This window comes from Nonomuraea sp. 10N515B (assembly GCF_052245915.1).
Classification (GTDB): Bacteria; Actinomycetota; Actinomycetes; order Streptosporangiales; family Streptosporangiaceae; genus Nonomuraea.
On record NZ_JBQQBQ010000038.1, the window covers coordinates 1 to 53,974 of the forward strand.

General features: G+C 71.2%; 59 protein-coding genes and 1 pseudogene (1 of these 60 cut by a window edge). 30 read left to right on the forward strand and 30 right to left on the reverse strand.

Annotated elements, in window-relative coordinates; all coding sequences use genetic code 11:
• Both ACTWQA_RS39280 and ACTWQA_RS39285 read right to left on the reverse strand, forming a co-directional pair.
• A partial coding sequence (locus tag ACTWQA_RS39280; RefSeq protein ID WP_443164012.1) for an amidase family protein occupies nucleotides 1–199 on the reverse strand: 199 nt, incomplete at its 3' end.
• Nucleotides 200–239: 40 nt separating this feature from the next.
• Nucleotides 240–941, reverse strand: a complete 702-nt coding sequence (locus ACTWQA_RS39285) for a hypothetical protein (protein WP_443164013.1) — start codon at nucleotides 939–941, stop codon at nucleotides 240–242.
• A 661-nt stretch (nucleotides 942–1,602) separates the two neighbouring features.
• Here ACTWQA_RS39285 and ACTWQA_RS39290 point away from each other — a divergent pair.
• Nucleotides 1,603–2,670, forward strand: coding sequence for an alpha/beta fold hydrolase (locus ACTWQA_RS39290; RefSeq protein WP_443164014.1), 1,068 nt, complete (start codon nucleotides 1,603–1,605; stop codon nucleotides 2,668–2,670).
• A 95-nt stretch (nucleotides 2,671–2,765) separates the two neighbouring features.
• Here ACTWQA_RS39290 and ACTWQA_RS39295 read toward each other — a convergent pair whose 3' ends face one another.
• From ACTWQA_RS39295 to ACTWQA_RS39325, 7 genes are all read right to left on the reverse strand, one after another.
• Nucleotides 2,766–4,115 (reverse strand): amidase, encoded by a 1,350-nt coding sequence (locus ACTWQA_RS39295; RefSeq protein WP_443164015.1) that lies wholly within the window; start codon nucleotides 4,113–4,115, stop codon nucleotides 2,766–2,768.
• A gap of 42 nt (nucleotides 4,116–4,157) precedes the next feature.
• Entirely contained in the window at nucleotides 4,158–4,952 is a 795-nt protein-coding gene (locus ACTWQA_RS39300; RefSeq protein ID WP_305920443.1) for an amino acid ABC transporter permease, read from the reverse strand.
• Nucleotides 4,949–5,617 (reverse strand): amino acid ABC transporter permease, encoded by a 669-nt coding sequence (locus tag ACTWQA_RS39305; protein WP_305920444.1) that lies wholly within the window; start codon nucleotides 5,615–5,617, stop codon nucleotides 4,949–4,951. The genes ACTWQA_RS39300 and ACTWQA_RS39305 overlap by 4 nt, the downstream gene beginning before the upstream one ends.
• A 4-nt stretch (nucleotides 5,618–5,621) precedes the next feature.
• Complete coding sequence (locus ACTWQA_RS39310; RefSeq protein WP_443164016.1) at nucleotides 5,622–6,449, reverse strand: glutamate ABC transporter substrate-binding protein; 828 nt, start codon at nucleotides 6,447–6,449, stop codon at nucleotides 5,622–5,624.
• A gap of 9 nt (nucleotides 6,450–6,458) precedes the next feature.
• Nucleotides 6,459–7,202, reverse strand: a complete 744-nt coding sequence (locus ACTWQA_RS39315; RefSeq protein WP_443164017.1) for an amino acid ABC transporter ATP-binding protein — start codon at nucleotides 7,200–7,202, stop codon at nucleotides 6,459–6,461.
• Between the two features lie 102 nt (nucleotides 7,203–7,304).
• Nucleotides 7,305–8,138 carry a glutamate ABC transporter substrate-binding protein gene (locus tag ACTWQA_RS39320; RefSeq protein WP_443164018.1) on the reverse strand — a complete coding sequence of 278 codons (834 nt, stop codon included), beginning with the start codon at nucleotides 8,136–8,138 and terminating at the stop codon, nucleotides 7,305–7,307.
• The gene (locus tag ACTWQA_RS39325; RefSeq protein ID WP_327582477.1) at nucleotides 8,135–8,821 is read right to left on the reverse strand and encodes a response regulator; all 687 of its coding nucleotides are present in this window, start codon (nucleotides 8,819–8,821) and stop codon (nucleotides 8,135–8,137) included. Before ACTWQA_RS39325 ends, ACTWQA_RS39320 begins: the two co-directional genes overlap by 4 nt.
• A gap of 168 nt (nucleotides 8,822–8,989) precedes the next feature.
• Here ACTWQA_RS39325 and ACTWQA_RS39330 point away from each other — a divergent pair, with 168 nt between their 5' ends.
• On the forward strand, nucleotides 8,990–11,857 hold the full coding sequence (locus ACTWQA_RS39330) for a response regulator (protein WP_443164019.1): 2,868 nt from the start codon (nucleotides 8,990–8,992) through the stop codon (nucleotides 11,855–11,857).
• Nucleotides 11,858–11,896: 39 nt separating this feature from the next.
• On the opposite strand, the gene ACTWQA_RS39335 is transcribed toward ACTWQA_RS39330, so the two are convergent.
• On the reverse strand, nucleotides 11,897–12,337 hold the full coding sequence (locus ACTWQA_RS39335; RefSeq protein ID WP_443164020.1) for a hypothetical protein: 441 nt from the start codon (nucleotides 12,335–12,337) through the stop codon (nucleotides 11,897–11,899).
• Between the two features lie 70 nt (nucleotides 12,338–12,407).
• Between ACTWQA_RS39335 and ACTWQA_RS39340 the strand changes: the two genes are divergently transcribed.
• The 3 genes from ACTWQA_RS39340 to ACTWQA_RS39350 are packed head-to-tail and all read left to right on the forward strand — an operon-like array spanning nucleotide 12,408 to nucleotide 13,959.
• On the forward strand, nucleotides 12,408–12,758 hold the full coding sequence (locus tag ACTWQA_RS39340; RefSeq protein WP_305920451.1) for a hypothetical protein: 351 nt from the start codon (nucleotides 12,408–12,410) through the stop codon (nucleotides 12,756–12,758).
• Nucleotides 12,758–13,636 (forward strand): WXG100-like domain-containing protein, encoded by an 879-nt coding sequence (locus ACTWQA_RS39345; RefSeq protein ID WP_327582474.1) that lies wholly within the window; start codon nucleotides 12,758–12,760, stop codon nucleotides 13,634–13,636. Before ACTWQA_RS39340 ends, ACTWQA_RS39345 begins: the two co-directional genes overlap by 1 nt.
• Nucleotides 13,637–13,650: 14 nt before the next feature.
• A complete protein-coding gene (locus ACTWQA_RS39350) occupies nucleotides 13,651–13,959 on the forward strand; it encodes a YbaB/EbfC family nucleoid-associated protein (RefSeq protein ID WP_305920453.1) in 309 nt (102 codons plus the stop codon).
• Between the two features lie 4 nt (nucleotides 13,960–13,963).
• On the opposite strand, the gene ACTWQA_RS39355 is transcribed toward ACTWQA_RS39350, so the two are convergent.
• The 3 genes from ACTWQA_RS39355 to ACTWQA_RS39365 form a co-directional block, all read right to left on the reverse strand.
• Nucleotides 13,964–14,947, reverse strand: coding sequence for an NBR1-Ig-like domain-containing protein (locus tag ACTWQA_RS39355; protein ID WP_443164021.1), 984 nt, complete (start codon nucleotides 14,945–14,947; stop codon nucleotides 13,964–13,966).
• A gap of 86 nt (nucleotides 14,948–15,033) precedes the next feature.
• On the reverse strand, nucleotides 15,034–15,402 hold the full coding sequence (locus ACTWQA_RS39360; RefSeq protein ID WP_443164022.1) for a hypothetical protein: 369 nt from the start codon (nucleotides 15,400–15,402) through the stop codon (nucleotides 15,034–15,036).
• Between the two features lie 147 nt (nucleotides 15,403–15,549).
• Entirely contained in the window at nucleotides 15,550–15,951 is a 402-nt protein-coding gene (locus ACTWQA_RS39365) for a hypothetical protein (RefSeq protein ID WP_443164023.1), read from the reverse strand.
• A gap of 119 nt (nucleotides 15,952–16,070) precedes the next feature.
• Here ACTWQA_RS39365 and ACTWQA_RS39370 point away from each other — a divergent pair.
• Nucleotides 16,071–16,130 (forward strand): annotated as a pseudogene (locus ACTWQA_RS39370) (hypothetical protein); the annotation flags it as partial.
• 186 nt (nucleotides 16,131–16,316) lie between these two features.
• Here the strand turns inward: ACTWQA_RS39370 and tnpA are convergent.
• The gene (gene tnpA, locus ACTWQA_RS39375; protein WP_443164024.1) at nucleotides 16,317–16,748 is read right to left on the reverse strand and encodes an IS200/IS605 family transposase; all 432 of its coding nucleotides are present in this window, start codon (nucleotides 16,746–16,748) and stop codon (nucleotides 16,317–16,319) included.
• A gap of 24 nt (nucleotides 16,749–16,772) precedes the next feature.
• Here tnpA and ACTWQA_RS39380 point away from each other — a divergent pair, with 24 nt between their 5' ends.
• The 3 genes from ACTWQA_RS39380 to ACTWQA_RS39390 all read left to right on the forward strand — a co-directional run bounded on the left by ACTWQA_RS39380 (nucleotide 16,773) and on the right by ACTWQA_RS39390 (nucleotide 18,877).
• Complete coding sequence (locus tag ACTWQA_RS39380) at nucleotides 16,773–18,089, forward strand: RNA-guided endonuclease InsQ/TnpB family protein (protein WP_443164025.1); 1,317 nt, start codon at nucleotides 16,773–16,775, stop codon at nucleotides 18,087–18,089.
• 46 nt (nucleotides 18,090–18,135) lie between these two features.
• Nucleotides 18,136–18,393 (forward strand): sensor histidine kinase, encoded by a 258-nt coding sequence (locus tag ACTWQA_RS39385; RefSeq protein WP_443164026.1) that lies wholly within the window; start codon nucleotides 18,136–18,138, stop codon nucleotides 18,391–18,393.
• Between the two features lie 73 nt (nucleotides 18,394–18,466).
• Entirely contained in the window at nucleotides 18,467–18,877 is a 411-nt protein-coding gene (locus tag ACTWQA_RS39390; protein WP_443164027.1) for a response regulator transcription factor, read from the forward strand.
• 57 nt (nucleotides 18,878–18,934) lie between these two features.
• Here the strand turns inward: ACTWQA_RS39390 and ACTWQA_RS39395 are convergent, their stop codons facing one another.
• Complete coding sequence (locus tag ACTWQA_RS39395; RefSeq protein ID WP_443164028.1) at nucleotides 18,935–19,591, reverse strand: LuxR C-terminal-related transcriptional regulator; 657 nt, start codon at nucleotides 19,589–19,591, stop codon at nucleotides 18,935–18,937.
• Between the two features lie 32 nt (nucleotides 19,592–19,623).
• Nucleotides 19,624–21,111, reverse strand: a complete 1,488-nt coding sequence (locus tag ACTWQA_RS39400) for a histidine kinase (RefSeq protein ID WP_443164029.1) — start codon at nucleotides 21,109–21,111, stop codon at nucleotides 19,624–19,626.
• A gap of 332 nt (nucleotides 21,112–21,443) precedes the next feature.
• On the opposite strand from ACTWQA_RS39400, the gene ACTWQA_RS39405 reads away from it, so the two are divergent.
• Nucleotides 21,444–22,925, forward strand: a complete 1,482-nt coding sequence (locus tag ACTWQA_RS39405; protein ID WP_443164030.1) for a TRAP transporter substrate-binding protein — start codon at nucleotides 21,444–21,446, stop codon at nucleotides 22,923–22,925.
• Here ACTWQA_RS39405 and ACTWQA_RS39410 read toward each other — a convergent pair.
• From ACTWQA_RS39410 to ACTWQA_RS39420, 3 genes are all read right to left on the reverse strand, one after another.
• Entirely contained in the window at nucleotides 22,866–24,410 is a 1,545-nt protein-coding gene (locus tag ACTWQA_RS39410; RefSeq protein WP_443164031.1) for a sensor histidine kinase, read from the reverse strand. The genes ACTWQA_RS39405 and ACTWQA_RS39410 overlap by 60 nt on opposite strands.
• A 4-nt stretch (nucleotides 24,411–24,414) precedes the next feature.
• Complete coding sequence (locus ACTWQA_RS39415) at nucleotides 24,415–24,768, reverse strand: response regulator (RefSeq protein WP_443164032.1); 354 nt, start codon at nucleotides 24,766–24,768, stop codon at nucleotides 24,415–24,417.
• Between the two features lie 70 nt (nucleotides 24,769–24,838).
• Nucleotides 24,839–25,942 carry a LuxR C-terminal-related transcriptional regulator gene (locus ACTWQA_RS39420; RefSeq protein ID WP_443164033.1) on the reverse strand — a complete coding sequence of 368 codons (1,104 nt, stop codon included), beginning with the start codon at nucleotides 25,940–25,942 and terminating at the stop codon, nucleotides 24,839–24,841.
• A gap of 228 nt (nucleotides 25,943–26,170) precedes the next feature.
• On the opposite strand from ACTWQA_RS39420, the gene ACTWQA_RS39425 reads away from it, so the two are divergent.
• On the forward strand, nucleotides 26,171–26,644 hold the full coding sequence (locus tag ACTWQA_RS39425) for a hypothetical protein (protein ID WP_443164034.1): 474 nt from the start codon (nucleotides 26,171–26,173) through the stop codon (nucleotides 26,642–26,644).
• 85 nt (nucleotides 26,645–26,729) lie between these two features.
• Nucleotides 26,730–26,981 (forward strand): YciI family protein, encoded by a 252-nt coding sequence (locus tag ACTWQA_RS39430; RefSeq protein ID WP_443164035.1) that lies wholly within the window; start codon nucleotides 26,730–26,732, stop codon nucleotides 26,979–26,981.
• Between the two features lie 38 nt (nucleotides 26,982–27,019).
• On the opposite strand, the gene ACTWQA_RS39435 is transcribed toward ACTWQA_RS39430, so the two are convergent.
• On the reverse strand, nucleotides 27,020–27,310 hold the full coding sequence (locus tag ACTWQA_RS39435) for a hypothetical protein (RefSeq protein ID WP_443164036.1): 291 nt from the start codon (nucleotides 27,308–27,310) through the stop codon (nucleotides 27,020–27,022).
• Nucleotides 27,311–27,577: 267 nt separating this feature from the next.
• Here ACTWQA_RS39435 and ACTWQA_RS39440 point away from each other — a divergent pair, with 267 nt between their 5' ends.
• From ACTWQA_RS39440 to ACTWQA_RS39450, 3 genes are read left to right on the forward strand one after another with little or no spacing between them, the layout of a single operon-like run.
• Nucleotides 27,578–29,101: a circularly permuted type 2 ATP-grasp protein gene (locus ACTWQA_RS39440; RefSeq protein WP_443164037.1), complete on the forward strand. Its 1,524-nt coding sequence runs from the start codon at nucleotides 27,578–27,580 to the stop codon at nucleotides 29,099–29,101.
• Nucleotides 29,098–29,988, forward strand: coding sequence for an alpha-E domain-containing protein (locus tag ACTWQA_RS39445; protein ID WP_443164038.1), 891 nt, complete (start codon nucleotides 29,098–29,100; stop codon nucleotides 29,986–29,988). Before ACTWQA_RS39440 ends, ACTWQA_RS39445 begins: the two co-directional genes overlap by 4 nt.
• Nucleotides 29,989–29,999: 11 nt before the next feature.
• A complete protein-coding gene (locus ACTWQA_RS39450) occupies nucleotides 30,000–30,809 on the forward strand; it encodes a transglutaminase family protein (protein WP_443164039.1) in 810 nt (269 codons plus the stop codon).
• A gap of 154 nt (nucleotides 30,810–30,963) precedes the next feature.
• Here the strand turns inward: ACTWQA_RS39450 and ACTWQA_RS39455 are convergent, their stop codons facing one another.
• Nucleotides 30,964–32,379, reverse strand: a complete 1,416-nt coding sequence (locus tag ACTWQA_RS39455) for an MFS transporter (protein WP_443164040.1) — start codon at nucleotides 32,377–32,379, stop codon at nucleotides 30,964–30,966.
• A 63-nt stretch (nucleotides 32,380–32,442) separates the two neighbouring features.
• Here ACTWQA_RS39455 and ACTWQA_RS39460 point away from each other — a divergent pair, with 63 nt between their 5' ends.
• Genes ACTWQA_RS39460 through ACTWQA_RS39475 form a run of 4 tightly spaced genes read left to right on the forward strand, consistent with a single transcriptional unit; the run spans nucleotide 32,443 to nucleotide 37,514 of the window.
• Nucleotides 32,443–33,399 (forward strand): LysR family transcriptional regulator, encoded by a 957-nt coding sequence (locus tag ACTWQA_RS39460; protein ID WP_443164041.1) that lies wholly within the window; start codon nucleotides 32,443–32,445, stop codon nucleotides 33,397–33,399.
• Nucleotides 33,400–33,427: 28 nt separating this feature from the next.
• Nucleotides 33,428–34,348, forward strand: coding sequence for an NUDIX hydrolase (locus ACTWQA_RS39465; protein ID WP_443164042.1), 921 nt, complete (start codon nucleotides 33,428–33,430; stop codon nucleotides 34,346–34,348).
• A 31-nt stretch (nucleotides 34,349–34,379) separates the two neighbouring features.
• Entirely contained in the window at nucleotides 34,380–35,789 is a 1,410-nt protein-coding gene (gene boxB / locus ACTWQA_RS39470; protein WP_443164043.1) for a benzoyl-CoA 2,3-epoxidase subunit BoxB, read from the forward strand.
• 33 nt (nucleotides 35,790–35,822) lie between these two features.
• Nucleotides 35,823–37,514: a benzoate-CoA ligase family protein gene (locus ACTWQA_RS39475; RefSeq protein WP_443164044.1), complete on the forward strand. Its 1,692-nt coding sequence runs from the start codon at nucleotides 35,823–35,825 to the stop codon at nucleotides 37,512–37,514.
• Here the strand turns inward: ACTWQA_RS39475 and ACTWQA_RS39480 are convergent.
• From ACTWQA_RS39480 to ACTWQA_RS39490, 3 genes are all read right to left on the reverse strand, one after another.
• Nucleotides 37,493–38,107: a class I SAM-dependent methyltransferase gene (locus ACTWQA_RS39480; RefSeq protein ID WP_443164045.1), complete on the reverse strand. Its 615-nt coding sequence runs from the start codon at nucleotides 38,105–38,107 to the stop codon at nucleotides 37,493–37,495. The genes ACTWQA_RS39475 and ACTWQA_RS39480 overlap by 22 nt on opposite strands.
• 163 nt (nucleotides 38,108–38,270) lie before the next feature.
• Nucleotides 38,271–39,236 (reverse strand): adenylate/guanylate cyclase domain-containing protein, encoded by a 966-nt coding sequence (locus tag ACTWQA_RS39485; RefSeq protein ID WP_305920479.1) that lies wholly within the window; start codon nucleotides 39,234–39,236, stop codon nucleotides 38,271–38,273.
• A 29-nt stretch (nucleotides 39,237–39,265) separates the two neighbouring features.
• The gene (locus ACTWQA_RS39490; protein WP_443164046.1) at nucleotides 39,266–40,036 is read right to left on the reverse strand and encodes a FadR/GntR family transcriptional regulator; all 771 of its coding nucleotides are present in this window, start codon (nucleotides 40,034–40,036) and stop codon (nucleotides 39,266–39,268) included.
• An 89-nt stretch (nucleotides 40,037–40,125) separates the two neighbouring features.
• Here ACTWQA_RS39490 and ACTWQA_RS39495 point away from each other — a divergent pair, with 89 nt between their 5' ends.
• From ACTWQA_RS39495 to ACTWQA_RS39530, 8 genes are read left to right on the forward strand one after another with little or no spacing between them, the layout of a single operon-like run.
• Nucleotides 40,126–41,613, forward strand: coding sequence for an ABC transporter substrate-binding protein (locus ACTWQA_RS39495; protein ID WP_443164047.1), 1,488 nt, complete (start codon nucleotides 40,126–40,128; stop codon nucleotides 41,611–41,613).
• Complete coding sequence (locus ACTWQA_RS39500; protein WP_443164048.1) at nucleotides 41,610–42,548, forward strand: ABC transporter permease; 939 nt, start codon at nucleotides 41,610–41,612, stop codon at nucleotides 42,546–42,548. Before ACTWQA_RS39495 ends, ACTWQA_RS39500 begins: the two co-directional genes overlap by 4 nt.
• Before the next feature lie 8 nt (nucleotides 42,549–42,556).
• The gene (locus tag ACTWQA_RS39505; protein WP_327582435.1) at nucleotides 42,557–43,378 is read left to right on the forward strand and encodes an ABC transporter permease; all 822 of its coding nucleotides are present in this window, start codon (nucleotides 42,557–42,559) and stop codon (nucleotides 43,376–43,378) included.
• Nucleotides 43,365–44,279: an ABC transporter ATP-binding protein gene (locus ACTWQA_RS39510; RefSeq protein WP_443164049.1), complete on the forward strand. Its 915-nt coding sequence runs from the start codon at nucleotides 43,365–43,367 to the stop codon at nucleotides 44,277–44,279. The genes ACTWQA_RS39505 and ACTWQA_RS39510 overlap by 14 nt, the downstream gene beginning before the upstream one ends.
• Nucleotides 44,248–45,048 (forward strand): ATP-binding cassette domain-containing protein, encoded by an 801-nt coding sequence (locus ACTWQA_RS39515; protein ID WP_305920485.1) that lies wholly within the window; start codon nucleotides 44,248–44,250, stop codon nucleotides 45,046–45,048. The genes ACTWQA_RS39510 and ACTWQA_RS39515 overlap by 32 nt, the downstream gene beginning before the upstream one ends.
• Nucleotides 45,045–46,223 carry a M20 family metallopeptidase gene (locus tag ACTWQA_RS39520; protein ID WP_443164050.1) on the forward strand — a complete coding sequence of 393 codons (1,179 nt, stop codon included), beginning with the start codon at nucleotides 45,045–45,047 and terminating at the stop codon, nucleotides 46,221–46,223. Before ACTWQA_RS39515 ends, ACTWQA_RS39520 begins: the two co-directional genes overlap by 4 nt.
• Nucleotides 46,223–47,473: a P1 family peptidase gene (locus ACTWQA_RS39525; RefSeq protein WP_443164051.1), complete on the forward strand. Its 1,251-nt coding sequence runs from the start codon at nucleotides 46,223–46,225 to the stop codon at nucleotides 47,471–47,473. Before ACTWQA_RS39520 ends, ACTWQA_RS39525 begins: the two co-directional genes overlap by 1 nt.
• Nucleotides 47,470–48,897 (forward strand): aldehyde dehydrogenase family protein, encoded by a 1,428-nt coding sequence (locus tag ACTWQA_RS39530; RefSeq protein WP_443164052.1) that lies wholly within the window; start codon nucleotides 47,470–47,472, stop codon nucleotides 48,895–48,897. Before ACTWQA_RS39525 ends, ACTWQA_RS39530 begins: the two co-directional genes overlap by 4 nt.
• Before the next feature lie 79 nt (nucleotides 48,898–48,976).
• On the opposite strand, the gene ACTWQA_RS39535 is transcribed toward ACTWQA_RS39530, so the two are convergent.
• The 3 genes from ACTWQA_RS39535 to ACTWQA_RS39545 form a co-directional block, all read right to left on the reverse strand.
• The gene (locus tag ACTWQA_RS39535; protein ID WP_443164053.1) at nucleotides 48,977–49,150 is read right to left on the reverse strand and encodes a CsbD family protein; all 174 of its coding nucleotides are present in this window, start codon (nucleotides 49,148–49,150) and stop codon (nucleotides 48,977–48,979) included.
• A 164-nt stretch (nucleotides 49,151–49,314) separates the two neighbouring features.
• Nucleotides 49,315–49,872 carry a DUF4142 domain-containing protein gene (locus ACTWQA_RS39540; protein ID WP_443164054.1) on the reverse strand — a complete coding sequence of 186 codons (558 nt, stop codon included), beginning with the start codon at nucleotides 49,870–49,872 and terminating at the stop codon, nucleotides 49,315–49,317.
• Nucleotides 49,873–49,942: 70 nt separating this feature from the next.
• Entirely contained in the window at nucleotides 49,943–50,704 is a 762-nt protein-coding gene (locus tag ACTWQA_RS39545) for an SDR family NAD(P)-dependent oxidoreductase (protein WP_443164055.1), read from the reverse strand.
• An 85-nt stretch (nucleotides 50,705–50,789) separates the two neighbouring features.
• On the opposite strand from ACTWQA_RS39545, the gene ACTWQA_RS39550 reads away from it, so the two are divergent.
• Nucleotides 50,790–51,488: a class I SAM-dependent methyltransferase gene (locus ACTWQA_RS39550; RefSeq protein WP_443164056.1), complete on the forward strand. Its 699-nt coding sequence runs from the start codon at nucleotides 50,790–50,792 to the stop codon at nucleotides 51,486–51,488.
• Between the two features lie 94 nt (nucleotides 51,489–51,582).
• Nucleotides 51,583–51,930 carry a DoxX family protein gene (locus tag ACTWQA_RS39555; RefSeq protein ID WP_443164057.1) on the forward strand — a complete coding sequence of 116 codons (348 nt, stop codon included), beginning with the start codon at nucleotides 51,583–51,585 and terminating at the stop codon, nucleotides 51,928–51,930.
• On the opposite strand, the gene ACTWQA_RS39560 is transcribed toward ACTWQA_RS39555, so the two are convergent.
• From ACTWQA_RS39560 to ACTWQA_RS39570, 3 genes are read right to left on the reverse strand one after another with little or no spacing between them, the layout of a single operon-like run.
• Nucleotides 51,904–52,527, reverse strand: coding sequence for a GNAT family N-acetyltransferase (locus ACTWQA_RS39560; RefSeq protein ID WP_443164058.1), 624 nt, complete (start codon nucleotides 52,525–52,527; stop codon nucleotides 51,904–51,906). The two genes, ACTWQA_RS39555 and ACTWQA_RS39560, sit on opposite strands and share 27 nt — an antisense overlap.
• 17 nt (nucleotides 52,528–52,544) lie before the next feature.
• Entirely contained in the window at nucleotides 52,545–52,931 is a 387-nt protein-coding gene (locus ACTWQA_RS39565; protein ID WP_443164059.1) for a VOC family protein, read from the reverse strand.
• Nucleotides 52,928–53,215, reverse strand: coding sequence for an ArsR/SmtB family transcription factor (locus ACTWQA_RS39570; protein ID WP_305920497.1), 288 nt, complete (start codon nucleotides 53,213–53,215; stop codon nucleotides 52,928–52,930). The genes ACTWQA_RS39565 and ACTWQA_RS39570 overlap by 4 nt, the downstream gene beginning before the upstream one ends.
• A 146-nt stretch (nucleotides 53,216–53,361) precedes the next feature.
• Here ACTWQA_RS39570 and ACTWQA_RS39575 point away from each other — a divergent pair, with 146 nt between their 5' ends.
• A protein-coding gene (locus tag ACTWQA_RS39575) for a zinc-binding dehydrogenase (protein ID WP_443164060.1) crosses the window boundary here: on the forward strand, nucleotides 53,362–53,974 show its 5' portion. 422 nt of this gene lie beyond the right edge of the window; only the first 613 of its 1,035 coding nucleotides appear in the window; the start codon lies at nucleotides 53,362–53,364; its stop codon lies beyond the right edge, outside the window.

Here is a 53,974-nt window from a genome sequence, read left to right on the forward strand (position 1 = left end):
GCCGCGCGACGCACTCGGCGTCGGCCTCCGCGACGTGGCCGGCGAAATGCCGCGACCCCATCGTCACCCGTAGCCCGGCGATCATGATGAGGTCCTTCACCGCGACCGGAATGCCGTGCAACGGCCCCCGACCCGTGCCCGCTCCTCGCCCGCTCGCCGCGCGGCCGGAAACGGAGGCTGGGCAAGTGAAGGCCCGCACCCCATCCAGTGGGTGCGGGCCCGTGTGGCCGGATGGCCTGTCACGTCTTGCGGCCGGTTTTGCTGCGCGTACGGGACGTGCCGGCCTTCTCGGTCTCCTTGGCCGGCCTTCCGATGGGAGATGGCTGCACCACCGATTTGCGCCCCTTCCTCACGGGAGCGCCGGCCGGTGACGGCTTGACGACGGAATCCTGTCTGCGGCCTGGGGCTCTGGCCGCCGCGGCGGGCTTTCGCTGCGCCACCGCCGAGACCTCCTCGAGTTCGTGGGCGGCCTCCCGGCTGAAGGTGCTGACGATCTCCCGGCCGCGGACGGCCAGGTCGTCGTAGACCTTGGCCACCCGGTCCACTGCGGTGTCGAGGTAATTGCGAGCCTTGGCGGGCAGGTCCCGGGTGATCGTCTCGGCGGTCTTGCTCGGCAGGGTGCGGGCGGTTGCGGGGACATTGCGGGAGCGCATCTTGCGCCACTGGTCGGCCGCGTAGCCGCCGGCGCCCGCCACTGCGCAGAACGGCTTGGACTCGGCGATCCTCTTGACTTCTTTGGAGAGGGTCATGGGCCATTTCTCCTTGTATCTGGTGCGGTAGGGCCGCTCAAGCGGTGAAGCGCCGCCGCGCCGGGCAGGCCGGCCCCGATGTGCTGCTCTGGTCAGCGCGGACTTGGCGTGGTCTTCCTTGTGGAAGGACTCGTAGATGTCGATCAGCATCTGGCGTTGCCGCGTGGTGATGCTGACATCGGTTTTGATCACCCGCCACGTGTGACTGCCGGCGCCGGGGCATTCGCCCTCTGGCGCACGGCCTGCGCAGAACACGCTCGATCCAGGGCGCGGCAGAGCCGGCCACCGGGCTGACGATCCGGCGCAACGAGATCAACGCCTGCTCGCGCATGAACATCCCGATCGAGGTGGTGATGGGCAACGCCGTGGCTCCCATGCTTGGCCGAGGTGATCGCTGTTGCGTGGCATGCCATGGAACTCCCAGCCGGCGACAGCACTCGTGGAGGACGGACCGGCGCAGCGCCCCAGACTGTCGGCATGCCGCGACCGCACCGGCGCCCCCCGTCTCGACCCGTGCCCCGCGCAGGGGCCCGCAAGTCTGATCCGCGGCCGATTTTGCTGCCTAGAGCAGGTATTTCAACCTTTCAAAGGCAATCGTCCTGGCACGCTCGGGTCGCGCCCCGTGGGGGACAGACGAGGGCGTCAACTGCGGGTGACGTCAGGTGCCCAAAACCATGGAGATGGCCATGATGTCGGACCAGATCAGTCAAGTCTTGGGGTGTAAGTCCGATTCGGGGGCATAAGTGAAATTGGAGAAGGATGCTTCTAGAGCGGACCGCCGCACCACCTCCAGCCGATCATTCTGATCATTGCCACAAGCTCAAGTCACTTAGCAGGGACAAACGAGTACCCTGTGGAGAAGGCGCACCGTGACAAGGGGGTCCGGGAAGCCATGTGGAAGGTTCCGCCGACGGTGGCGAACGGGTTCGACGCCGTCACAAAGCTGGGCGGCGTCCTGCAATCCGGGATGCGCACGGCAGCCGAGCTCTGCGTAGAGGCGAGCAGGCAAGCCGGTTCGATGCTGCCGGTGACCAACGGCCATCATGACCGGGATCCAGCGCCTGCCGAGGCACCATGTTTCGTACGAAGCCGCCCGAACGGGGTGGCTCCGATCACCGTGGCCTACGAGCGGCAGGGGGCGGGCGAGCCCGTGGTCTTGCTGCACGGAATCGGGCAAGACAGGCATGTCTGGGACCAGATGATTCCTTTGCTCGGAGCCGAACGCGAGGCGATCACGCTGGATCTGCCGGGTTTCGGACAGTCTCCCGACCTGTCCGCCGACGTGCCGCGTGACCTGCCGACCATGGTGTCGGGGCTGGGCGCGGTGTTCAAAGCGCTCGGCGTACGGCAGCCGCATGTCGTCGGCCATTCGCTGGGCGGCCTGATCGCGCTACGGCTGGCCCAGGCCGGGCTGGTACGCAGCGTCACCGCGCTGGCGCCGGCCGGATTCTGGAACGAGGGCGAGCGACGCTACGCCTTCGCCGTGCTGGCCACCGCACGCCAGCTCGCCCGGCTGCCCGACACCGTCGTGGAACGGATGGCCGGCACGGTCGTGGGACGGGTGGCCCTGACCGGCATTCTGTACGGAAGCGCCGATGGGTGCCCGCCCGGCACCCTGACGGCCTGCCTGCGCGCGTTGCGCCAATCGGTGGCCTTCCAGGCGACCTTGCGCGCTGGACGGGCACCGGATCTGTTCAACGGCACCATTGCCGGCATACCGGTGACCATCGCTTGGGGGACGCATGACCGGCTCCTGCCCGACCGGCAGGCGGCCCGGGTCATGGCGATGATCCCTGAGGCGCGGCTGGTCCAGCTGACGGGATGCGGGCATGTTCCGATGAACGACGCCCCGGAACAGGTCGCCAAGCTGATCCTGCGCAGCACCGCCGCCAGCCGCAACGGCTCTCAACGAGTAACGTGAGGACCGCGCCCGGGCTTGACCGTCCTGACCACCGGTCGCCGTCGCCTTCCGCCTCGGCCATCGGACCGGCCTGGACACCGCTATCCTCGTACCGCTCAACCCTGCCTCAGGGCTGACCTGATCGCACGGGCGGCTTCGAAGAGCACTGGCTCCCGGCCGAGGGGGCAGACGAGCTGCAGCCCGACCGGAAGGCCGTCCACCGTACCGGCCGGGATGGTCAGTGCGGGCAGGCCCAGCACGTTCCAGGGGCTGGTCAGCGCGAGCAAGGCAGCGCGGACGGCGGCCGGTCGGCCGTCGATCTCGGTCTCGCGCAGGCCCAGCGGCGGGGCGATGATCGGCACGGTCGGCAGCGCAAGCACGTCGTGGCGGTCGAACAACGCGTCCACGGCCCCGGCGAGAGCGGCCCGGGCGTCCATGGCGCGGACGTATCGCCAGCCGGGCACCTCCGCGGCCACACGCAGGCGTTCGAGCACCTCGGAGTCGAACAACTCGGGCGCGGTGGCCAGGCGGTCGGCGTGCACGGCCGCCGTCTCACAACTCTGGATGGTCGTGTACGTCTCCCGCAGCGTGTCCGCGACGCCCTCGGGCAGGCGCACCTCCTCCAGCGGCCCGGCCGCCGCGTGCACCGTCCGCACCACCCGAGGATCGCCGGGGAAGAGGCCGTCGGGATCGAGCCAAGCCACGCGCACGCCGCCATCCTCGCGACCGGTCGGCCCGGTCAGGCAGGTGTAGGCCAGCAGGCAGTCCTCCGCGCTGCCCGCCAGGACGCCGACGTGGTCGAGCGTCCGCGACAACGGGAACACGCCGTCGGCCGGGATCGCACCGTACGCGGGTTTGAAGCCGGCCACACCGCACAGCGCCGCCGGAATCCGGACGGAGCCACCCGTGTCGGTCCCGAGCGCGAGCGGCACCAGCCCCGCCGCGACCGCCGCCCCGCTGCCGGCGCTGGAGCCGCCCGTCATACGGCCCTGATCCCACGGGTTGCGCGCGGGCCCGGACGCGGAGCGGTCACCCGTCGGGCCGTAGGCGAACTCATGTGTCGTGGTCGTGCCCACGATGACGGCGCCCGCCCGGCGCAGCCGCGCGACGCACTCGGCGTCGGCCTCCGCGACGTGGCCGGCGAAATGCCGCGACCCCATCGTCACCCGTAGCCCGGCGATCATGATGAGGTCCTTCACCGCGACCGGAATGCCGTGCAACGGCCCTCGATCCGTGCCCGCCGCCAGCTCCTCGTCCGCTCGCCGCGCGGCCGCCTGGGCGCCGGCGGCGTCCATCGTCACGAAGGCGTTGAGCGCCGGGTTGAGCGCGGCGATCGCGTCGAGCGCCTGCTCGACCAGCTCGGCCGACGTGGCGCGGCCGCGGCGGAGGTCGTGAGCGAGATCGGCGACGTGACGACCGGAGAAGGGGCCAGGTGAGCCGGCGAGCGGGCCGGGGGTGAGCGCCATGGGATCATTGTCCTCGCCGACGGCGGCAACGGGGGTCGCCGGTCACGCCGCGCCGAGCCGGTGGGCCAGCCGATCCAGGGACACGTTGATCAGGATGAAGATGGCCGCGATGAGGATCGCCGCCGGGATGACGTTGGAGAAGTTGGCCGCGATCCCGTTCAGCCCGCGGTCGACCAGCTCGTCGTAGCCGACGATGAGCCCGAGCGCCGAGTCCTTCAGCAGCACGATGAACTGGCTGACCAGGGCGGGCATCATCGCCCGCAGCGCCTGCGGCAGCAGCACGAGCCGCATGACCTGCCCCTTGCGCATGCCGACCGCGTACGCCGCCTCCCGCTGCCCCTTCGGCAGGCTCTGCACGCCGGCCCGGATGATCTCCGCGATCACCGAGCCGTTGTAGAGGGTGAGCCCGAAGACGACGGCGGCGAAGGCGGAGATGTTCACGCCGATGAGCACGAACGAGCCGAAGAAGGCGAAGAAGATCAGCAGCAGCAGCGGGACGGCGCGGAAGAACTCCACCACCATGGCCGCGGGCACCCGGATCCACCGATGGTCGGACATGCGGGCGGTCGCGAACACGATCCCGAAGAGCCCGGCCAGCACCACGCCCGCCACGGCCGCGCCCAGCGTCCCCGCCAGGCCGGGCAGGATGAACGTGGCCCACACATCGCCTCTCAGCAGCGGCAGCCATTTCTCGGCCGCCCACTGCTCCTTCTGGTCGAAGCGCACGTACACGACGTACGCGATCGCCAGCAGCACCAGCGCGACGACCGCCGCCAGCAGCCGGTTGCGGCGGATCCCGCGCGGCCCCGGCGCCTCGTACAGGTTGGCGAAGCTCATCGGGCCACCGCCATCCGCTTCGACAGCCAGCCGAACAGCAGCCCCATCGGCAGGCACAGCAGCACGAACCCGGCCGCGAAGCCGAGGAAGATCTCGATCACCTGGTCCCCGTACGTCTCGATCATCTCGCGCATCCGCACGGACGCCTCGCTGACGCCCACCACCAGCGCGATCGTGGTGTTCTTGGTCAGCGCGATGAGGATGCTGCCCAGCGGCGCCACGACGGCGCGGAACGCCTGCGGCAACGTGATCAGCCGCAGCGTCTTGACGAAGCCCAGCCCCAGCGACCGGGCCGCCTCGGCCTGCCCGACCGGCACCGTGTTGAGGCCGGAGCGCAGCGCCTCACAGATGAACGCCGAGGTGTAGGCGGTCAGCCCGATGACCGCGAGCCAGAAGTTGTTGGTCGCGATGTCGTCGGACAGCTCGACGCCGAGGTTGGCGCCGATGCCGAGGCCGGTGAACAGCAGCACCAGCGTGAGCGGCGTGTTGCGGGCCACCGACACGTAGACGCTCGCGGCCCCGCGCAGGGAGGCCAGCGGGGCGACCCGCATGGCGGCCAGCACCGTCCCCAGGATCAGGGAGCCGAGCGCGCTGATCGCCGTCAGCCGTACCGTCATCCAGAACGCGGCCAGGATGGTGTCGCGTTCGAAAAGCAACGCTTCCATAGGATCAGTACCGCTCCAGCTGCGGCGCCTGTGGCAGGGCGAAGCCGGAGGCGCCCACGCTGGCCTGCAGCGCCTTCGTCCAGCTGCCGTCGGAGAACATCTTCTGCAGCGCGTCGTTGACCGCCTTGCGGCCGGCGGTGTCGTCCTTCTTCAGCCCGATGCCGTACTTCTCGGTGCTGAACGGCTTGCCGACCACCTTCAGCTTGCCCGCGTGCTGCGCGGCGTAGCCGGCCAGGATGACGTTGTCGGTGGTGATGGCGTCGAGCTGGCCGCCGAGCACCCGGTCCACGCACGCCGAGTACGTCCGCTCCTCCTGCAGCTGCACTTCCTTGGCGTACTCCGTCTTGACCTTCTGCGCCGGGGTCGAGCCGGCGACCGAGCAGAGCTTCTTGCCGTTGAGCGCCTCGGGGCCGGTCAGCGCCGCCTCGTCCGCCCGGACGAGCAGGTCCTGCCCGGCCACGAAGTACGGCCCGGCGAAGGACACCTTCTGCTTGCGGGCGTCGGTGATCGAGTACGTCGCCACGACCAGGTCCACCTGGCCCTGCTCGATGAACGCCTCCCGGTTGGCGGAGACGGTCTCCTTGAACGTGATGTTCGCGGGGTCGACGCCCAGCTCGTTGGCCACGTATTTGGCGACCTCGATGTCGAACCCGGCGAACGCGCCGTCCGGCGTGCGCAGTCCCAGACCCGGCTGGTCCGCCTTCACCCCGATGACCAGCTTCTTGTCGTTCTTGGCCTTGTCCACGACGGAGGCGTACGACTCCGACCCGCCGCCGCACGCGGTGGTCGCGACCATGACGGCGAAGACTGCGAAAAGGGATCTTCCAAACACGGGGGCTCCTTAGTGAGTGAGGATCTTGGCGAGGAAGGACTGGGCGCGCTCGCTGCTCGGCGCGCCGAAGAAGCCGTCGGGGCTGTCCTGCTCGACGATCTCGCCGTCGGCCATGAAGACGACCCGGTCGGCGGCCCGCCGGGCGAAGCCCATCTCGTGGGTGACGACGACCATGGTCATGCCCTCGCGGGCGAGCGAGGTCATCACCTCGAGCACCTCGTTGACCATCTCCGGGTCGAGTGCCGACGTCGGCTCGTCGAACAGGATCACCTTCGGCTCCATGGCCAGCGCGCGGGCGATCGCCACCCGCTGCTGCTGCCCGCCGGACAACTGGGCGGGGAACTTGGCCGCCTGGCCGCCGATGCCGACCCGGTCGAGCAATTCGCGGGCCTTGCGCTCGGCCTCGCCCTTCGGCTTCTTCAGCACGTGGACCTGCCCGAGGACGACGTTGTCCAGGACGGTCCTGTGCGCGAAGAGGTTGAACGACTGGAAGACCATGCCCACCTCGGCCCGCAGCCGGGCCAGCGCCTTGCCCTCGGCCGGCAGCGGCGTGCCGTCCACGGTGATCGTGCCGGAGTCGATGGTCTCCAGCCGGTTGATCGCGCGGCACAGCGTCGACTTGCCGGCTCCGGACGGGCCGATGATCACGACGACCTCGCCCCGCCGGACGCTCAGGTTCACGTCCCTGAGCACGTGGTGCTCGCCGTAGCGCTTGTTGACCTGGTCCAGGACGATCAGATCCGCCTGGCTCATGCGTCACGCTCCTTGCTGTCTGTCAGCGTTGGCGTAACCGTAGGAGCCGTATATGGCGCGAAAAGGCTTGTGATCGTTCTGCTCAGAAGTTAGCGATATTGGTCAGCGGCGAGCAGGTTTGGACTGGTCGGACGTCGCCCCGGAGACGCCGATGGTGTCCCGGTAGGCCCGGTCCCACTGGCCGTCGGCCAGCCAGCGGGCGATCAACCCGTTGAGGTAGTCGCGGAAGACCGTGTCGTGCTTGCGGATGCCCATCCCGTACGGCTCCTTGCCGAACGGCTTGCCGACCAGCCGCAGCGCGCTCGGATGCTGCTCCTGCAGGCCGAGCAGGATGGTGTCGTCGGTGCTGATCGCGTCGACGTGGCCGGCCAGCAGCGCCGGCACGCACTCGCTATAGCCGTCCACGATCGCCAGGTTCTCGCGGGACAGCTCGCCGAGCAGCCGCTCGACGGACGTGGAGCCCTTGGCCGTGCACACTTTCTTGTCGGCGAGATCCGACACGTCGTCGATACGGGTGTCGGCCGCCCTGACCAGCAGGTCCTGCCCCGCGTAGTAGTAGGGGTCGGTGAAGGTCACCAGCTGGGAGCGGGCCTCGGTGATCGAGTACGTGGCGATGACGAGGTCCACGACCTGCTGGGCGATGAAGTTCTCCCGCTCGCGCGAAACCGTCTCGACGAAGCGGATGTTGCGCTCGCTTCCGGTCAGGTCCTTGGCCACCAGCCGGGCCATCTCCGCGTCGAACCCGGTGATCCGCCCGGTCGCCGGGTCTTTGTAGCCGAACATCGGCTGGTCGAACTTGATGCCCACGACGAGCACGCCGCGGTCCCTGATGCGCGCCATGGTCGAGCCCTCGGGGAACGCCGCCGCCTCGGAGCTCGCGCAGCCCGCGGGCAGCAGGCACAGCAGCACCACGAACAGGGTGCGAAGCCTGGTCACCGCGACCGGTACCGGTGCTGCGGTCGGCCGGTCGGCCCGTACCGCGGCCGGGCCTCCACCAGGCCCCGGTCGGCCAGATGCTCCAGGTAGCGGCGGGCGGTGGCGCGGCTGACGCCGATCGAGGCGGCCAGCTCGTGCGCCGACACGTCCTCCTCGACCTCGGCCAGCGCGTCGAGCACCGCCTGCTCGGTGGCCGCGGAGATGCTCTTCGGCCGGTCCACGTGGTCGATGTGGAGCAGACGGAAGATCCGGTCGATCTCCTGCTGCTCGGCGAACCGGCCGCCGGACTCCAGCTGCGCGGCCGTGGCCGCGTACCGCAGCAGCGTCTGCTCGAGCGTGCCGGCCCTGGTCGGCTTGACCAGGTAGTAGAGGGCGCCGCGCTGGATGGCCGCGCGTACCGTCGCCGACTCCTTGCGCCCGGAGATCACGATGACGTCGGCCGGCGGCTGATCGGGCCGGCGCAGCCGGTGCGCGACCTCCAGGCCGGGCAGGTCCGGCAGATGCAGGTCGAGCAGAACCAGCCGTGGCGCGAACCGGGCCGCGGCCGCCAGCGCCGCGTGCCCGCTGTGCGCGATTCCCACCACTCGGAACCCGAGGACCCGGTTCACCTGCGCCTGCAGCGCGGCGGTCACCACCGGGTCGTCGTCCACGATGAGAACGGTGATGTCCCTGGATACAGGCATCGCCACACTCCTCGCTTCTACTGACAGCGGTTCTGAGCAGCTTAGGAGGCTTTTGTTAATTAAGATCGACTTTAGCGCATTCTGCTCACGGCGATCCTCCCACGCGCGCCCGATCCCTCCTACTCTGTACCCGAGTGACAGGCTCGAGCGACAGGGAGACGGACGCCGGTGAGATGGCTGCTCGCGGTGACGGCCCTGTGGACGCTGCTCGGGCTGCTTCCCTTGGCGCTGCTGACTGCCTCCAGCATCTCCCTGACTGAGCAGGCGGTACGCGACGAGGTCACCGACCGGGTCAAGACCACCGCGTCGGTCAGCAGGGTCGTGGTGGACCAGCAGATGGGCTCGCTCAAGCAGCTCGTCAGCGCGTTCGCCCAGCAGCCCCGGGTGCGCCAGGCGGTCGAGAACGCCACCGCCGCCACCCTGCGGGGCTACCTCGGCGAACTGAAGCAGATGCGCGACGGCGTCAGCGGCCTGATCCTCATCTCCCCTGAGGGTGACATGCTGGGCGCCGAGCCGCAGAGCGCCCTGCCCCAGGACATCGGCAACACCGACTGGTACCGCGCGGTGCGCGACCAGCGCCAGCCGTACGTCTCGCAGGCCTATACGCCCACGATGCGCGACCTGTCCCGAGCCGTCGCCGTGGCCGTGCCCATCCCGAGCGCTGACGGCAAGCGCATGATCGGCATCCTCACCGTGGTCTACAGCCTGGACGCCATCCAGCGGTTCGCCAAGGACGCGGCCGAGGCCCAGGACATCCGGCTGCTGATCACCGACCAGGCCGGCGTGCTCGTCGCCGACCCCGGCAGGCAGCTGTACGCCCTCACCTCCCTGCGCGAGGACCCACGGGTGGACGCGGCGTTGATGGCACGCAGGTGGAACGGCCCCTTCCACGGCATCGACGGCACCGTGTTGTCGGCCTCCGAGCCCATCCCCGGCGTCGGCTGGACGGTGACCGCCGAGGTCGCCGCCTCCGAGGCGCTGGCCTCCGCCGAGAAGCTGCGCGGCAACGTGATGACGGTGGCGGCCCTGCTCGCCCTGCTCATCCTCATCGGCCTGGGCATCCAGATCCACACCACGCGCGGCCGCCGCCGGGCGCAGGCCACCCTGGCCAGGTACGCGGCCGAACTCGCCGACGCCAGGGACGAGGCGGTCCAGGCCTCCAGCGCCAAATCCGAGTTCCTGGCCAAGATCAGCCACGAGATCCGCACCCCGATCAACGGCGTGCTCGGCATGAACTCGCTGCTCATGGGCACCCGGCTGGACGACGAGCAGCGCTACTACGCCACCACAGGCCAGGAGTCGGCCCAGAACGTGCTGCGCCTGCTCGACGACTTCCTCGACCTGTCCAGGATCGAGGCGGGCCACCTGCAGGTCGACGCGGCGCCGTTCGACCTGCCGCGGCTGTGCGACGAAGTGGTGGCGCCGCTCGCGCCGCTCGCCTACGAGCAGGGCCTCTGGCTCACGCTCAGGCTCGACGAGCACGTCCCACGGCAGGTGGCGGGCGATCCCGCGCGGCTGCGGCAGATCCTCACGAACCTGATCGGCAACGCGCTGAAGTTCACCGTCCAGGGCGGCGTCGACCTGCACGTCACGCTGCACGAGGGCGAGCCGGGCAGCTCGCGGGTGGTGCTCGGGTTCGCCGTCTCCGACACCGGCATCGGCGTCGGCCCCGACGACCGGGAGCGGGTCTTCGGCGTCTTCCGCCAGGTCGACTCGCCCATCACGCGCCGGACCGGCGGGAGCGGCCTCGGCCTCGCCATCTCCAGGCAGCTCACCGAACTCATGGGCGGGGAGATCGGCCTCGACAGCGTGGAGGGAGTGGGCAGCCGGTTCTGGGTGCGGCTGCCGGTGGACGTTCTGATGTGGTCCGAACCAGGGGCCGGGGCGCTGGAGGGGCGGCGCGCGCTGGTCGCCGACCCGCGCCCCGAGGACCGGGCGCTGGCCGGGCGCTACCTCTCCGACGCGGGGCTCTCCGTGAAGGAGACCAGGGACGCCCGGTCCGCGCTGGCCTGCCTGCACGACGCGGCGGCCGGCGGCAGCCCGTACGAGCTGGCCGTGGTCGCGCTCGACCTCGGCTCCGGAGAGCTCGGCCCCGGAGCTCTCGGCGCAGCCCAGGACGGCGAGACGCTCGCGCACGCCATCCTCAGCGACCCGCTGCTCCAGACCACCAGCGTCGTCGTGGTCGTCACGCCGGGCCGGGCCCGTTTCGCCTGGCCGTCCGCCGGGGAGCGGCCCGTGCAGTCGATCACCCGGCCGCTCAGCCGGCGCCGCCTGCTCGCCGCCGTGGAGAACGCCCTGGGCACCGCCGAGTGCTCCGGGGAGCCGCGCGAGGGCACGCCGGTCGCCGCGGGCGCCGCCGAGGGCGTGCGCATCCTGGTGGCCGAGGACGACGAGGTCAGCCGTCAGGTGGCCATGCTCGTCCTGCGGCAGGCCGGGCACGAGGTGGACACCGTCGAGGACGGCGAACAGGCGGTGCGGGCCGTGCTGGCCGGCGGCTACGACCTGGTGTTCATGGACTGCCAGCTGCCCGTGCTCGACGGGCTGGCCGCGACCGAGGAGATCAGGGGCCGCGAGGAGGCACGTACCCCGATCATCGCGATGACCGCGGCGGCCATGCCGGACGACCGGATCCGGTGCCTCGAAGCCGGCATGGACGACCATCTGGCCAAGCCGGTGGACTGGCCGCGGGTGCTCGCCAGGATTCCGGAGTGGGCCTCCTACGCCGGTCTTCCGCCCGAGCTGGCGGGCCTGTCGGCGGAGGCGGTGGCGGATGTCGCGCAGGCGTACCTCGCGACCGCTCGGCGGACGTTCGAGGATCTGCTCCGGGCGGCGCGGGACGGGGATCTGCCGGAGGTGGCGGCGCTGGCGCACCGGCTCAAGGGCAGCTGCGCGACCGTCGGGGCCGGGCGCGAGGCCGCGTTGTGCCAGCGGGTGGAGGAGCTGGCGCGGGCGGGGCGCGTCGAGGAGGAACTCCTCGAGGACCTGGACGAGCTGCTCAGGGAGGCCCCTGAGTGGATGAACGCGCACCAGTCCTGATTTAAACGCCACGGTTAACACTGGGGAAATTTGTCGGTGTTAACATCCTGATGTCATTGTTACTGGTGGTTTTGTAGTGAGTGGAGGGTTAATGGCGGATTCGTCCGATGGGCCGAGCCCCGTGACCGGTCCAGGCCCTACGGCGACGACGACCGCCAGCCCTACGCCCACGCCCACCCCGACGTCCTCGGCCACCCCGACGCCCACCGGCACTCCGAGCCCGACGCCTTCAGGGACGCCGAGCCCGACACCCTCGGACACGCCGAGTCCGACACCCTCCGGCACCCCAAGTCCGACGCCTTCGGGGACGCCGAGTCCGACGCCCTCCGGCACCCCGAGCCCGACGCCTTCGGGGACGCCGAGTCCGACGCCCTCCGGCACCCCGAGCCCGACGCCTTCGGGCACGCCAAGTCCGAGCCTGTCGGAGACGCCGGCGCCCAGCCCGACCACCCCGGCACCGACGCCCACCTCTTTCCCCACGGCGGAAGTCCCGCACGTTCCCGACGACCGGAGCCGGGAGCCGGGCCCCGCGCCGAACTCCGGCCAGGGGGTGCTGATCGACTGGACGTCGATACGCGAGCTGGCCAGGCTGTTCGACAAGACCGGCGACGACGTGGTGGCGCGGCAGCGCGCCTCCACGTCGCTGGCCGGCACCTCCGGCCTGGTCGGCGGCGACGACGACGGCCGGCGCTTCGCCGAGTGGTACGCCGACGGCTACGACTCCCTCACCGGCGCCCTGCGCCGCATCGCCGACAAGAACTTCACGTGGGCCGGCAACCTGCGTGACTTCGACAAGATGTGGGACTACCTGGAGCAGCAGATCATCAACACGCTCCCGAAGATCCCGGACATCCCGGACGCGCCGATCCCGCAGGCCCCGCCACGCAAGGAGGGTGCCTGATGTTCGACCCCTTCCAGGCCCTCGCCTGGTTCGCCGGCGTGTACGTGCCTGAGGCCGACTCGTCCAATTTGCGAGCCCGCGCCCGGGAGCTGCGCGAGTTCGCCGACTCCATCGGTGAGCTCGCCCGCCAGACCGAGACCGGCGTCGCCGCAGTACGCAAGGCCAACGACAGCCAGGCCGTGTCCCGGTTCGCGGACGTGTGGCCGTACGAGCTCGCCCCCCGCTACGCCGCGCTCCAGGAGGAGCTGCGCGAGCTGGCCGACGGCTGCGACGACTACGCCAACGCCGTGGACGAGCACCGGGAACAGCTGTGGATCATCGGCACCATGCTCGCCGCCATGGCGTTCACGATGATGTTCGGCTTCGTCTACCCGGCGGCCCGGGAAGCCGCCCTGAGGGCCTTCCGGTACCTGCAGGCCAGGGCCAGGCTGGAGCGCACGATCTTCCAGAAGACCGTCCAGTGGATCCTCCAGTACCGGATCGGCAAGCGTAAGGTCGGCGAGTACCTGGTGCGGGAGGGCCTGGACGCGGTGGCCGACTCCGTGCTGTGGACCGTGCTCAAGACCGGCGTGCACGCGGCCAGCTCTGCCGCGACCGGCCAGCCGATGGGCAACCTCTGGGCGTACGCGGGCAAGCATTTCGCCGCCGAGATGGCCTACAACGGCGGCATCAAGGCCCTGAGCGACGTCCGCAAGTTCATCCCGAAGACGCAGCTCACCGAGACGCTGCTGGGCGCGGGCCCGGCGGGCAAGTTCTTCCGCCGCACGCTGTCGGCCGCCACCATCTACCCGCTCGTCGCCAGCGGCGGCTTGTCGGACGAGGGCGCGCTGCGCTCAGCCCTGGCGCACGCCCCGAGGGCGTTCATCTTCAAGCGCTGAAGTAAGGAACCACGATGACGACACCTCGTTCCGGCGATCCGGAGATCGACCGCGCCCTCGCGGAGCTGGCGGCGCACGCGGCCGGGTTCGAGGAGGCGACCCGCCTGCTGGCCGAGACCAGAGGGCGGGGCGAGAGCGCCGGCGGCCAGGTCGCGGTCGAGCTGTCGCCCAGCGGGTCACTGACCGCGCTGCGCATCGATCCCCGTGCGCTGCGGCTGGGGTCGCAGGCCCTGGCCGAGGCCGTGATCGAGGCGTACCGGCGGGCCGAGGAGGACGTGGCCGGCCAGTCCTTCGACGTGGCCAGGACGCTCTTCGAGCGCTGACCCGTCAGGCGACGACCACGTCCAGGAAGATCGGTTTCTTGGCGGCGAGCAACTCGGCCCCGGCCGCATCGGTCATCTTCCAATAGATTTTGCATCGGCCGGGGGAGCCGGCGGCGCGGACGCGTACCGCGATCTCGACCGACTGGCCCGGCTGGACCGGGCGGATCGCTACCCGTTTCGGCGCTTTGCACGGGGTGTCGTTCAGGCGGGTGAGATAGCGGTCCTGCCAGGGGACGGTGCCGGCGTTCCTGATCCGCCAGACCTTGGTGAACTCCGTCCCCTTCTTCACCACCGTCCCGTCCGGATGGGTGACGTCCCCCTCGAAGACGGAGTCGTCGAAGGAGGAGTTCGACGGCGCCGGGGTGCTGCGGGCGGCGGGCTCGGCCGGCTCCGGGGCCGGGGCGAGCCAGGCGAAGAGCGCGGCGGCGAGACCGGTCGCGCCGGTCACGATCGCTGCGATCAGGGATTTGGATGGGGTGGATCGGGCTCGGGCGACGGGGTTCTCCGCCATGAGGACCTCGGTTTCGGTGGCCCCGGCCACCGTTTCGAGGTCGGCGGCATGGGACGCGGCATCGGAGCGCACATGGGCGTGAGGTGCGGTCTCGGGGCGGGATGCGGCCTCGGGAGGGGGAGCGGTCTCGGTCTGTGCGGTGCTCGCGGCCAGCTCCCAATGGGCCCGCCATTCGCGCCGGACCTCCTCGGCGTCCCGCCCCAGCCGGTCGACCGCCAGCACCCGGACGAACTCCCACGTCGTCTCCCAGGTCGGCAGCGCGCTCCCGCGGGCCGCGGCCGCCAGCGACGATTTGGAGGCCGCCGCGCCGAGGCGCGAGGCCATGTCGGCGAACGAGGGGTCGCCCGCCTGTTCCTTGAGCTCCCACAGCCGGTGTGCGAACAGCGCGACAGGGCCGGACGCCGGATCCGGCCGGATCGGCTTGCGCCCCCGCCGCGACGCCGCCGCTTCGTCCTGAGGTCCGGACGACTCCGCCATCCCACGGAGGCTACCAAAACCATCGAAAAGGGGGCCGGGCCCCGGCAGCGCGGCCGGGGCCCGGCGCGGAACACGGGATCAGGGCGTCAGCCGCAGTGCGAGACTTCCTTGATCGACTGCACGGTGGGGCGCGCCCCCTTGAACTTCTTCTTGTCGAAGTCCCCGCCCCGTACCCAGATGCAGGCGTCCTTCGCCTGCGCGACCCGAATCTTGATCCCGCGTGAGTGCTTGCAGCGGTTGTGGAAGTAGACCGTTACGCTCGTCGTGCCGTCGTCGCCGTAGGAGTAGCTGAAACAGCGCGTCTTCCCCCGGATGACGTCGAGCGCCTGCTGCGGGGCGGCGGAAACGGCGGCCGTATTGGAAACGGCGAACGACGGGGCCGCCGCCGTTGAATAGGCGAACATCGAGCCGGCCATCGCGGCGACGGTGAGCGTGACTTTCCCACGAATTCTCATGGCAAATTTCCCCCATTTCGCTGGGTGGTGGTCGTTCTTTCCGCCACCAACTGTCGCGTGCCGTCGCCGCCACTGCCAAGCGATCAATGTCCGAACATTGTCCAATGCCCTTTGGACAATAAAACGTGCAGGTCGGAGCGAGCAGTTTTAGCAGTCGCCGCAAGTGGAGCAGCTGCTATCCGCATGCCGGCAATAGCAGCGGTCGTCGCATGGGCGGCCGGCCGTTTGCTCCATCTCGGTGAATGTACGATTGATCGCCCGCTGTACCTCGGTGTTGAACAGCGTTTCCACCAGGTGCCGTTCCGTGAATTCGACGTCCCGCAGCGCCAGCCCGTGGGCCGCGTCCTCGCACAGGCGCCGCGCCTCATCCGGCGCCGTGCCGGTGGCGGTCAGCGGGTTGAACGCGCCCCGGGCGTCGTCCTCGGCCTGGTCCTCGACCGCGTCCAGGAGGTGCGCGGCCGGCCGAAGAACCGGCCCGCCTCGGCCAGGGCGGCGGCGCTGCCGGGCCGTTGCGGTTTTCCGCCATCGAGTTCGGCGGGCCGCCTCCATAGTCATCCGGGCGGCGGCTGCCTAGCGTGGGGCGGCGTGATCAGTCTCAAGGGTTTTAGCAAGCGTTACGGCGGCCGACTCGTCGTGGACCACTGTCGCTGGAGTTGAAGCCCGGCACGGTGACCGGCTTCCTGGGGCCGAACGGAGCCGGCAAATCGACGACGATGCGGCTCGTGCTCGGGCTCGACCATCTCACCTCAGGCACGGCGCTCATCGGCGGCAGGCCGTACCGGAAGATCAGGAACCCGCTGAGCACCGTGGGGGCCTTCAGGCGGGTGGTGAAGGCCCACGCGGGAAGGCCCCAAGGGCCTGAGCGTGCCCAAACCCGCGCTTTGGAACCAGTCGTGACCACGTCTGGTCTTGTCTCATTTCTGGGGCCGGTCCTGAGACTGGAGGTAGGTGCGGACGGTGGCCAGGTTGGCGTCGCCGGTCGAGCCCGCGTAGTAGGAGCGGGACCAGAAGTGGCCGCCCCACAGGTGTGTGTGGACGTGGGCGCTGTATTCCTGGCGGAGGTAGCGGGCCGAGACGCCTTTGAGGGAGTTGACGAGGGAGGACAGGGCGACCTTGGGCGGGTAGCGGACGAGGAGATGGACGTGGTCGTGTGCGCCGTTGAAGTCGGTCAGCTCGCAGTCGAACTTCTCGCACACCTCTTTCATGATCTGTTCGCAGCGTTCCAGCATCGGGCCGGTGAGTGCGTCCCGCCGATATTTCGTGACAAACACCAAATGCGCGGACAGGTCGTGTACGCAGTGACGTCCGGTTCTGATGTCCGGGTTGGGTTCCCATCGCGGTGACATACACCAAACGATAGAATGAGGCGCGTGGAGCGGGAGAAACGCAACCGCGCTCATGTCGCCCGCCTGGAGTTGGACCAGCGGCAGAGCGCCGTGTTGGACGGCCAAGGGCACAACGCTCGCACGCTGTGGAACCTGTTGCACGAGTTCTTCACCTTCCGGCAGGGCCGGTTCGCCTCCCTGGCCCAGTGCGACGAGGCCATCCGGGCCGCCCGCAAAGAGATCGACTGGCTCAACGACCTGCCCGCCCAAGCGGCGCAGGCCGTGCTGAAGACCTACCGGCAGGCGTGGGCGAACTACTTCAACCCCGACCACCCGGCCGGGCGCCCCACGTTCAAGAGCCGGTACCGCTCCCGGATGGCGGTGGACGTCCCTCAGGCGCGGGACCTGAACATCACCCGGATCAACCGGCGGTGGGGCGCGGTCAATATCCCCAAACTCGGCCGGGTCCGCTTCCGGTGGACCAAGGACGTGCCGGGGGTCACGAAGGGCGGCTCGGACGGGAAGATCACCGGGGCGCGGCTGGTGAAGGAGGCCAATGGCTGGCACATCGTGTTCCGTATCCAGACCATGCAGGCACCCCAGGCCCCGCATCCGGGGTCGCACACCGCGATCGACCGGGGCATCGCCGTACCGTTGGCCCTGGCAGGCGGAGAGAAGATCTTTCACCGGAAAGAATGGCTGACCGACGGGGAACAGCAGCGCCTGCTCCGCCTGGAGCGCAAAGCCGCCCGCCAGAAACGAGCCGCAAAACCCGGACAGCCGACCAGTAACCGGCTGAAGACAACCTACGACCAGATCGCCCGCCTGCGCGCCAAAGCCAAACGCCGGGTCATCGACTGGCAGCACCGAACCACCGCCGAGCTCACCGACCGGTTCTCCGTCATCGTGCTGGAAGACCTCAAGGTCACGAACATGATGGCGAGCGCCTCCGGCACCCCCGAACAGCCGGGCACGAACGTCGCCCAAAAACGCGGCCTCAACCGCGCCATCGCCGGACAGGCATGGGGCCGCACCGCCGAGTTCCTCACCTACAAGGCCACCGCCAAGGGCGGAAAGGTCGCCATCGTCCCGGCGCCGGGCACCAGCCAGGAATGCCACGCCTGCCACACGATCATCGAGGGCTCCCGCGAGAGTCAGTCCCGGTTCGTGTGCAAGAACCCAGCCTGCGGGTGGATCGGCAACGCCGATGTCAACGCCGCCCGCACCCAGTTGTACCGGTACAACTCAGCCGCCGGACGGGCGGTCACCGGACGTGGAGGCCCTGCGGTATTGGGGCCGGTGAAGCGTCAAGCACCTCATGGCGGGACTACCCGCACCACCCCGCAAGGAGCGGCGGCGTAGCGGCCATGAGAATCCTCCCCATTCATGGGGAAGTGCACGTCAATTCGTGGCCCGCGAGGCCATCACGAACGCGGTCAAGCACGCCGGAGCACGTGACATCCTGGTCGTGTTGAGCGAGGACGAGCGGACGGTGCGGGTGGCGATCTCGGACGACGGCAAGGGCGGCGCCGAGCCGTCGGGCGGCGGGCTTTCCGGGCTGGCCAGGCGGCTGCTGGCGCTGGACGGCGAGTTCGTCGTGGACAGCCCGCCCGGCGGCCCCACCAAAATCGTCGCCACGCTGCCGAAGGCCGAGCCGTGCGGGTGATCCTGGCCGACGACTCCGTGCTCCTGCGCGAGGGCCTGACCCGGCTGCTCGACAACGCCGGCCGGAGGTCGGCGTGCTCGTCCTGTCCCAGTACGTCGAGCAGCACTACGCGGCAAGGCTGCTGGCCGGGCGCACCGAAGGGCTCGGCTACCTGCTCAAGGACCGGGTCTCGGAGGTGGCCGATTTCCTGGAGTCGCTGGAGCGGGTGCGTACGGGCGGCACCGTGTTCGACCCCGAGGTCGTGCGCCAGCTCCTCGCCCGCACCACCCACGCCGACCCGCTGAGCAAGCTGAGCCCGCGCGAAGCCGAGGTGCTGCGGCACCTCGCCCAAGGTCTGACGAACGCCGCCGTCGCCGCGCGTATGCACGTCTCGCTCAGCACGGTCGAAAAGCACGTCAACGCCATCATGGACGAGCTCGACCTGCCCCGCGACCCCGGCTACAGCCGCCGCGTGCTCGCCATCCTGCGCTTCCTCGACAGTTGAGACGGCAGGGATGCCAGGCAGGTCTCGGCGGGGGTGAGCGTCCGAATCGTCCGTGGGTCAGCGGGTGCCGGCTGAGCGGAGGAAGGCCAGGACGGCGAGGACGCGACGGTGCGAGGCCGGGTCGTCGGCCAGCCCGAGCTTGGCGAACACCTGGGCCACGTGGGCCTCGACGGTGCGGTCCGTGATGGTCAGGCGGGCGGCGATGGCCTTGTTCGACATGCCCTCCGCCACCAGGCCGAGCACCTGTCGTTCGCGGTCGGTCAGGGCGTCCAGCGGGTCCTTGACCCGGCGGCGGCCGAGGATCCGGGACACGATCGTCGGGTCGATCACGGTCTCGCCGTCGGCCAGCCGGCGCAGCGCGTCGACCAGGATGACCGGGTCGAACACACGCTCCTTCAGCAGGTAGCCGACCTGTTCTGGGCGCTCTTCGAGCAACCGCAGGGCGTAGCCCGGCTCGACATACTGTGACAACACGAGCACCCCGACCCCAGGATGGTCCGCCCTGATCCGCTCGGCCGCCACCAACCCCTCGTCGGCGTGCGTCGGCGGCATCCTGATGTCCACCACGACAAGGTCGGGTTTCTCGGCGTTGACCAGGGCCAGGAGCGTCCCCGCGGCGTCGGCCTGGCCGGCGACGGTGAATCCGGACCGGCCCAGCACGTGCGCGATGCCCTCGCGCGTCAGCAGGGAGTCATCGGCCACGACGACGCGCATAAGATCTCCAGTCCACGGCGGGTGAGTCGAATCTAACTGCCTGCCGCCGCACTGTCAGCGGCGACGATCGCCACCAGGCGGTCCGGGGTGATGGTCAGCCGCCCGCCGAGCGCGGCGACCCGGTCGGCCAGATGGCTGGGGACGGGCGGGACCCGGCCGTCGACCTGGAGGGTCAGCGTGCCCCCGTCCTCCATCACCGCGACGGCCAACGGCCCGCCGGCGGCCTCGAAAGCGTACTTGGCCAGCAGGTACATCGCCTGCTCCACAGCCGGCGCGAGCCGCCCCGCGGGCGCCTCGCCGACCTCGACGGGCACGGGAGCCTGGTCCGCGAGCGACCACAGGGCGGAACCCAGCCCGGCCTCGTGCAGGATGGCGGGGAAGATGCCGTGCGCCAGTTCGCGCAGCTCCCGCAGAGCGGTCTGGGCCTCGTCGAGGGCGTGTGCCAAGGTCGTGTCGCCGGGAGCGTCCGCCAGGGCCAGCCGCAGGTCGTACGTCAGCGCGAGCAGGCGTTGCTGCGCACCGTCGTGCAGATCCCGCTCCAGCCGCCGGCGCGCCTCGTCACCGGCCTCCACGACCCGCGCTCGGGAGCGCCGCAGGTCCGCCATCTGGGCGAGGACTTCCGCGCGCAGGCGTTCGTTCTCGATCGCCAGCCGGGCGGCCGCGCCGATGCGCTCGGTCAACTCCCGTCCGCCGGGATCGTGGCAGATCACCGCGATCGGCGCGCCGTCCCTGACGACCGAGGTGGCGACCTGGCCCGGACGCGGGGCGGCGTCCGTGGCGGCGCCTGTGGAGTCCACGTACCGGCCCGTGAGCGGCAGCCAGTACGCCACGGTCAGCGACGGATCGCCGGTCATCCTGCGCAGCGCCGCCTCCAGCGAGCCGGGCGGCGGCGCGGAGCCCAGCGCCTGGGCCAGCCGGGTGACGGCCGCCCGGCGCAGCCACGCTCGCGCCTGCGCCCAGCCGAGCGCGCCCGCGAGCAGGGTCAGCCCAGCCGCCGTGGCGAAGAAGAACGCCTGGTGGATCGGGCTGGACGTGGACTCGGGCGGACCGGCCAGCCGGGCCGCGCCGTGCCCGGCCCACGCCGCCACGGCCACCGCGCACGACGGCAGCACCACCCCTCGGGTACGGCGGGAGGCAGGCGACATGCGGATGTACCCGGCCGCGGCCACTGCGGCCGTCACCAGCCCGAAGACCACCGCGAAAGCCGCCAGCGCCAGATCGAGCGTCCTGGCCGCCTGCGGCCACGCCCCGACCAGGAGCATGTTCTCGCGCGAGCAGGTACGCCAGCAGCCCAGGTCGAGGAACGGGTCGTAGACCAGCGCCCACGCGAGGACGGCGACGGCAGTGACGGCATAGCCGGCGATCATCAGCCGCCCGCGCAGGGCCACCTGGGCGACAGCGGGCAGGACGAACGGGATGGCCAGCGCGCCCAGCGTCTTGGCGACCGGCGGGCCGGCGGGCCAGCCGGCCCAGATCTGTGCCAGCCAGCACGCCCCCGCGGCGAAGGCGGCAGCGCCCATGCTCGCGGCGCAGCCAGAACAGGCTGCCCGCCGCCAGCAGGCCCAGCCCAGCGGCGAACGTGGCGGCCGCCGCGGCCGGCGACTGCGCGGCATAGGTGGTGTGCGTTCCTTCCAGGCCGGTGAACACGGCGAACGTCCCGCCGGCGTACGCGAACGCCACGATCGGAACCACGAAACCGAGCCGCACCCGCCGATTGTCACACCGCCGCATCCCCGCCACCATCGGTGCCAGCACGGATGCGATCGGCCGCGTGGCCTGAGGCTCGCCGCGATGTGCCGCGCCGGCCGCGCGCCTACAGTCGCTGCCGATCCACGAAAGGAGGGGGTGGCGAATGAAGGGCATGAGAACCGGCGCCGCGGCCCTGGGCCTGGCCGCCGTGCTCGCCGCAGGGTGCGCGGCGCCGTCCGGCAACGTCGACAAGGCCGGGGCGGGCACGAGCGTGAAGGCGCTGACCATCGGCACGGACGACCAGCCGGGACGCCCGGCGGCGGCCGCGATCGAGGAGTTCGCCCGGCAGGTGAGCGCGAAATCGGGCGGCCGGTTGCGCATCCAGCCGCGCTGGCGGGCGGCGGGCGAGGGCGCCGACGATTGGGACCAGCAGGTGGCGCGCCTGATCACGGGTGGCCGCCTGGACATGGGGCTGATCCCGTCGCGGGCCTGGGACACCGAAGGCGTGACCAGCCTGCGCGCTCTGAGCGCCCCGTTTCTGATCACCTCGGAGGAACATCTTCGCCGTGCGCTGTCCAGTGATCTGTCAGGCCCGATGATGAAGGGCCTGGACCGGGTCGGGGTCACCGGGCTCGCGCTGCTGCCCGAGGGCATGCGGCGGCCGTTCGGGTACGACACGCCGCTCCTGTCGCCGGCCGACTATGCGGGCGGCCGTATCAGGGCACCCCACTCGGCCACGGTCTACGCCACGCTGCGGGCCCTGGGCGGCGAGCCGGACGACTACACGGCGGACGGCGCGCTCGACAAGGCCTTCGCGGACAAGTCTCTGCGCGGGATGGAGACGAGTTATGCGCTGGGGGCGGAGTTCAGGTCGATGGTGGGGACGGGCAACGTCACGTTCTTCCCCAAGGTGAACGCGCTGGTGATCAGGAGCGACGTGCTCGGCCGGCTTCCCGGCGACCAGCGGAAGGTCCTGCAGGACGCGGCCGCGAGCGTCTTCGCCTGGTCGTTGGAGCGCCTGCCCAGTGAGGCGGACGAGGCCGAGCGGTTCTGCGGCAAGGGCGGAAAGGTCGTGCTCGCCTCCGCCGCCGACCTCCAAGCCCTGGAGACAGCCGTGCGGCCGGTGTACGCCGAGCTGGAGCGGGACGCCGTGACCAAGGAACTGATCGGCCGCATCCGGCAGCTGAAGGCGGGCTTGCCGGATCAACCGCAGGCAAGAGCCTGCGGGATGGCAGAACGGGAAGCCAAAGCTGCGCCGAGCCGCGACCCTGGCCCATTCCCGGAGGGCGTCTACCGCGTGGAGATCACCGCGGAGGAATTCCTGAAGGCGGGGGCGAGGCAGGCTGAAGCGGAGCAGTTCGGCGGGGTCAACACGCTGACCGTCAAGGACGGCACGTGGCAGCAGCGCAATCCCCGTGGAGAGCCCGTGTGCGGCGGGCCCTACTCCGTCACGGACGGCCGGATCAAGTTGCAGCTGGACGGGGTCTGCGGCCCCAAGGACTGGTGGGTCTTCACGGCGACGTGGACCCTCGACGGGAAACTTCTCCGTTTCGTGGACTACCAGCAGGGCGACAAGAAGGCCGCCTCAGAGGACCCCTTCGGCTGGACATTCTGGACGTCCAAGCCCTGGGAGAAGATCGGATAGCCCGTCGAGAGGCAGCTCGGCCGTCAGTCGGGTGCCCCCGCCGGTGGGGGAGATGATGGCGAGCCGGCCGCCGAATGTCTCGATCCGGTCCGCGAGGCCGCGCAGCCCGCTGCCTGCGGCCGGATCCGCGCCGCCCGCGCCATCGTCGGTGATCTCCACTCTCCAGGTACGGCCCCTCGGCGCCATCTCGATCGCGGCCGCGGACGCCCGGGCATGCTTGGCCACGTTGGCCAGCGCCTCGGCGCAGACGTAGTAGACGGCGGCCTCGAGCTCGGCCGGGAGGCGGCCCTCGGCGAGGCTGAGCCGGACCGGCACCGCCGAGCGTTGCGCGAGCGCCGTCAGGGCCGGGCCGAGGCCGCGCGCCAGCTCACGCGGATGCAGCCCGCGGGCCAGATCGCCGAGTTCCTCGATGGCCTGCCGCAGGTGAGGCCGGTCGGGCAGGGCCACCAGCAGCGCCGACAGCCGGCGGACCGGGCCCTCGTACAGGCGCTCTTCCAAGCGGCGGCGCTCGTCGTCGGCAGCCACCAGCAGGCGGCGCCGGGAGGCCGACAGCTCGGCCAGCTGGGCCCGGATCTCGGCGTGCAGGGCGGCGTTCGCGGCGGTAAGCCGGGTGGCGGCGGCGACGGCCGCGACGAGGGCGGGGTCGGTGAGCACCGAGCGGTCGTGGACCAGCACCGCGAACGGGCTGCCGTCGTGGGAGACGAACGTGGCCGCCTCGCCGCCCGCCCCCGTGGGCAGGGCGATGCGGGCTTCGACCTGGTCGACGTAGCCGCCGTCGCGCCAGTACCCGACACGCAGGCCGGGATCGCCCAGGACGTCGGCGAGCGCGTCGCGGAGGGTGCCCGAGCCCCGCTGGGTGAGCTCGACGACCAGGTCCGTGACCGCCTCGTCGTCCCTGCGCCGCATCGTCACGGTCAGCGCCACCGCGATGCCGGCCACGACCGCCTGGTACGCCAGAGTCACCCAGGCGGCCGCGTCCCCGGCGGGGAAGATCAGACGCGTGCCGGCCGCTGCGTACAGGATCAAGGCGAAGGCCGCCGTGGCCCGCGTCGCCACTCGCTCCCGGCGGCCCGCTGCCGTGCGGACGCGGAGCAGGAGCAGGACGGTCACCAGCGCTACGCCGACCAGCGGGCTGGACCAGAGATGCGCCACGGCGACCAGGTAACCGGCCCCGATCATCGCCCACTGCGCGCGCGAGGTCGGCCGCCAGCCCGGGAAGGCGAGGAGCAGGTGCACCAGCGGCGCCCGATGCCAGTACCAGAACGGCTGGCCCAGGTTCCCCGCGAACCACGCGAAGCCGGCCGTGATCAGCAGGACCGCGGCGCCGCGACCGGACGGCCACATGACCAGGCCCGAGCCCACCAGCACCAGACCGGCCAGCAGGTCCGGCACCCACCTGGCTGGATCAGACCAGCCGAGCACCGCCCACTCCGAGGCCACGCCCGCGACGAACGCCACGGGGAGGAGGGCCCACCGCGTGTTCATCGTCTCAGTCCAGGAGGGCGCGCAGAGCCGGCCCGGACAGCTCGTGCTTGGCCAGGAAACCACGTGCGGCCGCGGCGCGCAGGCGGGGGCCGTACGTGACGCCGTCACGGCTGGAGATCAGCACCACGTCAGGCGGCTCCGGAGTGGCGGCCAGCGCGCGGGCGACGGCGAAGCCGTCCAGGTCGGGAAGCTGGATGTCCAGTAGGACGACGCCTGGGCGCAGCCGGGCGGCCGCCCCGACGGCCTCCGCGCCGCTCGCCGCCTCGCCGACCACCTCGAAGCCGTCGGCCTCCAGCAGAGCACGCGCCGACGACCGGAAACCTTCATGATCGTCAACGATCAGCACACCGCGGGCCACGCCCCGATCGTGACACGCCCGGCCCCGCCGGGCATCCGTGCCACCACCAGACTGAGGACACACGACAGATTCAGGCACACAGGGCCCCGCGATCGGCGACGCCCAGTTTCTGATAGATCCGGCACAGATGGTTGGCCACCGTGCGGTGCGAGAGGACCAGACACTCGGCGATCTCCCTGTTCGACAGCCCCCACGAGGCAAGCTGGGCGATCTCCCTCTCGCGCGTCGTCAGGTCCGGCCGGCCCGGCTGCAGGCCGGACCGCGGCCGCGGCAGCGCGCCGAGGTAGCCGCGCACGGTGAGCACACCCGCGCGACGGCGGACTACCTCGCCGTAGAGCGGGTGCGCCAGCCGTACCCACACCGATGTGCCGCTCCCGCCGCTCACGATCACCCCTCTCCTCTCCAGCCGCTTGGCCGCGGCCCGCGACGACTCGGCCGCGACCACCGCGGCGTCCAGTGGCTCACCGAAGGCGACCAGCTCCACCACCTCGCGCTCGGCGTCGTTCAGCGGACCCATGAACGATTCGATCAGCATGGCGAACCGCGAGCTCATCGACAGATCACCCTGCCAGCGCCACATGCCGGCGCGCAGCTCCAGCGATCCGCTCGCTCGCCCGCTGGCCACCAACTCCCGCAGGAATCGCACGTTGCCCCGGGTGGCGTGCCAGAGCCGCCTCGCCGTCGCGCCCTCCACCCTGCCGCCGAGCGCGGCGGTGAGCACTTCTGTCACCTGGTGCTGGTTCAGCGGGAGCAGGTCCAGACGCTTGATGAGCCCGTCCCGCCATAGCGAGGACAGCGCGTCGGGCAGCGCTCCCGCCCGGACGGCCGCCAGCAGCCGGGTCCCGTGGTGGACGACGAGGTGGTGGATCAGGGCCGCCGACCAGCTGTCCAGCAGGTGGGCGTCGTCCACGATGAGCAGCGCGGCGGCGTCCCCCAGGATCTCTGCCGCCCAGCGCAGCGGATTGGCCGGCACGTCCGGCGGGAGCAGGTGCGCGAAGGCGCCGAACGGGACGCTCGGCTCGGCCGCGACGGTGACGAGCCCACCGCCCGCACGCCGCGCGGCCTCCCGCAGCAACCTGCTCTTGCCGGCCCCAGCCTCCCCGACGGCGACCGCCCCGGAAGCGAGGGACTCCAGTTCGGACCTGCGAGCGGTGAACGGCCATTCGGATTCCACTGGCACCTCCCCACCCGCGACGTTAGTCAGGAGTGCGGCGCCGGAGATCCGGGCTGGCCCGGATCCGGGATCCGGGCCAGCCCGGACTTGCGGCGCCGGCCACATCCGAGCCAGCCCTTTCCCGCCGCCGCAGAGCCCCGCCGGTTTTGAGTAGGGGCTACTCATGCGGCCCGGGGTGCCGCGCCTTCAAAGTCATCGGAGTAGGCACTTCCGACACAGGGGAATCTCATGAAGGCAAGAATGCTCGTCGGCGCCGCCATGGCGTCGTCCTTGATGACCGCCGGGTTGCTGTCGGCATCCGCAACGCAGGCAGGGGCCACCACGACGGTACAGGCCGCCGTCACGGCGCAGAACTGCGACATCCGGGACGGCACGTCGCGGACCGGCTACCGGACCGGCAGCAACCCCACCAGGTACGAGTACAACGACACCCCGTACCTGGGCGCCCGGTACAACTCGTGCACGAACAACGTCACCCTGTATTACGGCGGCTATGGTGACGCGCCCGGCTATTACTACAACCTCCGCACCGGTGCCGGAGCGCAGCGGGAGGTGAAGGCGGGTGTCGCCCGCAAGTTCACCTTCACGGCTCCCGCCGGGTCGTACGTGGACGTCATGGTCCAGCTCTGCAGGAGGGGCATTCCCGGCCAGAGGTCGAGCTGCACCCGCTGGTCACCGGTGGTGCGCGTCGCCCTCGTCTAGCGGCCACTCTCGAGCAGCATCCGAGCTGGGTGTCGAATGCCAGGTGCCGCCGATCGTCTCTCTTATAAAGAGCAGAAAGAGAGACATGCCATGGTTCGCCGCCCACGCGGGCAAGGCCCGCATGGGCGGCAAGCTCCAGCCCCCGCATACCGCCACCACCGTGCGCCTGCGGGGCGACGCGGAGCCGATGATCACCGACGGGCCGTTCGTCGAAGGCAAAGAGGTGGTCAGCGGGTTCTGCGAGATCGACGTCGAGGACCTGGACGAGGCGCTGCGCATGGTGCGCACCTGGCCGGCCTGCCCCACCGTCGAGATCCGCCCCGTCGAAACCAGATGAGCCGCGTCAGAACGCCATCCGGGCCAGCCAGTGCTCCATCAGGGCGCGGTCCCCGGTGATCTCCACCCGGGCGTCGCCGAGGGGAGGCGGCGTGAGCACACCAGCATGAGGTCTGCCGCCGCACCCGACACCACCACGTCGGCCTCGGCCGGGACCGGCCCGCGCTCGCACCGCAGCCCCTCCGGCGTCCGGATGAGCACCCAGCCGTCCCCCGAGCGGGGCCGCACGCCGAGCCGCTCACCCCGGCCCCGCAACTCCACCAGGTCCGGCTTGAGCTGCTCGGCGCCCGGCGAAGACGACCACGTCCACTTGCTCGTGCACGCCCGCACAAGATCTCCATCGGCAAGCTGGTCAGCTCCCTCAAGGGAGTCTCTTCCCACTACCTGCGCAAGGAGTTCACAGGACGCGTCAACCGGCCAACATGCATGGTCACTTCTGGTCCCTGCCCTAGTTCGCGGCGTCCTTACGGCGGAGCACCCCTGTCGATCATCGAGCGGTACGTCGAACAACAACGTCCGTCCGCTGAGCTCTGAAGGTGGCGTTCTATGTAACATGCGACGTCATTGCCCGAAACATACTTTTCCTATAAATCGGTCATGGCGGACATCTTTGATACGTATGTCATGGCCGGAGCGTGGGATGAGATGTTCGAGCGGCCGGGCGTGCCCCGTCGCCAGTACCAGGCGTTGTTCGCCGCGCTCCAGCCGCTCGGCGCCCGCGAGCTGCGGACCAGGGCCGACCAGCTCGCCAGGATGTTCACCGATCGCGGGGTCACCTTCGACTACGCGGGCGTGGAGCGGCCCTTCCCGCTCGACCTGATCCCGCGGGTCATCGACGCCGCCGAGTGGGATCTCGTGACGCGCGGCGTGCGGCAACGGATCCGCGCCCTGGAGGCGTTCCTCGACGACGTGTACGGCGACCGCCAGGTCTTCCACGACGGCGTGGTCCCCTGGCGCCTGCTGCACTCCAGCCCCCACTACCATCGCGTCGCCCACGGCTGGCGCCCGCCCAACGGCGTGCGCGTCCACGTCGGCGGCACGGACCTGATCCGCGACGAGCAGGGCGTCTTGCGCGTGCTGGAGGACAACGTCCGCACCCCCAGCGGGGTCAGCTACGTGCTGGAGAACCGGCTCGCCATGACCCGCACGCTGCCCACGCTCTTCTCCGAACAGTTCGTGCGCCCGGTCGAGGAGTATCCCGCCAGGCTCCTGGCCGCGTTGCGCGCCGCCGCGCCCGCGGGCGTCGCGAACCCGACCGTGGTGCTGCTCACGCCCGGCGTCTACAACGCCGCCTACTTCGAGCACGCGCTGCTGGCCCGCCTCATGGGCATCGAACTGGTCGAGGGCCGCGACCTGGTCTGCGAGAACAACCGCCTCTACATGATCACCACGTACGGCCGCCGCCCCGTCCACGTCGTCTACCGCCGCGTCGACGACGACTTCCTCGACCCGCTGCACTTCCGCGGCGACTCCATGCTCGGCTGCCCCGGCATCGTGAACGCCGCCCGCGCCGGCAACGTCACGATCGCCAACGGCGTGGGCAACGGGGTCGCCGACGACAAGCTCATTTACACGTATGTGCCCGACCTCATCGCCTACTACCTGGGGGAGACGCCGCTGTTGCCCAACGTGGAGACCTACCGGCTCGACGAGCCGGACGTGTGCGACCAGGTCCTGGCCGACGCCGACCGGCTGGTGCTGAAACCCGTGGACGGCGCGGGCGGCAAGGGCATCGTGATCGGGCCTGTCGCCACACCCGAGCAGCTCGCGTCCGTGCGACAGGCCGTACGCGAGGATCCGCGCGGCTGGATCGCCCAGCGGCCGGTGCTGCTGTCCACCTCGCCCACCCTGGTCGGCGAGCGCCCGGCGCCGCGCCACATCGACCTGCGTCCGTTCGCCGTCAACGACGGCGACGACGTGTGGCTGCTGCCCGGCGGGCTGACCCGCGTCGCGTTGCCGGAGGGTGAGCTGGTGGTCAACTCCAGCAGAGGCGGCGGCTCCAAGGACACGTGGGTGCTCGGCGAGGCCTGCGCGCCCGCCGCCTCCGTCGCGGTGGCCGCGCCCAGCGCCGCGCAGTGGAGTCCCAGCAGGACCGCGGCCTGGGAAGGGGAACAGCAATGACGCGCCCGCTGCTCAGCCGCATCGCTGAGACGCTCTACTGGATCGGCAGGTACGTCGAGCGTGCCGACGACACCGCCCGGCTCCTCGACGTGTCCGTGCACCGCATGCTCGACGAGCCCGAGACCAACCACTCCCTCTACGCGGTGCTCGGTCTCAGCCCCGCTGCTCCCGCCAGTCCCCAGGCGGTCATCCGGCGCCTGGCCTACGACCTGGACGAGCCCGCCTCGATCGCCTCCTCCGTCAGGTCGGCCAGGGACAGCGCGCGCGGCGTGCGGGAGGTGCTGTCCAGCGAGGTGTGGGAGTGCCTCAACGTCACCTGGCACCATCTGTCCAAGCTGGAGACGCTGCCCCCGCACGCCTGCCTGGCGTTCGTCCGCGAGCGGGCCGCCCTGTTCTTCGGCCTCGCCGACGCCACCATGAGCAGGGACGACTGCTGGCGCTTCATCGTGCTCGGCCGCAGCCTCGAACGCGTCGACATGACCACCCGGCTCCTGGCCGTGCACCTGGCCAGCGACTGGCGGCTGCTGCTGCAGGCCAGCGGCGCCGACGAGTCGTTCACCAGGACGCACGGCGCCAGGGACGGCGCGGTGCTGGAGTTCCTGCTGCTCGACCGGCTCTTCCCGCGCTCGGTCGTCTACTCGCTGCTGACCGCGGAGAAGTGCCTGCGGGCGCTCGCCCCCGACACGGCCAGGGCTGGGGTGGCCGACTCCGCGCAGGCCGCGATCGGGCGGGTGCGCGCCGGGCTCGAGTACAGCGATCTGGACGAGCTCAGCGACCGGCTGCCGGAGCTGCTCGGCACCCTCCAGGAGGCGTGCGCGGCCGCGGGCGAGGCGATCACGAAGCGGTTCTTCCAGCACAGGGAGGCGATGGCATGGGTTGGCGCGTGAAGGTTTCCCACGTGACGCACGTGGAGTACGACGGTGAGGCGCGCTCCTCCTACAACGAGCTCAGGATGACGCCCGCGTACGGGGTGTTGTCCAGCCGCGTCAAAGTGACCCCGGCCGTGCCGACCTACTCGTACGAGGACTACTGGGGCACCACGGTGACGGCGTTCGACGTGCCCGAGCCGCACCGCTCGCTGACCGTCGAGGCCGTCAGCAGGGTGGAGACGAGCGGGCCGCGCACGCCGAAGGTCTCCGTCACGCTGGCCCATCCGTCGATGGAGGAGCTGCTGCGGCGCACCCCGATGACCGCCGTGAACGCAGAGCTGGACGAGCTGGCCAAGACGCAGGCGCTGGGCCGCGACCCGCACGAGACGGCCGAGGCGATCTGTGAGCTGGTCACGGCCCGGGTGGAGTACATGCCCGGCTCGACCGGCGTGCAGACCTCCGCGCAGGAGGCATGGGACCTGGGCAAGGGCGTCTGCCAGGACATGGCGCACCTGACCGCGGGGCTGCTGCGGGCCGCGGGGCTGCCCGCCCGGTACGTCTCGGGCTACCTGCACCCGCGGCCGACCGCCGGGATCGGCGAGCCCGTCGCGGGGCAGAGCCACGCGTGGGTGGAGTACTGGGCGGGGGAGTGGCTGCCGCTCGATCCCACTAACCGGACGTACGTGGGAGAGGCGCACGTGGTGGTGGCCCGGGGGCGGGACTATTCGGACGTGCCGCCGCTCAAGGGCATCTACCAGGGGCCGCCGGGGAGCCGCCAGGAGATCACGGTGACCGTCACGCGGTTGGGCCCGGCCTTGCTGCACACCCCGCCTGGCTAGGTTGCAAGGCGGGCCATCGGATTCTGGTTGGAGGCGTGGTCGCATGCTGGCCCATGACCGGCGCGGCGGCGCTCATCTCCTGGTAGCGGGAGTAGTTGCGGTCAAGGCCGAGCCGGCTCGCCACCAGGCGGCCGGTGGGGCGGCCATCGGTGAGTTACCGGCTCAAGACAGCAGCCGGGCTGCGGGCGAGCAGCACGGCGAGTGCCGCCAGGAGCAGCCAGGCTGAGGTCAGGGCTATCAGCCAGGGCCAGCCCGCGTGGCCGAACACGACGGTGCCCGCCGTGCCGCCGGCGCCGCTGCCCAGGTAGTAGCAGAGAGTGTAGAGCCCGGCGGCGCGGCCACGGGCCCGCGGGGTCGCCTGGGCGGTTACCCAGGCGTTGGCGATCGCGTGGGCCGCGAAGAACCCCGCGGTCAGCCCGGCGAAGCCGAGCGTGACCACGGGCAACGAGGCGTGCAGGGTGAGCGCCGCACCCGCGATCGTGACGAGCAGCGACGTGACCAGGGCCGCCGTACGGCCCAGGCGCGCCGTCAGCCGACCGGCGGCGGCCGAGGAGGCGGTGCCCATGGCGTAGGAGAGAAAGACCAGAGAGGCGGTGGCCGGGGCCAGCGAGAGGGGAGGCGCGGCCAACCGGAACCCGGCGGCGTTGTAGAGCGCGACGAACGCCCCCGTGGCAAGCGCCCCGACCACACACGGAACGAGCACCCCCGCCGCAGCATTTCTCCGCCCGGCCCGGCCCACGCCGCCAAGCGTCCGCCCGGCCCGGCCCACGCCGCCAAGCGTCCGCCCGGCCCGGCCCACGCCACCACTGCCCGATCCGGCTCTGGACAGCCCGAGCCGCGCCACGCCGAGCGGGGGCCGCTCGGCGTGCGTCTGGAGCGGCGGGGAGCGCACGGCGTGCGCCGTCGTGTCGGCCGGTTCGCCGGAGGACGCGGGGTTGCGCGCCGACGTGGGGTCATGGGCGGGTGAGGGGGCGGGCAGCGGACTCGGGGTGCGGGGCAGCGTCAGGGACGCGAACAGTGCGCACGCCAGCGCGACCACGGCCACCACAGCGAGGGCGCCGTGCCAGCCCAGCGGGCCGGCGGCGAAGCCGGTGCCGAGCCGCCCCAGCATCCCGCCGACCGAATTCCCCGCGATCATCGTGCCCACCGCGGCCGCCAGCCGTCCGATGCCCACCTGATCGGCCAGATAGGCCGCCGCCACCCCCGCGAACCCGGCGATCGCCACCCCCTGCACCGCCCGCATGACCAGCAGCACAGGAAAGGACGGCGCCAGCGGCAGCAGCAGACCGAGCACCGCCGACACCACCACCGACCAGACGATCATTCGCCGCCGCCCCACGGTCTCGGCCAGCGCGGCCACCGGCAGCACGGCCACCGCCAGCGCGCCGGTGGCCACGCCGATGGCGAGCGACGCGCTGCCAGGATCGAGCCGGAACGCGGCGGCCAGCTGCGGCAACACCGGTTGCGGCGCGTACAGCAGCGCGAACGACGACAGCCCCGCCGCCGCGACGGCCGCGCCCACCCGCCGGGTGTCCACCTGTGGAGGCGCGCTCTGCGCTTGGATGACCACCCGCACAACGCTAAGCAAGGCTAATAAATACGTCTAATACTGAAATAGGCGATAATTCATACTGTGCTGGATGAATCCGATGAACAACTGGCCGCCCACCTCGCGCCCACCCTCGCCCTGCTGGCCGCGGTCGGCGAGACCGGTCACGTGACGCGTGCCGCCGAGCTCCTCGGCATCCCCCAGCCCACCGCCAGCCGCCGCCTCGCCGCCCTGTCCGACCTGGTCGGCGCCCCGCTGGTGTTGCCGGCTGGCCGCGGCATCCGCCTGACCAGGGCGGGCCGCACGCTGGCCGCCGCCTCGGCCCGCGCGCTGAGCACCGTCACCGGCGCCGCCCGCGAGGTACGCGAGGAGATCGATCCGGACAGCGGCCGCATCCTGCTGGGCTTCCTGCATCTGCTCGGCCGCACGCTCGTCCCGTCGCTCATCCGCGGCTTCCTCGAGCGCCACCCGCGCGCCCGCTTCAGCCTGGCGCAGGGCTCGCGTCAGGACATGCTCCGGAACCTGCACGAGGGTGAGAGCGACCTGGTGTTCGTCGCCCCGATGCCACTGGACGACCCGGGCCTGGACAGCCGGCCGCTCGCCGATCAGGAACTGGTCCTGTCCGTGCCGGTGGCACATCGGCTCGCCACGCGCGAGCGGGTGCGGGCCGCGGAGCTGGCGGGAGAGGCGCAGGTCGCACTGGAGCACGGGTACGGCCTGCGGCAGATCGTCGACGACCTGTGCGCGGCGGCGGGGTTCGAGCCGCTGATCGCCTTCGAGTGCCAGGAGTCGGAGACCGTGCGCGGGCTGGTGGCGGCGGGGCTCGGCGTCGCGGTCCTGCCCCGTTCCCAGCCGGGACCCCGTCCGGCCACGCCGGGTTCCGCCGTTGTGGAGATCCCCCTGTCGCCGGCCATGTTCCGGACGATCGGGGTGAGCTGGCCCGCGGGAGATCGGCTGACCCCGGCGGCGCGGGCGTTCCGCGACCATGTGTGCTCGGGAACCATGGACCTGGGCCCCGGCTTCCGGCCCGCTGCCTCGTGAGCTGAGTCTCCAGGCCACACTGGGGACCATGACACATGACGGCGACGCGGGCGTGCCGGGCTCGCTGGCGAGGGTGCTCGCCGAGGTGGCGGCTGAGCGGGCGGCGCAGGACGAGAGGTGGGGCATGCAGGAGCTGCCCGACGGCACCGGAGGCGCGCGTACGACGGCCGAGTCCGACCTGGCCAGGCAGGAGACGGAGACGGCCGCTCCGTACGGCGAGGACGGTGGTGACGAAGTCCCCGCGAGAATACGCGACCAGCGGCGGCACGTCCTGGCTGAGGAGGTGCTGGAGGCGTTCGCCGAAGCCGACCCGGACCGGCTGCGGGCCGAGCTGATCCAGGTGGCAGCCGTGGCCGTCAAATGGGCCCAAGCCCTCGACCGCCGCCCAACTGGCCTCGAGCAGCGCCCAACTGGCCTCGAGCAGTGCCCTGTCGGCCTCGAGCAGGGTCCCGTCGGTTCCGACCAGCGCAGGGACGTCCTCGGCCGTCCCTCTGCTGATTCGGCCGCCGCGTCGCCGGACCGCTTCCGGGCCATCGTCGACGTCCACGTGGTGCTGCTGCGCGGCGACGAGCTCCTGCTCGCCCGCCGCTCCGGCACCGGCTACGGCGACGGGCTCTGGCACCTGCCCTCGGGACACCTGGAGGAGGGTGAACCGGCGACCGATGGCGCCGCCCGGGAGGCGGCCGAGGAGCTGGGCGTGACCATCGACCCGGCCGACCTGACGTTCGCCCACGTCATGCACCGGGCGCCCGACCGGGTCGGCCTCTTCTTCACCACCGGGAAGTGGACCGGCGAGCCGTACAACGCCGAACCCCACAAGTGCTCGGAGATCGCCTGGTGGCCCGTCCACGCCCTGCCCGCCGACATGATCGACTATCCGGCCGCGGCTATTGCGAACATCCTCGGCCGGATCCCGTTCGCCCAGCACCATTGGTCTACATCCCCTTGACGCGACTACATGACGATGTTGCGCTTGAGAGGTGTCCATCGACTACACCGAGCGCATACCGAACAACGTCGACCTTTCGGAGGACCGCCGGTTGCGGCGAGCGCTGGAGTCGTGGCAGCCGCGCTTCCTGCAGTGGTGGGCCGAGATGGGCCCGGCGCTGCCGACCAGGGACGTCTACCTCCGCACCGCCGTCTCGGTCGGCCGCGAGGGCTGGGCGCACTTCGATCACGTGCCGCTGCCCGACTACCGCTGGGGCATCTTCCTGGCCGAGCCGAAGGACGACCGCCGCATCGCCTTCGGCGAGCACCAGGGCCGGCCGGTCTGGCCGCGGGTTCCCGGCGAGCACCGCGCCGACCTGCAGCGGCTCATCGTCATCCAGGGCGACACCGAGCCGGCCAGCGTCGAGCAGCAGCGCCGGCTCGGGCTGACCGCCCCCTCCCTGTACGACCTGCGCAACCTCTTCCAGGTGAACGTGGAGGAAGGCCGGCACCTGTGGGCCATGGTCTACCTGTTGCACGCCTACTTCGGCAGGGAGGGCCGTGAGGAGGCCGAGCAACTGCTCAAGCGCAACTCGGGCAGCGAGGACTCGCCGCGCATCCTGGGCGCCTTCAACGAGGAGACGCCGGACTGGCTGTCGTTCTACATGTTCACGTACTTCACCGATCGGGATGGGAAGTATCAGCTCGGCACACTCAAGGAGTCGGCGTTCGATCCGCTGAGCCGTACGTGCGAGTTCATGCTCAAGGAGGAGGCCCACCACATGTTCGTGGGCACCACGGGCGTGGACCGGGTGGTGGAGCGCACCGCGCAGCTGATGTGCGAGCACGACACCGACGACATCGGGCCGTATGGCGGGATCCCGCTGGATGTCATCCAGAAGTACATCAACTTCCACTACAGCGTGAGCCTCGACCTGTTCGGCGGCGAGACGTCCACCAATGTGGCCAACTACTTCACCGCCGGGCTCAAGGGCCGCTGGCAGGAGGAGCGGCGCACAGACGACCACCGGCTCACCGAGGCCTTCGCCGTCGTGCCGCAGGTGGAGCGGGGCCGGCTGGTGGACGTGCGACTGCCGGCGCTCACGGCGCTCAACGCGGACCTGCGCGGCGAGTACATCGCCGACTGCGCCACCGGCGTGAACCGGTGGAACCGCATCCTCGCCGGCCATGGCCTCGACGCGACCCTCTATCTGCCGCACGTGGGGTTCAACCGCCGGGTCGGCGTGTTCGCCGGGCACCACATCTCCCCGGACGGGCGCGTCCTCGACGAAGGGTCATGGGAGGCGGCCAGGGGCCGGTGGTTGCCGACGGGCGCGGACAAGGCGCACGTGAAGGCGCTGATGCGGCCCGTGTACGAGCCGGGGAAGATCGCCGCCTGGGTGGCGCCGCCGCGCAACGGGATCAACGGGCGGCCGTTCTACTACGAGTACGTGCATCTGTGATGCTACAGGCGGTTGACGGCTCATCTGTTCTCTGTGGAGGATGCGCCTACGAATGTCCGCCTGCGGATGGGGACGGCCATGATGCCGGAGTCGTTCAACGCCAGCGTTTACCTCGTGGACCGGCAGGTCGAAGCCGGCCGAGGTGATCAGATCGCGGTGACGGGGCCCGCGGGCGCCCTGAGCTCCGTTACGTACGCGCAGCTCGCCGCCCGCGTCGCCGAGCTGGCCGCCGGACTGCGGGAGCTGGGCGTCCGGCCTGAGGAGCGGGTGCTGCTCGTCATGTCGGACCGCCCCGAGACGGTGGTCACCATCCTGGCGGTCATGCGGATGGGGGCGGTCGCCGTGCCGATCTCCACCATGTACAACGGCGCCGAGCTGGCCACCTTGTTCCGGGACGCGCGGGGGCGGGTCGTGGTGGCCACGCCCGAGTTCGCGCCGGCCGTGCGGGAGGCGCTGGCGACCGCCCCCGACGTAACGACGCTCGTCCTGACAGAGCCGGACGAAGCGGACCCGGACCCAGCCGCAGAGGACGCGGGCGCGTGGGATGCCGGGGTGCGGGTCCGGCGCTGGGCGGACGTGCTGGAGGCCGGCCGCGGCGCCGTGGCGGCCCACGGCCAGGGCGCCGGGGCCGCGTACGACAGCTGGCGCGACTCGCCCGCCCTCTGGCTCTACACCTCCGGCACCACCGGAGCGCCCAAGGCCGCCATGCACCGGCACGGCGCGATCCGCGACGTCTGCGAGACCTACGGCAACCAGGTCCTCGGCATCCGCCCCGGCGACCGGTGCTTCTCCGTCGCCCGGCTGTTCTTCGCCTACGGACTCGGCAACTCCCTGTTCTTCCCCCTCGCCGCGGGCGCGACCGTGATCCTCGACCCGGCCAGGCCCACCCCCGCCGGGGTGATCGCGCGGGTGACGGCGGACCGGCCGACGTTGTTCTTCGGCGGGCCCACGTTCTACACGGCCCTGCTCGCCGCCGGCGCCCCCGACGACGCGTTCGAGTCGGTACGGCTGGCCGTCTCGGCCGGCGAGGCGCTACCCGCCGAGATCTACCGGCGCTTCACCGAGCGGTTCGGCGTGGACATCATCGACGGACTCGGCTCCACCGAGGCCCTGCACATCTTCATCTCCAACCGCCCCGGCCAGGTACGCCAGGGCAGTTCGGGCACGGTCGTGCCCGGCTACGAGGCCAGGCTGCTCGACGACCTCGGCGCGCCGGTCCCCGACGGCGAGCCGGGCCACCTGTACGTCCGGGGCGACTCCATCGCCACCGGCTACTGGTGCCGCACCGCCGCCACCCGTCAGGTGTTCCAGGGGGAGTGGCTGCGGACCGGGGACACCTACACCCGCGACGCGGACGGCTTCTATCACTGCCTGGGCCGCTCCAATGACCTGATCAAGGCCGGCGGCATCTGGGTGTCGCCGATGGAGGTCGAGGCCAGGCTGCTGGAGCACACGTCGGTGGGGGAGTGCGCGGTGGTGGCCTACATCGACCCCGACGGGCTGGAGAAGCCGGTGGCTTGCGTGGTGCCGGCGGCGGGCCGCGCCGTGGACGCCACGGAGCTGGTCGCGTTCTGCCGCGACGGCCTGGCCTCCTTCAAGCGCCCGCGCGAGGTGCTGATCGTGGACGCGCTGCCGAAGACGGCCACCGGCAAGATCCAGCGCGTGGTGGTCCGGGACATCGCCGCCGACCTGCTGGGCAAGCGTCAGATCGGATCCGTGCCGTAGATGGAGACGGCGAACGGCCGGTAAGTGGCGGTGTAGACCTCCTGCCCGAGCCGGGGCAGCGACCTGTCCAGGTAGCGGTGCAGGCGGGTGGCCTCCGGCCACGGGTGCACCGCCACCAGGACGCCGCCCGGCGCGAGCAGCTCGCCGAGCCGCGCCGAGGCCCGGCGCAGGCGTTCCGTACGGCCCAGGTAATAGAGGGTCTCCGAGCAGAACACCAGGTCGAAGCGCTCGTCCGGGCGGTGGGTGAGGATGTCCGCCTGCACGAAGCGCACCCGCGCGTTGCCCTGCACCCGCTCGCGCGCCCGCGCCAGCGCCCGCTCGGACACGTCCACCCCGGTGATCTCGGCGTCCGGGAAGGCCGCCGCGAGCGCGTGCGTGAACACGCCCTCGGCGCAGCCCACCTCGACGATCCGCTGGTACGGCCTGGGCGGCAGGAGCTGCAGCGTGGACAGGTATTTCTGCTGCTCGTAGCTGTCGGTCGCCAGCTTCCACGGGTCCGGGTTGCGGTGCCACCAGTTGAAGTAGCGGCGCAGCAGCACGCCCTGCGCCGCCGGCGAGAGCAGGGACAGCGTACGGAAGAACGTGCGATGCATGATCTCAGGGAAGCTCGGCATGCGGTCAGCGGCCTCTCTCGACGGGGACGGAGAGATGTCCCGGGGGTCAGGTGAAGTCGTTGCCGGGAGTCCATGCCCGCTCAGCCCGCCGCCCGAAACCGCGGATCACTTCAGCGGATGCCCCGCGATCATGCCGGACACGTCAGCCGGCTCCCGCCCGCATGACGGTGAAGGGCGCCATCTCGCCCAGCCCGCGTACCGACAGCTTGTCGACCGGCCGCAGCCGGAAGGCCCGGTCGCCCTCCAGTTCCTCGGCCAGCGCCGGATCGGCCAGAATCGTGCCGGGCAGCGACAGCGCGGTGAGCCTGCTCGCCAGGTTGACGGTGGTGCCGAACACGTCGCCCATCCGCCAGATCACCGGCCCGGACGCCAGCCCCACCCGCAGCTCCGGCAGGCCCCTGACGCGCGCGTGCGTCTCGACCAGGCGCAGCGCGATCTCGGCCGCCACGTGCGCCTTGTCGGCCACGAACAACACCGAGTCGCCCAGCGTCTTGATCACCCGGCCGCCGGTGGAGGTGACGATGTCGGCGGATCCGCCCTCGAACCTGTCGATCAGCCGGGCCAGCTCGCTGCTGGTGATCTGCCTGCTCAGCCGGGTGAAGGCGACCAGGTCGGCGAAGCCGACGGCCAGCCGTACCGCGCTCATGTCCTGGTCGGCCATGCGGCCCGCGGCGGCGGCGAGCTGGCGCTGCCAGGCGTAGACCAGCAGCTTCGCCAGGTCGGGCACCACCCGCTCGGCCCGCCGGCGCCAGGCCCGCGGCCGGTCGGCCAGCGGCACGCCCGCCTGGTCCAGGGCCTCGACGCCCAGCTCGGCCTGCGACTCGGCCAGTCTCGCGGTGGCCCCGCCGAGCGAGCGGGCCATGAGCAGCACGTGCTCCTCGTCGTAGACGCCGGAGCTGACCATGCCGAGCAGCGTCTTGAGCGCCTCGACGTCGGAGTCGGTGAACTCGACGGCGTCGTCGGCCACGTTGGCGAACCCCAGGGCACGCCAGAAGCGCCGCGCGCGGTAGACCGGCACGCCCGCCATCTCGGCGACCTGGTGGCTGGTGTAGCGGCGCGGCTCGCGCAGGAAGGCCTCTGTCAGCCCGTTGTCGTCCCCGCGGCCCACGCGTGCAAGATAGCACTGTGTGGGGCAAATCACTCCAGAAGGGCTTGCAGCGCGATTCGCTCCTCCTCGGGCACGTAGCCGGCGTAGTAGTCGTACACCGAGCTGCGGAACAGCCGGGCGGCCAGCGGGCCGTCGCCGGCGCGCACGGCGGCCAGGACCTCCTCGTGGTGGGCGATGCTCCGGCGCATCAGCGCCTCCTGGTCGGGAGCGGCGGCGATCCTGCCGGCGATGAGGTCGACCACGACCGACCGGACGACGTCCGTACAGACCTGGATGAGCGTGTTGCCGCTGGCCCGCGCCAGCGCGTCGTGGAAGGCGACGTCCGCGGCGCTGAAGGCCGCGCTGTCCGCCTCCTTCATGCGCTCCACGGCCGCGGCCTCCTTCATGCGCTCCACGGCCGCCGCCATCTCTTCCAGCTGCTCCTCGGTGCGCAGCCGCGCCGCCAGCAGGATGGCCGCCGCGTCCAGCACCATCCTGAACTGCACCAGCTCGCCCAGCGACAACTCCGCCACCCGGGCCAGCGTGGTCATCGACTTGTGCAAGGCGGCGGGCGTGAACGGCAGCACCTCGGCGCCGTTCGGGTCGCCGGGCCGCGAGCGCACCAGGCCGCGTGCCTGCAGCACCCGCAGCGCCTCGCGCACGGTGGAGCGGCTCACCGAGAACTGCACCATGAGCTCGCGCTCGCTGGGCAGCCGCCCGCCCGGGCACAGAGCGCCGCTCTCGATCGCCCCCTCGATCTGCTCCACGACCCGTTCATAGGCGCGTACGGTGCGTACCGGCTCGAACTGCGGACCACTCATGGACGTCCCCCTTGACCCGAGCCGCCATCGGCTGGCAATGTGCTGAGCCTACTGGTCCGACCAGTGCACTAGCCAGGAGGCTGCAAGACATGAGGCGCATCGGAATCTGGATCGCCGTGGGCGGTCTCCTGCTGAGCGCGGCCGCCTGTGGCGGCGAGGCCGGCGGCGGCACTTCGACCCCCGCGGCCCAATCTCTCTCCGTCGGATTCGTGGCCGAGCCCGCGAACCTGGACTTCACCGCCACCGAAGGCGCCGCCATCCCGCAGGCGCTGCTCGTCAACGTCTACGAGGGCCTGGTCAAGCTCGGCCAGGACGGCAACATCGTCCCGCTGCTGGCCGAGAAGTGGGAGGTCTCGGACGACCGGAAGACCTACACGTTCACGCTGCGGAAGAACGTGAAGTTCAGCAGCGGCGCGGCCTTCACCGCCGATGACGTGGTGTTCTCGCTCGACCGGCTCAAGACCGACTGGAAGCTGAAGATCAAGTCGCAGCTCGACGTGGTCGACAAGGTGGAGAAGAAGGACGACTCCACCGCCGTCGTCACGCTCAAGCGCCCCAGCAACGGCTTCCTCTACTCGATGGCGACCAGGCTCGGCGCGATGTTCAGCCGCACCGGCGTCGCCGACCTGGCCAACAAGCCCGTCGGCACCGGCCCCTACGTGCTGGGCTCGTGGCGTCGCGGCGACTCCATCCAGCTCAACGCCAACCCCTCCTACTGGGGTACGAAGCCGCCGCTGTCGTCGATCACGCTGAAGTACTTCAAGGACGCCACGGCGATGAACAACGCGCTGCTGACCAGCGGCATCGACGTCATCTCCAGCGTCCAGGCGCCGGAGTCGCTGCAGCAGTTCGCCGACCCCAACCGCTTCCAGACGGTCGAGGGCACGACGAACGGCGAGGTCGTGCTGTCGATGAACAACGCCCGCGCGCCGTTCAACGACAAGAAGGCCCGCCAGGCCGTGCGCCACGCCATCGACCACAAGGCGTTGCTGGACACCGCCTGGGCCGGGCGCGGCCAGCTGATCGGCTCGATGGTGCCGCCCACCGACCCGTGGTACGAGGACCGCACCGGCGACTACCCGTACGACCCGGCCAAGGCCAAGGAACTGCTCGGCGGCAAGACGCTGACCGTCAAGATGCGCATCCCGAACCTGCCGTACGCGGTGGCGAGCGCCCAGGTCGTCAAGTCGCAGCTGGCCCAGGTGGGCATCACGGCCGACATCGAGCCCCTGGAGTTCCCGGCCCGCTGGCTGGACGTCGTGTTCAAACAGGGCGACTACGACCTGTCCATCATCAACCACGTCGAACCCCGTGACATGGGGATATTCGCGGATAAGTCGTACTACTTCCACTACGACAACCCCGAGTTCGGCAAGCTGCTCGCCTCCGCCGACGAGGGCACCGAGCAGCAGCAGACCGGCGACCTCAAGAAGGCCGCCCAGCTGCTGTCCGATGACGCCGCGGCCGACTGGCTGTTCCTGTTCCCCAACCTGATCGTGGCGAAGAAGGGCGTCACCGGGCTGCCGAAGAACGCCATCGCGGAGTCCTTCGACTTCACCGCGCTCGCCAAAAAGTGATCGTTTACCTGCTCAAACGGCTGGCGGTGCTGCTCGCGAGCACCGCCGTGGCCGCCGTGGTGGTGTTCGCGTTCATGGGGCTGCTGCCCGGCGACCCGGCCGAGATCGCGCTCGGCGTCAACGCCACCCCGGAGGCGGTGGCCCAGCTACGCCAGCAGTTCGGCACCGACCGGCCGCCCGTCGCGCAGTTCTTCGACTGGGCCGGCGGGCTCGCCCAGGGCGACTTCGGCACCTCGTACGTGACCAGCTCGCCCATCGGCCCGCAGATCAGCGACCGCCTGGGCGTGACGGCGGTGCTCGTGCTCGGCGGCATGGTGGTGGCGCTGGTCATCGCGGTGCCGCTCGGCACCTTCGCCGCCGTGCACCACCGCAACCCGCTGGGCGCCGCCATCAGCGCGGCCAGCCAGGTCGGCATCGCCGTCCCGGCCTTCCTGGCGGGCATCCTGCTGGTGTTCGTGTTCGCGGTGCAGGCGCAGGTGCTGCCGTCCGGCGGGTACGTGCCGATCGCCGAGAGCCCGGCGGAGTGGCTGCGTGGCCTCCTGCTCCCGTGGCTGTCCCTCGGCCTGGTCCAGGGCGCGGTGCTCACCCGCTACGTCCGCAGCGCCGTCCTGGACGTGATGCGCGAGGACTACTTGCGCACCGCCCGCGCCAAGGGCAGGGGCAGCACCGGCGCGCTCTGGCGGCACGGCCTGCGCAACGCCTCGATCCCCGTCGTCACCGTCCTCGGCCTGCAACTGGCGACGCTGCTGATCGGCGCGGTCGTGGTCGAGCGCGTCTTCGTCATCCCGGGGCTCGGCGACCTGCTGCTCAACGGCGTGGCCGGGCGCGACCTGCTGCTCGTCCAAGGAGTGGTGATGGTGCTGGTGGCGGCCGTGCTACTGATCAACTTCGTGGTGGACATCACCTACCACCTGCTCGACCCGAGGCTGCGATGAGAGGCCGCATGAACGCCGCCCTGCTGGTCGGCGGCACGCTCGTGGCACTGGTGGTGCTGGCCGCGCTGCTGTCGTTCTTCTGGACTCCGCACGATCCGACGCTCGTCGACGCCGCACGCAAGCTCCGCGCGCCCGGCGACGGCAACCTCCTCGGCGCCGACAAGTTCGGCCGCGACACCTTCAGCCAGCTCATGGTCGGGGCCCGCACCACCCTCTACGTCGGCATCGTGGCCGTCGGCATCGCCGCCGTACTCGGCGTCCCCCTGGGAATGATCGCCGGGATGTCGCCGTGGGGCTGGCTGTCGGAGCTGATCATGCGGGTCAACGACCTCGTGTTCGCCTTCCCCGCGTTGCTGCTGGCCGTCATGCTCGGCGCGGTCTACGGAGCCGGCACGCTCACCGCGATGATCGCGATCGGGGTGGCCACCGTGCCCGCCTTCGCCCGCGTGGCCCGCGCCGCCACACTCCAGGTCATGGTCACCGACTACATCCTCGCCGCCCGGGCCGCAGGGCGCCGCCGCACCGCGATCGCCGTGCGGCACGTGCTGCCGAACATCGGATCCGTGCTGATCGTGCAGGCGTCGGTGTCGTTCGCGATCGCGATCCTGGCCGAGGCGGCCCTGTCGTTCCTCGGCTTCGGCACCCGCCCGCCCACCCCGTCCTGGGGCCGCATGCTGCAGGAGTCGCAGGAGCTGCTGTTCTCAACCCCGCGCCTGGCGCTCTGGCCCGGAATCGCGATCGCCCTGGCGGTGCTCGGCTTCAACCTCCTCGGCGACGGGCTGCGCGACTACCTCGACCCCAAGCTCAGGAGGATCCGTGCTGAAGGTTGAGGGACTCTCCGTGCGGGCGGACGCGGTCGAGCTCGTGTGCGACGTGTCGTTCGCGATCGGGCCCGGCGAGCGGCTCGGGCTCATCGGTGAGTCCGGGTCCGGCAAGTCGCTGACCGCGCTGTCGCTCATGGGCCTGCTCCCCGAAGGCGTCACCGCCTCGGGACGGGCCGCGCTGGACGGCCGCGACCTCGTCGGCGTGCCGGAGAAGCGGCTGAAGCGGCTGCGCGGCCGTGACCTGTCCATGGTCTTCCAGGAGCCGATGACCGCGCTCAACCCGCTCATGCGAATCGGCGCCCAGGTCGCCGAGGTCATGACCCTGCACGGCGTCCCCCGCCCGCAGGCCCACACCCGCGCGTACGACCTCCTCGAACGGGTCCGCCTGCCCGACCCCCGGCAGATCGCCCGCGCGTACCCGCACCAGCTGTCCGGCGGGCAGCGCCAGCGCGTCATGCTCGCCATCGCCCTGGCCAACGAGCCCCAGCTGCTCATCTGCGACGAGCCCACCACCGCGCTCGACGTCACCGTGCAGAAGCAGATGCTCGACCTGATCGCCGATGTGGCGCCCGCGCTGCTGTTCATCACCCACGACCTCGCCGTCGTCGCCTCCGTCTGCGAGCGGGTCCTGGTCATGTACGGCGGCCGCGTCGTCGAGAGCGGCCCCATCCGCGAGGTCTTCACCCGGCCCCGCCACCGCTACACCGAGGGCTTGCTGGCCGCCTCGAAGCTCACCCCGCGCGGCACCCGCCTGCCCACCATCCAGGGCAACGTCCCGGCGGCCGGGCACTTCCCCGGTGGCTGCGTGTTCAGCAACCGCTGCGCGCACGCCGCCCCCGACTGTGAGACGGCACCGGCGCTGACAGGAGACGGCCATGCCCACGCATGCTGGCACCCCGCTGATTGACGCCCGCAACCTGACCCGCGTCTACCGCCGCCCCCGCACCTCGCTCACCCAGCCGGGCGCCGCCGTCCACGCGCTGAACGACGTGTCGCTGACCATCGGCAAGGGCGAGCGGTACGGCATCGTCGGCGAGTCCGGCTCCGGCAAGTCCACCCTCCTGCGCCTGCTCTGCGCGCTCGACCAGCCCACGAGCGGCACCATCACGTTCGACGGCCGGCAGATCACCGGCCGCCCCGAGCGGAGCCTGCGTTTCCTGCGCGAGAACCTCCAGATCGTCTTCCAGGACCCGATGAGCTCGCTCGACCCCCGCATGCGGGTGCGCGACCTCGTCGCCGAGCCGCTCGTCGCCCTCGGCCTGCCCGTCGGCAACCGGGTCGCCGAACTGCTCGACGAGGTCGGCCTGCCCGGGGCCGCCGCCGACCGCTACCCGCACCAGTTCTCCGGCGGGCAGCGGCAGCGCATCGCCATCGCCCGCGCGCTCGCGCCCCGACCGAAGGTGCTCGTCGCCGACGAACCCGTCAGCGCTCTGGACGTCTCCGTCCGTGGGCAGATACTCAACCTGCTGGCCGACCTCGTCGACGAGCTCGGGCTCACGCTCGTGTTCGTCTCGCACGACCTGTCCGTGGTGCGGCACGTGTGCGAGACGGTCGCGGTCATGAGCCAGGGCGAGATCGTCGAGACCGGGCCCGTGGACGAGGTGTGGGCCGCGCCCGCCCACCCCTACACCCAAACGTTGCTGCAGGCCGTACCGACTCTGGAGGGATTGTTGTGATCGACGTCGATGCCGATGGAGTGGTGGCGTTCACGCAGGCGCTGGTGCGCATCCCCAGCACCAACGACCCCGGACGGCGTGAGCAGCCGGCCGCCGAGCTCGTGGCCGCCCGCATGCGGGACTGGGGCTGGGAGCCCACCGTGTACGAAGCCGCGCCCGGCCGGCCCAACGTGGTGGCCGTGGTCGAGGGCGGCGGCGGTGACGGTGACGGGCCGACGCTGATGTTCGAGGGCCACACGGACGTCGTCACCGAAGGCGACCTGTCGGAGTGGACCGTGGACCCCTTCGGCGGGGAGATCCGCGACGGCAGGCTGTGGGGGCGCGGCAGCGCCGACATGAAATCCGGCCTGGCCGCCACCCTGTACGCCACCCGCGCCCTGCAGCTCGCCGGGCCGTTCCCCGGGCGGATCAAGGTGTGCGCGCTGGCCGACGAGGAAGGCCTCATGATCGGCGCCCACCACTTCGTCTCCGAAGGGCTCGCGGCCGGCGTGGACGGCGCGATCGTGGCCGAACCCGAGGCGGGCGAGATCTGCGCGGTCGCCAAGGGTGCGCTGCGGCTGCGCGTGGACCTCGCGGGCAAGATGGCGCACGGCGCCATGCCGCAGCACGGCCGCAACCCCATCCAGGCCATCGGCCCGCTGCTGGTCGGCCTGCGGGCACTACAGGAGGAGCTGCAGGGCCGGCATCCGGCGCACGAGCACCTCGGCGAGGTCTACGTGACGCCGACCGTGCTCCAGGCCGGCTCCGAGGAGCAGGTCAACGTCATCCCCGCCGGCGCTTCGGTGTTCGTGGACGTGCGGACCATCCCGGGCGTCGAGCACAAGGACATCGCCGACCGGGTGGCCGCGCTGGCCTCCTGCGACGGGATCGGGGCGGAGGTGTCGGTGCTGGTGGACCGGCCGCCGGTGGACGTGCCCGTGTCCGACCCCGTGGTGGCCGCGCTGGCCGCCGCCCATCGCGCGGTCACGGGGGAGGAGCCGGTGTACGGCGGGGTGCCCGGGTCGACCGACGGGACCGTGCTGACGCACTGGGGCGGGATCCCGTCCGTCGTGTACGGGCCCGGCGGGAAGTGGATCGCGCACCAGGCGGACGAATACGTGGAGGTCGAGGAGATCGTCCGGTGCACCCGGGTGTTCGCCGAGGCGGCGCGGCGGTTCCTGAACGGCGACTTCTGATGCGTCCCGGTCCGACGAACTCGCTGGTGGACGTGGCGGGGCTGCGGGTCGGCCACGCCCACCGGGTGGGTGCTGGCCACCGCACCGGCACCACCGTCATCCTGGCCCCCGCCGGGGGCGCTGTCGCGGGGGTGGACGTGCGCGGGGCCGCGCCGGGGACGCGGGAGACGGAGCTGCTCGACCCGCGCAACCTGGTCGAACGCGTGCACGCCGTGGTGCTGACGGGCGGGAGCGCGTACGGGCTGGCGGCGGCGTGCGGGGTGGTGGACCGGCTGGCGGACGCGGGCATCGGCTACCCGGTGAGCGGCGGCGTGGTGCCGATCGTCCCGGCGGCCGTCATCTTCGACCTGGGCCGCGGCGGCGCCTTCCGCGCCGTCCCCGACGCCTCGCTCGGCACCGCCGCCTACGACGCCGCCACAACGCCCGCCGCGGTGCCTGCCCCGACCCCAGGCGTGGAGCTCGGCGCGCCACTCGCCACGACGCCCAACGCGGTGCCCAATGCGGTGCCCAACGCGGCGTCCGGCGCGTCGAGCGGCGCGCACGGCGTTGGGAGCGCGTCGGGCGCCCCCACTCACGCCTCTCCCTCCGAGGGGGCCGCAACCCCGGTCGGCGGGATCGTCGCGACGCACCCCGGAGCCGTACCCGTCCTTGGGACGGCACCCCCGACGGCGAGCGGGTCGATCGGGGCCGGGACCGGGGCGATGGCGGGCGGCCTGGCGGGAGGGATCGGCACGGCCAGCGCCGTCCTCCCCGACGGCACCACCGTCGCCGCCCTGGCCGTCGCCAACCCTGTCGGTTCCGTCCTGGACCCCGCCGACGGCACCCTGGCCGGCGCCCGTTACGGCCTCCCAGGCGAGTTCGACTACCTCCACCCCCCGACCCCGCACGAAGTCCACGCCTGGAAACCCGAGAAGGCGCCGTCCTTCAACACCACCATCGGCGTGGTCGCCACCGACCGCACCCTCACCAAGGCCCAGTGCGGCAAACTGGCGGCGGTGGCCCACGACGGCCTGGCCAGGGCGATCCGACCGGCCCACACCATGACCGACGGCGACACGATCTTCGGCCTGTCCACGTGCTCCGCCCCCGCCCCCGCCCAGGACGAGTTCCAGGACATCCTGGCGGCCGCGGCGGACGTCTTCAGCCGCGCCGTCGCCCACGCCGTCCTCGCCGCGACCGGCCGCGAGGGCGCGCCCGCGTACCTCGACGTGTTCCCGAGCGCCGCAGCCACCACAGGGGGAATCTCATGACCATCGACACCACCTGGCCGGACGGCCTGCCCATCGGCGACGGGTGGGTGCAAACCGGCCGAACCTCGGACGTGATCTTCCCCTACGACGGCTCCGTCGTGGCCGCGGCCCCCCTGGGCGCCCCGGCCCACGCCGCCCGAGCCGTCGACGAGGCCCTGGCCGTCGCCTCCGCCATGGCCGCGCTGCCCTCGCACGCCCGCCGCGCCGCCCTCATGAAGGCCCACGACGCCCTCGAAGCCGACCGCGACGCGTTCGAGCGCCTGCTCGTCATGGAGACCGGCAAACCGCTCGTGGACTGCAAGGTCGAGGTGGCCAGGACGCTCGTCACGCTCGCCACCGCCGCCGAGGAGGTGGCCAGGCTGCATGGTGAGACCGTGCCGCTCGACCTCCTGCCGTCCGGAGAGGGCCTGATCGGCTTCTGGACGCGCCGCCCCATCGGCGTCGTCGTCGGCATCACCGGCTTCAACTATCCGCTGCTCCTCGCCGCCCACAAGATCGCGCCCGCCGTGGCGGCCGGCTGCCCCGTGATCGTCAAGCCCGCCCCGGCCACCCCGCTGGCCACGCTCTGGCTGGTCCACCTCCTCCGCTCCACCGGCGCCCTGCCCGCCGCGGCCGTTCAACTCGTCACCGGCGACGTCGAGGTCGGCCGCACGCTCGTCGAGGACCGGCGGATCGGCGCGGTCTCGTTCACCGGCTCGGCCGCCGCCGGCCACGCCATCGCCCGCGGCGCCGCCCCCACGAAGGTCCTGCTGGAGCTCGGCTCGAACGCCGCGCTCATCGTGGCCGCCGACGCCGACCTGGAAGCCGCCGCCGACGCGGTCGTGCGCGGCGGCTACTACGCCTCCGGCCAGGCGTGCATCTCGGTCCAGCGGGTCCTGGTCGAGGAGCCGGTACGCGAGGCGTTCCTGTCCCTGCTGGCCGACCGCGTCAAGACCGTCGCGGTCGGCGACCCGCGCCTGCCCGAGACCCGGGTAGCCCCGCTCATCGACGAGGCCGCGACGGACCGGGTGCTGGAGTGGATCGCCGCCTCCGGGGCCGAGCCGATCACGGGCGGGCTCCGCGACGGCCGGGCCATCGCGCCGACCGTGCTCGCCGGCGTCCCCGACGGGGCCGCCGCCTGGGACGAGGAGATCTTCGGCCCCGTGGTGTGCGTGCGCGCGGTGCCCGACCTGGAGGCTGCCTTCACGGCGGTCAACGCGTCGCGGTACGGCCTGCACGCGGCGGTCTTCACCCGGTCGCTGGCCACGGCGTTCGCCGCGATCGAGCGCATCGAGGCCGGGGGAGTGGTGGTCAACGAGGTGCCCGGCTTCCGGGCGGACAACATGCCGTACGGCGGCGTCAAGGACTCGGGCACCGGCCGCGAAGGACCGCGCTTCGCCATCGAGGAGCTCACCGTCACCAGGATGGCGATCATCCGGCCCTAAAACCAGGAAGCATGGGCGACACCGGCGGGAGCCCCTCCCCGGAGGCTCCCGCCGCTGTCGTCACGATGGTGCGGAACCGCTACTTCTTGAAGGCGTCTTTCGCCTTTTCCTTCGCCTGCCGCACATTGCCCTTGGTCTTCTCCGCTTTCCCCCTGGCCTGCAGGGACGCGCTGCCGGTGATGTCGCCGGTGCGCTCCTTGGCCATGCCTTTCGTCTCCTCGATCTTGCCCTTGGCCTTCTCCTTGCGGGCCATATCGCCCTCCCCCGGTAGGCATCAAAAGTGTGATCCCACTGCCCGAGTGGCCGGCGAATACACACCTCTCGGCAGTGGCTCGCCGCCGCGGCGGGAGCACGCGCCACGCCGCTGGGAGGCGGCGGCCGCGACCCGTTAGGCCGTGGCCGCCGGGGATGTGCCGGTTACTGTTCCGCGCGGATCATCCGCAGGTGGTGCCGGATCACCGGCGCGCTGTCACGCGCCAGATCCTTCGTCCAGTTCGAATGACCCAGGCGCAGCTCCACCTGGACCAGCCGGAGCGAGCGGTAGTGGGCGTCGGCCTGCAGCCGCAGCCATGCCCGGTCGAAGCGCTGACCGGACCTCGCGACCACGTCACGCAGGGCGGCCTGTTGCTCGGCGCTCGGCGCGTCCGGCAGCCGGACATCGAACCGGTCTGCGACGTCGCGCAGCCGGGCGTCCAGCCTGCGATGATCGCGGATCAGCCGCCAGGCGATCTCGCGCACGCCCCGGTCGCGAGACTCGCGTAGCGCGGCCCTGCCGGCCGCGATCTCGGCGAGGTGTCCGCGATGCGCCTGCCGCAGGTACGACTTGTCCTGCCTGGACAGGTGCAGAGCCGTGCCGGACTCCGCGATGGAGGCGGTCATGGGGGCGGCGGCCGTCTGGGCCTGCGCCGCTGGGGCGATGGTCAACGCCAGCACGGCCGCGAGGGTCGCGGGTGCTAATTTCCGTGCTGTACTCATCGGTCAGGTCCCTCCTTCTTTGTTGGGACGGAACCGTGCCCGCTGCCCTGGTGCGGCGGGGATATTCATCTCAGTTCGGCGGGTCGAAACGGCCGTCCACGGCGGTCCAGCCGCCGTCCACGTACAACACCGATCCTGTGACGAAGCTCGCGGCGTCGCTCGCCAGGTAGACGACCGCTCCTGCCATCTCCTCCGCGGACGCCCAGCGGCCGAGCGCGCTCTTGGCGGCGTACGCGGCGTACCAGTCGGGATGGTCCTTGATCTGGCGGGTCAGCGGCGTCTCGACCACGCCGGGCGCGATGGCGTTCACCCGCACCCCGTGCGGGCCGAACTCGGCGGCGGCCGTGCGCAGCAACTGCACGAGGCCGGCCTTCGTGGCCGAGTAGACGCTCTGCCCCGGCTCGGTGACGCTTGCCCGGATCGACGCGAAGCCGATGATCGATCCGCGTCCCCGTTCCACCATGCCCGCGCCGAACGCCCGCACCACGTCGAACGAGGCCCGCAGGTTCAGCCCCACCACCCGGTCGAACTCCTCGCCGGTGTAGTCGAGCAGCCGCTTGCGGACGTTCGTGGCGGCGGTGAAGACCAGCACGTCGGCCGGATGGTCGGCGGCGGCCCGGCCAACGGCCCCGGTGTCGAGCACGTCGAGCAGCCGTGCGGATCCCCCGCACGCGGCGGCGGTCTCCTCCGCCGCGGCCAGGTCCCGGTCGGCACACACCACGGACGCCCCGTGGGCGGCCATGGCTTGGGCCGCCTCCCTGCCGATCCCGCTCCCTGCCCCGATCACCACGGCTCGCCGCCCGTCCAGGCGGAACAGCGCGTCATATCCCATGACAGGCACCCTAGCGACTGGTCTGACCAGTGCACCAGGTCTAGGCCTCCGCGAAATGTCGGTGGTGGGTGCCACGATGGGCGCCATGCATGACATCGCCGCACACTGGGACGCCGCCGCCGACTCCTTCGACGAGGAGGCGGACCACGGGTTGCGCGACCCCAGAGTCAGAGCCGCCTGGGCCGATCGGCTTGCCGCCTGGTTGCCCGAGGGCCGGCTCGATGTCGTGGACCTAGGGTGCGGCACCGGGTCGCTGTCGTTGCTGCTGGCCGAGCGCGGGCATCGGGTCGTGGGCGTGGACCTGGCGCCCCGGATGGTGGCCCGGGCGCGGGCGAAGCTGGCGGGCACGGACGCGATCGTGCTGGTCGGGGATGCCGCCCGGCCACCCGTGGGGGAGCGGCGCTTCGACGTGGTGCTGGCCCGGCACCTGCTGTGGACCATCCCCGATCCGGAGGCCGCGCTGACCCGCTGGGCGGCGCTGCTGCGGCCCGGCGGACGGCTGGTCCTCGTGGAGGGACGCTGGAGCACGCCCGGCGAGAATAGCGAGGGCTCGCGGCGGGACGCGGGATCAGAGGCGGGCATGCCGTGGGACGGCGGGGTGCGTGCGGGCGATCTGGTGACGGCGGTGCGCCTGACCGTCGCGGACCTCGCGGACGTGCGCATCGATGTGCTCGCCGACCCGGCGTTGTGGGGCAAGGAGATCGGCGACGAACGTTACGCGGTGGTCGCGGTGACGGCGCCCGTCCTCGATGACCCGGAGAAGCTGACCGGCGTCGCGTTGTAACACAGATCACAGGGAAGACCTGTCACTCCGTGGGTAGCCGCACCGTCCGTGAGGTGATCGACCAGCCGATCGTTCTCACGGAAAGGGAACCTCGATGTTCGCCGTCTATCTCACGATCACGCTCCTCGCCGCGACCCTCAACGGCATGGCAGCCATCGCCAACGTGATCGGCCACGACTACCCCAAGAGCCAGGCGGACAAGTTGGGCGTGCCCCGGTCCTGGATGCGGCCCTTGGGGATGCTGCTGGGCACCGGGGCGCTGGGGCTGCTGGCCGGGATCGCCGTACCGGTCCTGGGCACGCTTGCCGCCAGCGGCCTCGTCCTGTATTTCCTCGGCGCGTTCACCGTGCACCTACGGGCCGGCGACCACCACTTCGCTCCGTGGACCCTCTACTTCTCCCTGGCGGTGGCCGCCCTAGCCGTCAACCTGACGTGCCGCTGAGTCCGCCGGGCGGAGGCATGCCTCGTCGGCCGCCTTGTAGGCGAGCCATTGCTCCCGGCTGATCGCATACTCGACTTCGCCAAGATGGCTGCCCGGGAGCGGATCTTCCCAGTCCATGTGGAAGGTACGGGTGTGCCGCATGCCGATGGCCGACATCGTCGCGCGGGAGGCGGTGTTGACCGCCATGGTTTCGGCGAAGACACGGGTGAGCCGAAGGTCTTCGAACCCATGGCGCATCAGCTCGCGAGCTCCCTCGCTGGCCAGTCCCTGGCGCCAGTGGCGACGCAGGAGCCGATACCCGAGTTCGGCCTGTCCTTCGACCGGGCCCTGGTTGATGCGCGTGGGCGGCTCCAGGATCCACCAGCCGACGAACTGCCCGTCGACGAAACCGGCCCAGAAGCCGAGCCCCGCCACGCGGCCCGCGACCGCGAGCCGCCCGCGATGGAGCACCTCAACCTCCTCACGGCTACGGGCACGGCCATTGCCGAGGTAACGCATGACCTCGGGGTCGGCGTCGAGTTCGATCTCGTGCTCAAGGTGCTCGTCGGACAGCGGAACAAGCGTGATGCGGTCGGTTCGCAGGGTCGCCTGAGACATAGGACGCATTCTTCCGCTCAACCCTGGGCGGCGATCTGGATGAGGTTGCCGCAGGTGTCGTCGAAGACGGCCGTGGTGACCGGTCCCATGACCGTCGGCTCCTGCGTGAAGCGCACGCCGAGGCCCTTTAGACGCTCGTACTCCTTATGCACGTCCGACACCGCGAACGAGGTCATCGGGATGCCGTCCGCCACCAGTGCCTCCTTGAAGGGCGGCACGGCGGGGTGGCTGGAGGGCTCGAGGACGAGTTCGGTGCCGTCCACGTCGTCCGGTGACACGACGGTCAGCCAGCGGTCCTCACCCAGCGGGACGTCGTGCTTGACCGTGAAGCCCAGCACGTCGGTGTAGAAGCGCATGGCCTGTTCTTGATCGTCCACGAACACACTGGACAGGTGGATCTTCATGGTGACTCCTTCGGGGCGCGCCTGAGCCACCGGTCGACAATGGGCTCGAGCGGCGCCGTATTGATGAAGTGGAATTTGTAGCGGCCTTCGCGGCGCGTCTCCACCAGGCCGGCGGCTTCCAAAACGTCCAGGTGCTGGGAGATCGCCTGCCGCGAGGAGCCGAGCTGATATTTCATCGCCAGGCGCGTACAGATTTCGAACAAGGTCTGCCCGTCCTTCTCGGTCAGCTCGTCGAGGATCTTGCGCCGGGTGGAGTCGACCAAGGCCTTGAACACGTCGCCCACGGACCCCACGATAGGCAAGTAGCGACTTGCATGTCAATGCGGGCGTCTTTAACGACAACGGACCTGGAGCAGACGCGCCGATCACGCGATCTCGGCCGACCCCGGGTACCTGTGACGACGGGAGAATCACGACGGGGGAGGCCCACATGCGAGCAACCTTGATCTATGGTGCCCGTGACGTGCGCGTGGAGGACGTCCCCGACCCGGAGATCCAGCACCCCACGGACGCCGTGGTGCGCGTGCTGCGCTCATGCATCTGCGGCAGCGACCTGTGGCCGTACGGGGCGAGGCCCGCCACCGAGCTGGGCGAACGCATCGGCCACGAGTTCCTCGGCGTGGTGGAGGACGTCGGCGCGGAGGTGTCCCGGCTGAAGACCGGCGACGTGGTGGTGGCGCCGTTCGTGTGGTCGGACAACACCTGCGACTTCTGCCGCGAGGGTCTGCAGACGTCATGCCGGCACGGCGGCTTCTGGGCGGCGGACGGCGTGGACGGCGGCCAGGGTGAGGCGGTACGCGTGCCGCAGGCCGAAGGCACCCTGGTCAAGCTGCCCGTCGGCGAGGATTCCCCGCTGCTGCCGTCCCTGCTCGCCCTGTCGGACGTGCTCCCCACCGGCCACCACTGCGCGGTGACGGCCGGCGTCGGGCCGCACACCTCGGTGACGGTGATCGGCGACGGCGCGGTCGGGCTGTGCGCGGTGCTCGCGGCCAAGCGGCTCGGCGCCGAGCGCATCATGCTCATGGGCCGGCACAAGGGCCGCA

Excerpts from the sequence above, each read along its gene's own strand:
- ACTWQA_RS39425 (WP_443164034.1), top strand. The coding sequence starts at position 26,171 with ATGAAGGCAAGAATGCTCGTCGGCGCCGCCATGGCGTCGTCCTTGATG.
- ACTWQA_RS39465 (WP_443164042.1), top strand. The coding sequence starts at position 33,428 with ATGACACATGACGGCGACGCGGGCGTGCCGGGCTCGCTGGCGAGGGTG.
- ACTWQA_RS39345 (WP_327582474.1), top strand. The coding sequence starts at position 12,758 with ATGTTCGACCCCTTCCAGGCCCTCGCCTGGTTCGCCGGCGTGTACGTG.
- ACTWQA_RS39545 (WP_443164055.1), bottom strand. The coding sequence starts at position 50,704 with ATGGGATATGACGCGCTGTTCCGCCTGGACGGGCGGCGAGCCGTGGTG.
- tnpA (WP_443164024.1), bottom strand. The coding sequence starts at position 16,748 with ATGTCACCGCGATGGGAACCCAACCCGGACATCAGAACCGGACGTCAC.
- ACTWQA_RS39515 (WP_305920485.1), top strand. The coding sequence starts at position 44,248 with ATGCCCACGCATGCTGGCACCCCGCTGATTGACGCCCGCAACCTGACC.
- ACTWQA_RS39410 (WP_443164031.1), bottom strand. The coding sequence starts at position 24,410 with ATGAACACGCGGTGGGCCCTCCTCCCCGTGGCGTTCGTCGCGGGCGTG.
- ACTWQA_RS39355 (WP_443164021.1), bottom strand. The coding sequence starts at position 14,947 with ATGGCGGAGTCGTCCGGACCTCAGGACGAAGCGGCGGCGTCGCGGCGG.
- ACTWQA_RS39540 (WP_443164054.1), bottom strand. The coding sequence starts at position 49,872 with ATGAGTACAGCACGGAAATTAGCACCCGCGACCCTCGCGGCCGTGCTG.
- ACTWQA_RS39315 (WP_443164017.1), bottom strand. The coding sequence starts at position 7,202 with ATGAGCCAGGCGGATCTGATCGTCCTGGACCAGGTCAACAAGCGCTAC.
- ACTWQA_RS39365 (WP_443164023.1), bottom strand. The coding sequence starts at position 15,951 with ATGGAGGCGGCCCGCCGAACTCGATGGCGGAAAACCGCAACGGCCCGG.
- ACTWQA_RS39400 (WP_443164029.1), bottom strand. The coding sequence starts at position 21,111 with ATGGGCGCTGCCGCCTTCGCCGCGGGGGCGTGCTGGCTGGCACAGATC.
- ACTWQA_RS39525 (WP_443164051.1), top strand. The coding sequence starts at position 46,223 with ATGCGTCCCGGTCCGACGAACTCGCTGGTGGACGTGGCGGGGCTGCGG.
- ACTWQA_RS39350 (WP_305920453.1), top strand. The coding sequence starts at position 13,651 with ATGACGACACCTCGTTCCGGCGATCCGGAGATCGACCGCGCCCTCGCG.
- ACTWQA_RS39395 (WP_443164028.1), bottom strand. The coding sequence starts at position 19,591 with ATGCGCGTCGTCGTGGCCGATGACTCCCTGCTGACGCGCGAGGGCATC.
- ACTWQA_RS39295 (WP_443164015.1), bottom strand. The coding sequence starts at position 4,115 with ATGGCGCTCACCCCCGGCCCGCTCGCCGGCTCACCTGGCCCCTTCTCC.
- ACTWQA_RS39440 (WP_443164037.1), top strand. The coding sequence starts at position 27,578 with ATGGCGGACATCTTTGATACGTATGTCATGGCCGGAGCGTGGGATGAG.
- ACTWQA_RS39535 (WP_443164053.1), bottom strand. The coding sequence starts at position 49,150 with ATGGCCCGCAAGGAGAAGGCCAAGGGCAAGATCGAGGAGACGAAAGGC.
- ACTWQA_RS39305 (WP_305920444.1), bottom strand. The coding sequence starts at position 5,617 with ATGGAAGCGTTGCTTTTCGAACGCGACACCATCCTGGCCGCGTTCTGG.
- ACTWQA_RS39565 (WP_443164059.1), bottom strand. The coding sequence starts at position 52,931 with ATGAAGATCCACCTGTCCAGTGTGTTCGTGGACGATCAAGAACAGGCC.
- ACTWQA_RS39300 (WP_305920443.1), bottom strand. The coding sequence starts at position 4,952 with ATGAGCTTCGCCAACCTGTACGAGGCGCCGGGGCCGCGCGGGATCCGC.
- ACTWQA_RS39360 (WP_443164022.1), bottom strand. The coding sequence starts at position 15,402 with ATGAGAATTCGTGGGAAAGTCACGCTCACCGTCGCCGCGATGGCCGGC.
- ACTWQA_RS39530 (WP_443164052.1), top strand. The coding sequence starts at position 47,470 with ATGACCATCGACACCACCTGGCCGGACGGCCTGCCCATCGGCGACGGG.
- ACTWQA_RS39555 (WP_443164057.1), top strand. The coding sequence starts at position 51,583 with ATGTTCGCCGTCTATCTCACGATCACGCTCCTCGCCGCGACCCTCAAC.
- ACTWQA_RS39405 (WP_443164030.1), top strand. The coding sequence starts at position 21,444 with ATGAAGGGCATGAGAACCGGCGCCGCGGCCCTGGGCCTGGCCGCCGTG.
- ACTWQA_RS39490 (WP_443164046.1), bottom strand. The coding sequence starts at position 40,036 with ATGAGTGGTCCGCAGTTCGAGCCGGTACGCACCGTACGCGCCTATGAA.
- ACTWQA_RS39550 (WP_443164056.1), top strand. The coding sequence starts at position 50,790 with ATGCATGACATCGCCGCACACTGGGACGCCGCCGCCGACTCCTTCGAC.
- ACTWQA_RS39560 (WP_443164058.1), bottom strand. The coding sequence starts at position 52,527 with ATGTCTCAGGCGACCCTGCGAACCGACCGCATCACGCTTGTTCCGCTG.
- ACTWQA_RS39495 (WP_443164047.1), top strand. The coding sequence starts at position 40,126 with ATGAGGCGCATCGGAATCTGGATCGCCGTGGGCGGTCTCCTGCTGAGC.
- ACTWQA_RS39430 (WP_443164035.1), top strand. The coding sequence starts at position 26,730 with ATGCCATGGTTCGCCGCCCACGCGGGCAAGGCCCGCATGGGCGGCAAG.
- ACTWQA_RS39445 (WP_443164038.1), top strand. The coding sequence starts at position 29,098 with ATGACGCGCCCGCTGCTCAGCCGCATCGCTGAGACGCTCTACTGGATC.
- ACTWQA_RS39505 (WP_327582435.1), top strand. The coding sequence starts at position 42,557 with ATGAACGCCGCCCTGCTGGTCGGCGGCACGCTCGTGGCACTGGTGGTG.
- ACTWQA_RS39480 (WP_443164045.1), bottom strand. The coding sequence starts at position 38,107 with ATGCATCGCACGTTCTTCCGTACGCTGTCCCTGCTCTCGCCGGCGGCG.
- ACTWQA_RS39325 (WP_327582477.1), bottom strand. The coding sequence starts at position 8,821 with ATGCCTGTATCCAGGGACATCACCGTTCTCATCGTGGACGACGACCCG.